This is a genomic window from Palleronia pontilimi (assembly GCF_016412875.1).
GTDB classification, from domain to species: Bacteria; Pseudomonadota; Alphaproteobacteria; order Rhodobacterales; family Rhodobacteraceae; genus Palleronia; species Palleronia pontilimi.
This window is the reverse complement of record NZ_JAEKPD010000015.1, coordinates 1-54,629: the sequence shown is the minus strand read 5'-3', so window position 1 is coordinate 54,629 and position 54,629 is coordinate 1. Positions and strand designations below refer to the sequence as shown.

At 66.1% G+C, this 54,629-nt stretch carries 58 protein-coding genes, 1 tRNA gene and 1 other RNA gene; 34 read left to right on the top strand and 26 right to left on the bottom strand.

Annotated features, from left to right (window positions below; genetic code table 11):
- Nucleotides 1–574: 574 nt before the first annotated feature.
- The 13 genes from ILP92_RS14310 (at nt 575) to lpdA (ending at nt 12,120) form a co-directional block, all read left to right on the top strand.
- On the top strand, nt 575–787 hold the full coding sequence (locus tag ILP92_RS14310; RefSeq protein ID WP_198917093.1) for a hypothetical protein: 213 nt from the start codon (nt 575–577) through the stop codon (nt 785–787).
- Nucleotides 788–1,023: 236 nt separating this feature from the next.
- A complete protein-coding gene (sucC, locus tag ILP92_RS14305; RefSeq protein WP_198917092.1) occupies nt 1,024–2,217 on the top strand; it encodes an ADP-forming succinate--CoA ligase subunit beta in 1,194 nt (397 codons plus the stop codon).
- Nucleotides 2,218–2,261: 44 nt separating this feature from the next.
- Entirely contained in the window at nt 2,262–2,561 is a 300-nt protein-coding gene (locus tag ILP92_RS14300) for a hypothetical protein (protein ID WP_235971448.1), read from the top strand.
- Nucleotides 2,558–3,157, top strand: a complete 600-nt coding sequence (locus ILP92_RS14295) for a hypothetical protein (protein WP_198917091.1) — start codon at nt 2,558–2,560, stop codon at nt 3,155–3,157. The genes ILP92_RS14300 and ILP92_RS14295 overlap by 4 nt, the downstream gene beginning before the upstream one ends.
- Nucleotides 3,158–3,201: 44 nt before the next feature.
- Nucleotides 3,202–4,086: a succinate--CoA ligase subunit alpha gene (sucD, locus tag ILP92_RS14290; RefSeq protein ID WP_198917090.1), complete on the top strand. Its 885-nt coding sequence runs from the start codon at nt 3,202–3,204 to the stop codon at nt 4,084–4,086.
- Between the two features lie 90 nt (nt 4,087–4,176).
- Nucleotides 4,177–4,638 (top strand): DUF805 domain-containing protein, encoded by a 462-nt coding sequence (locus ILP92_RS14285; RefSeq protein ID WP_198917089.1) that lies wholly within the window; start codon nt 4,177–4,179, stop codon nt 4,636–4,638.
- The gene (locus ILP92_RS14280) at nt 4,635–5,174 is read left to right on the top strand and encodes a DUF805 domain-containing protein (protein ID WP_198917088.1); all 540 of its coding nucleotides are present in this window, start codon (nt 4,635–4,637) and stop codon (nt 5,172–5,174) included. The genes ILP92_RS14285 and ILP92_RS14280 overlap by 4 nt, the downstream gene beginning before the upstream one ends.
- A gap of 15 nt (nt 5,175–5,189) precedes the next feature.
- Nucleotides 5,190–8,156: a 2-oxoglutarate dehydrogenase E1 component gene (locus ILP92_RS14275; RefSeq protein ID WP_198917087.1), complete on the top strand. Its 2,967-nt coding sequence runs from the start codon at nt 5,190–5,192 to the stop codon at nt 8,154–8,156.
- A 4-nt stretch (nt 8,157–8,160) separates the two neighbouring features.
- Nucleotides 8,161–9,732, top strand: a complete 1,572-nt coding sequence (gene odhB, locus ILP92_RS14270; RefSeq protein ID WP_198917086.1) for a 2-oxoglutarate dehydrogenase complex dihydrolipoyllysine-residue succinyltransferase — start codon at nt 8,161–8,163, stop codon at nt 9,730–9,732.
- Nucleotides 9,729–10,055, top strand: coding sequence for a hypothetical protein (locus ILP92_RS14265; RefSeq protein WP_198917085.1), 327 nt, complete (start codon nt 9,729–9,731; stop codon nt 10,053–10,055). The genes odhB and ILP92_RS14265 overlap by 4 nt, the downstream gene beginning before the upstream one ends.
- A 3-nt stretch (nt 10,056–10,058) precedes the next feature.
- Entirely contained in the window at nt 10,059–10,307 is a 249-nt protein-coding gene (locus tag ILP92_RS14260; protein ID WP_198917084.1) for a DUF3303 family protein, read from the top strand.
- The gene (locus tag ILP92_RS14255; protein WP_198917083.1) at nt 10,308–10,703 is read left to right on the top strand and encodes an MAPEG family protein; all 396 of its coding nucleotides are present in this window, start codon (nt 10,308–10,310) and stop codon (nt 10,701–10,703) included. It abuts the gene before it with no gap.
- 28 nt (nt 10,704–10,731) lie between these two features.
- A complete protein-coding gene (lpdA, locus tag ILP92_RS14250; RefSeq protein WP_198917082.1) occupies nt 10,732–12,120 on the top strand; it encodes a dihydrolipoyl dehydrogenase in 1,389 nt (462 codons plus the stop codon).
- A gap of 175 nt (nt 12,121–12,295) precedes the next feature.
- On the opposite strand, the gene ILP92_RS14245 is transcribed toward lpdA, so the two are convergent.
- Nucleotides 12,296–13,084, bottom strand: coding sequence for an MBL fold metallo-hydrolase (locus ILP92_RS14245; protein WP_198917081.1), 789 nt, complete (start codon nt 13,082–13,084; stop codon nt 12,296–12,298).
- A gap of 130 nt (nt 13,085–13,214) precedes the next feature.
- Between ILP92_RS14245 and choW the strand changes: the two genes are divergently transcribed.
- Genes choW through ILP92_RS14225 form a run of 4 tightly spaced genes read left to right on the top strand, consistent with a single transcriptional unit; the run spans nt 13,215 to nt 16,165 of the window.
- On the top strand, nt 13,215–14,108 hold the full coding sequence (choW, locus tag ILP92_RS14240; protein WP_198917080.1) for a choline ABC transporter permease subunit: 894 nt from the start codon (nt 13,215–13,217) through the stop codon (nt 14,106–14,108).
- Nucleotides 14,105–14,512 (top strand): GFA family protein, encoded by a 408-nt coding sequence (locus tag ILP92_RS14235; protein ID WP_198917079.1) that lies wholly within the window; start codon nt 14,105–14,107, stop codon nt 14,510–14,512. The genes choW and ILP92_RS14235 overlap by 4 nt, the downstream gene beginning before the upstream one ends.
- Nucleotides 14,509–15,537 carry a choline ABC transporter ATP-binding protein gene (gene choV / locus ILP92_RS14230; RefSeq protein WP_198917078.1) on the top strand — a complete coding sequence of 343 codons (1,029 nt, stop codon included), beginning with the start codon at nt 14,509–14,511 and terminating at the stop codon, nt 15,535–15,537. Before ILP92_RS14235 ends, choV begins: the two co-directional genes overlap by 4 nt.
- A gap of 55 nt (nt 15,538–15,592) precedes the next feature.
- Nucleotides 15,593–16,165: an exopolysaccharide biosynthesis protein gene (locus ILP92_RS14225; protein WP_198917077.1), complete on the top strand. Its 573-nt coding sequence runs from the start codon at nt 15,593–15,595 to the stop codon at nt 16,163–16,165.
- Here ILP92_RS14225 and gltX read toward each other — a convergent pair.
- Nucleotides 16,149–17,477, bottom strand: coding sequence for a glutamate--tRNA ligase (gene gltX / locus ILP92_RS14220; RefSeq protein ID WP_198917076.1), 1,329 nt, complete (start codon nt 17,475–17,477; stop codon nt 16,149–16,151). The two genes, ILP92_RS14225 and gltX, sit on opposite strands and share 17 nt — an antisense overlap.
- A 134-nt stretch (nt 17,478–17,611) precedes the next feature.
- On the opposite strand from gltX, the gene ILP92_RS14215 reads away from it, so the two are divergent.
- Together ILP92_RS14215 and ILP92_RS14210 are read left to right on the top strand one after the other, a co-directional pair.
- Nucleotides 17,612–18,562 carry a 1-phosphofructokinase family hexose kinase gene (locus tag ILP92_RS14215; RefSeq protein WP_198917075.1) on the top strand — a complete coding sequence of 317 codons (951 nt, stop codon included), beginning with the start codon at nt 17,612–17,614 and terminating at the stop codon, nt 18,560–18,562.
- The gene (locus ILP92_RS14210) at nt 18,559–18,966 is read left to right on the top strand and encodes a metallopeptidase family protein (RefSeq protein WP_368667896.1); all 408 of its coding nucleotides are present in this window, start codon (nt 18,559–18,561) and stop codon (nt 18,964–18,966) included. The genes ILP92_RS14215 and ILP92_RS14210 overlap by 4 nt, the downstream gene beginning before the upstream one ends.
- A 70-nt stretch (nt 18,967–19,036) precedes the next feature.
- Here the strand turns inward: ILP92_RS14210 and ILP92_RS14205 are convergent, their stop codons facing one another.
- Nucleotides 19,037–20,470, bottom strand: a complete 1,434-nt coding sequence (locus ILP92_RS14205) for an APC family permease (RefSeq protein WP_198917073.1) — start codon at nt 20,468–20,470, stop codon at nt 19,037–19,039.
- Nucleotides 20,471–21,071: 601 nt separating this feature from the next.
- Here ILP92_RS14205 and ILP92_RS14200 point away from each other — a divergent pair.
- On the top strand, nt 21,072–21,296 hold the full coding sequence (locus tag ILP92_RS14200) for a hypothetical protein (RefSeq protein ID WP_198917072.1): 225 nt from the start codon (nt 21,072–21,074) through the stop codon (nt 21,294–21,296).
- A 159-nt stretch (nt 21,297–21,455) separates the two neighbouring features.
- Here the strand turns inward: ILP92_RS14200 and rpmG are convergent, their stop codons facing one another.
- A complete protein-coding gene (rpmG, locus tag ILP92_RS14195; RefSeq protein WP_012179442.1) occupies nt 21,456–21,623 on the bottom strand; it encodes a 50S ribosomal protein L33 in 168 nt (55 codons plus the stop codon).
- Nucleotides 21,624–21,853: 230 nt separating this feature from the next.
- Here rpmG and ILP92_RS14190 point away from each other — a divergent pair, with 230 nt between their 5' ends.
- Nucleotides 21,854–22,336 (top strand): peptidase associated/transthyretin-like domain-containing protein, encoded by a 483-nt coding sequence (locus ILP92_RS14190; protein WP_198917071.1) that lies wholly within the window; start codon nt 21,854–21,856, stop codon nt 22,334–22,336.
- A 15-nt stretch (nt 22,337–22,351) separates the two neighbouring features.
- The gene (locus ILP92_RS14185) at nt 22,352–22,963 is read left to right on the top strand and encodes a ferric reductase-like transmembrane domain-containing protein (RefSeq protein ID WP_368667895.1); all 612 of its coding nucleotides are present in this window, start codon (nt 22,352–22,354) and stop codon (nt 22,961–22,963) included.
- Nucleotides 22,964–22,979: 16 nt separating this feature from the next.
- Here ILP92_RS14185 and rnpB read toward each other — a convergent pair.
- From rnpB to ILP92_RS14150, 7 genes are all read right to left on the bottom strand, one after another.
- An RNA gene (gene rnpB / locus ILP92_RS14180) (RNase P RNA component class A) lies at nt 22,980–23,363 on the bottom strand.
- A 12-nt stretch (nt 23,364–23,375) separates the two neighbouring features.
- Entirely contained in the window at nt 23,376–24,089 is a 714-nt protein-coding gene (locus ILP92_RS14175) for an N-acetylmuramoyl-L-alanine amidase (RefSeq protein ID WP_497549932.1), read from the bottom strand.
- Entirely contained in the window at nt 24,053–24,814 is a 762-nt protein-coding gene (locus ILP92_RS14170) for a hypothetical protein (RefSeq protein ID WP_198917070.1), read from the bottom strand. The genes ILP92_RS14175 and ILP92_RS14170 overlap by 37 nt, the downstream gene beginning before the upstream one ends.
- 35 nt (nt 24,815–24,849) lie before the next feature.
- Complete coding sequence (gatA, locus tag ILP92_RS14165; protein ID WP_198917069.1) at nt 24,850–26,331, bottom strand: Asp-tRNA(Asn)/Glu-tRNA(Gln) amidotransferase subunit GatA; 1,482 nt, start codon at nt 26,329–26,331, stop codon at nt 24,850–24,852.
- Nucleotides 26,332–26,336: 5 nt separating this feature from the next.
- Nucleotides 26,337–26,624: an Asp-tRNA(Asn)/Glu-tRNA(Gln) amidotransferase subunit GatC gene (gene gatC / locus ILP92_RS14160; protein WP_198917068.1), complete on the bottom strand. Its 288-nt coding sequence runs from the start codon at nt 26,622–26,624 to the stop codon at nt 26,337–26,339.
- Nucleotides 26,625–26,661: 37 nt separating this feature from the next.
- Nucleotides 26,662–27,312, bottom strand: a complete 651-nt coding sequence (locus ILP92_RS14155; protein ID WP_198917067.1) for a ceramidase domain-containing protein — start codon at nt 27,310–27,312, stop codon at nt 26,662–26,664.
- Between the two features lie 128 nt (nt 27,313–27,440).
- Nucleotides 27,441–27,911, bottom strand: coding sequence for an MOSC domain-containing protein (locus ILP92_RS14150; RefSeq protein ID WP_198917066.1), 471 nt, complete (start codon nt 27,909–27,911; stop codon nt 27,441–27,443).
- A 74-nt stretch (nt 27,912–27,985) separates the two neighbouring features.
- On the opposite strand from ILP92_RS14150, the gene ILP92_RS14145 reads away from it, so the two are divergent.
- The 7 genes from ILP92_RS14145 (at nt 27,986) to ILP92_RS14115 (ending at nt 35,694) form a co-directional block, all read left to right on the top strand.
- Nucleotides 27,986–28,942 carry an MBL fold metallo-hydrolase gene (locus tag ILP92_RS14145; protein ID WP_198917065.1) on the top strand — a complete coding sequence of 319 codons (957 nt, stop codon included), beginning with the start codon at nt 27,986–27,988 and terminating at the stop codon, nt 28,940–28,942.
- 122 nt (nt 28,943–29,064) lie between these two features.
- Nucleotides 29,065–29,619 carry an inorganic diphosphatase gene (locus ILP92_RS14140; RefSeq protein WP_198917064.1) on the top strand — a complete coding sequence of 185 codons (555 nt, stop codon included), beginning with the start codon at nt 29,065–29,067 and terminating at the stop codon, nt 29,617–29,619.
- Nucleotides 29,620–29,688: 69 nt separating this feature from the next.
- The gene (gene ggt, locus ILP92_RS14135; protein ID WP_198917063.1) at nt 29,689–31,482 is read left to right on the top strand and encodes a gamma-glutamyltransferase; all 1,794 of its coding nucleotides are present in this window, start codon (nt 29,689–29,691) and stop codon (nt 31,480–31,482) included.
- A gap of 44 nt (nt 31,483–31,526) precedes the next feature.
- Nucleotides 31,527–32,432 (top strand): 30S ribosomal protein S6--L-glutamate ligase, encoded by a 906-nt coding sequence (gene rimK / locus ILP92_RS14130; protein ID WP_198917062.1) that lies wholly within the window; start codon nt 31,527–31,529, stop codon nt 32,430–32,432.
- Nucleotides 32,433–32,514: 82 nt separating this feature from the next.
- Complete coding sequence (locus ILP92_RS14125) at nt 32,515–33,549, top strand: succinylglutamate desuccinylase/aspartoacylase family protein (RefSeq protein ID WP_198917061.1); 1,035 nt, start codon at nt 32,515–32,517, stop codon at nt 33,547–33,549.
- Nucleotides 33,550–33,614: 65 nt separating this feature from the next.
- A complete protein-coding gene (gene ettA, locus ILP92_RS14120) occupies nt 33,615–35,270 on the top strand; it encodes an energy-dependent translational throttle protein EttA (protein WP_198917060.1) in 1,656 nt (551 codons plus the stop codon).
- Between the two features lie 121 nt (nt 35,271–35,391).
- Entirely contained in the window at nt 35,392–35,694 is a 303-nt protein-coding gene (locus ILP92_RS14115; RefSeq protein ID WP_198917059.1) for a hypothetical protein, read from the top strand.
- Nucleotides 35,695–35,753: 59 nt separating this feature from the next.
- Here ILP92_RS14115 and ILP92_RS14110 read toward each other — a convergent pair whose 3' ends face one another.
- A complete protein-coding gene (locus ILP92_RS14110; protein WP_198917058.1) occupies nt 35,754–36,044 on the bottom strand; it encodes a hypothetical protein in 291 nt (96 codons plus the stop codon).
- Nucleotides 36,045–36,368: 324 nt separating this feature from the next.
- Here ILP92_RS14110 and ILP92_RS14105 point away from each other — a divergent pair, with 324 nt between their 5' ends.
- Nucleotides 36,369–36,575, top strand: coding sequence for a cold-shock protein (locus ILP92_RS14105; protein ID WP_198917057.1), 207 nt, complete (start codon nt 36,369–36,371; stop codon nt 36,573–36,575).
- A gap of 53 nt (nt 36,576–36,628) precedes the next feature.
- Here ILP92_RS14105 and parA read toward each other — a convergent pair whose 3' ends face one another.
- From parA to ILP92_RS14060, 9 genes are all read right to left on the bottom strand, one after another.
- A complete protein-coding gene (gene parA / locus ILP92_RS14100; RefSeq protein ID WP_198917056.1) occupies nt 36,629–37,252 on the bottom strand; it encodes a ParA family partition ATPase in 624 nt (207 codons plus the stop codon).
- A 57-nt stretch (nt 37,253–37,309) separates the two neighbouring features.
- On the bottom strand, nt 37,310–37,939 hold the full coding sequence (locus tag ILP92_RS14095) for an exopolysaccharide biosynthesis protein (RefSeq protein ID WP_198917055.1): 630 nt from the start codon (nt 37,937–37,939) through the stop codon (nt 37,310–37,312).
- A gap of 41 nt (nt 37,940–37,980) precedes the next feature.
- Nucleotides 37,981–38,976 carry an ABC transporter ATP-binding protein gene (locus ILP92_RS14090; RefSeq protein WP_198917054.1) on the bottom strand — a complete coding sequence of 332 codons (996 nt, stop codon included), beginning with the start codon at nt 38,974–38,976 and terminating at the stop codon, nt 37,981–37,983.
- The gene (locus ILP92_RS14085; protein ID WP_198917053.1) at nt 38,973–39,965 is read right to left on the bottom strand and encodes an ABC transporter ATP-binding protein; all 993 of its coding nucleotides are present in this window, start codon (nt 39,963–39,965) and stop codon (nt 38,973–38,975) included. Before ILP92_RS14085 ends, ILP92_RS14090 begins: the two co-directional genes overlap by 4 nt.
- Nucleotides 39,962–40,315 (bottom strand): cupin domain-containing protein, encoded by a 354-nt coding sequence (locus ILP92_RS14080; protein ID WP_368667894.1) that lies wholly within the window; start codon nt 40,313–40,315, stop codon nt 39,962–39,964. The genes ILP92_RS14085 and ILP92_RS14080 overlap by 4 nt, the downstream gene beginning before the upstream one ends.
- A complete protein-coding gene (locus ILP92_RS14075; protein WP_198917052.1) occupies nt 40,312–41,277 on the bottom strand; it encodes an ABC transporter permease in 966 nt (321 codons plus the stop codon). The genes ILP92_RS14080 and ILP92_RS14075 overlap by 4 nt, the downstream gene beginning before the upstream one ends.
- Nucleotide 41,278: 1 nt before the next feature.
- Nucleotides 41,279–42,259, bottom strand: coding sequence for an ABC transporter permease (locus ILP92_RS14070; RefSeq protein ID WP_198917051.1), 981 nt, complete (start codon nt 42,257–42,259; stop codon nt 41,279–41,281).
- A gap of 110 nt (nt 42,260–42,369) precedes the next feature.
- Nucleotides 42,370–43,926 carry an ABC transporter substrate-binding protein gene (locus ILP92_RS14065; RefSeq protein WP_198917050.1) on the bottom strand — a complete coding sequence of 519 codons (1,557 nt, stop codon included), beginning with the start codon at nt 43,924–43,926 and terminating at the stop codon, nt 42,370–42,372.
- 160 nt (nt 43,927–44,086) lie between these two features.
- Nucleotides 44,087–45,670 (bottom strand): ABC transporter substrate-binding protein, encoded by a 1,584-nt coding sequence (locus tag ILP92_RS14060; RefSeq protein WP_235971446.1) that lies wholly within the window; start codon nt 45,668–45,670, stop codon nt 44,087–44,089.
- Between the two features lie 158 nt (nt 45,671–45,828).
- Between ILP92_RS14060 and ILP92_RS14055 the strand changes: the two genes are divergently transcribed.
- Nucleotides 45,829–46,971, top strand: coding sequence for a lytic murein transglycosylase (locus ILP92_RS14055; RefSeq protein WP_198917049.1), 1,143 nt, complete (start codon nt 45,829–45,831; stop codon nt 46,969–46,971).
- A gap of 40 nt (nt 46,972–47,011) precedes the next feature.
- Here the strand turns inward: ILP92_RS14055 and ILP92_RS14050 are convergent, their stop codons facing one another.
- From ILP92_RS14050 to ILP92_RS14030, 5 genes are all read right to left on the bottom strand, one after another.
- A complete protein-coding gene (locus ILP92_RS14050) occupies nt 47,012–48,559 on the bottom strand; it encodes a TRAP transporter large permease (protein ID WP_198917048.1) in 1,548 nt (515 codons plus the stop codon).
- Nucleotides 48,556–49,140 (bottom strand): TRAP transporter small permease, encoded by a 585-nt coding sequence (locus tag ILP92_RS14045; RefSeq protein WP_198917047.1) that lies wholly within the window; start codon nt 49,138–49,140, stop codon nt 48,556–48,558. The genes ILP92_RS14050 and ILP92_RS14045 overlap by 4 nt, the downstream gene beginning before the upstream one ends.
- 85 nt (nt 49,141–49,225) lie before the next feature.
- The gene (locus ILP92_RS14040) at nt 49,226–50,269 is read right to left on the bottom strand and encodes a TRAP transporter substrate-binding protein (RefSeq protein ID WP_198917046.1); all 1,044 of its coding nucleotides are present in this window, start codon (nt 50,267–50,269) and stop codon (nt 49,226–49,228) included.
- A 172-nt stretch (nt 50,270–50,441) separates the two neighbouring features.
- Nucleotides 50,442–51,491 carry a 3-carboxy-cis,cis-muconate cycloisomerase gene (locus tag ILP92_RS14035; protein WP_198917045.1) on the bottom strand — a complete coding sequence of 350 codons (1,050 nt, stop codon included), beginning with the start codon at nt 51,489–51,491 and terminating at the stop codon, nt 50,442–50,444.
- 99 nt (nt 51,492–51,590) lie between these two features.
- Nucleotides 51,591–52,106, bottom strand: coding sequence for a superoxide dismutase family protein (locus tag ILP92_RS14030; protein ID WP_198917044.1), 516 nt, complete (start codon nt 52,104–52,106; stop codon nt 51,591–51,593).
- A 99-nt stretch (nt 52,107–52,205) separates the two neighbouring features.
- Between ILP92_RS14030 and ILP92_RS14025 the strand changes: the two genes are divergently transcribed.
- From ILP92_RS14025 to ILP92_RS14015, 3 genes are all read left to right on the top strand, one after another.
- Nucleotides 52,206–52,282: transfer RNA gene (locus tag ILP92_RS14025), tRNA-Arg, on the top strand.
- Nucleotides 52,283–52,733: 451 nt separating this feature from the next.
- Nucleotides 52,734–53,303, top strand: coding sequence for a UPF0149 family protein (locus ILP92_RS14020; protein WP_198917043.1), 570 nt, complete (start codon nt 52,734–52,736; stop codon nt 53,301–53,303).
- Nucleotides 53,300–54,402 (top strand): IS3 family transposase gene (locus ILP92_RS14015; protein ID WP_438361557.1). Its coding sequence is split into 2 segments (ribosomal slippage): nt 53,300–53,555 and nt 53,555–54,402, totalling 1,104 coding nucleotides; the frame shifts between segments, so codons are not numbered across the junction. The genes ILP92_RS14020 and ILP92_RS14015 overlap by 4 nt, the downstream gene beginning before the upstream one ends.
- Nucleotides 54,403–54,629: the final 227 nt, after the last annotated feature.

Here is a 54,629-nt window from a genome sequence, read left to right as displayed (position 1 = left end):
GGCAAGCCTTGGGCATGGTGCGGAAATGGTATTTTTGCCTCAACGCCCAGGGCTTCCGGAACTCTCTGCCCCAAGTCGCGGCGGCGGTCGGCTCGGCCCGCGAGAACACTGACCTAGAGCCCCATTGCGTCTATTCCGGCGACGCGCCCGACCACCTGAATATCCTCGACAGGCTGGGTGTCACCGTGATCCGTCACCGACCGTCGTTCGAGGATGCGTTGCGCGTGGGTTATGGCGACGCTTTGGAGACCTTCATCGGACACTGGCTGCGCGTCGATATTCCGCTGCTGGAGCGCGACGACGACCTGGTCCTTTACACCGGCACGGATGTGATGTTCCTGGGCCCGCCCACGGTTCCGTCGCCGCCCCGGCAGCTTGCGGCGGCGCCCGAAAGCGACCGCGACGAGCGCCGCGCCTTCAACAGCGGCGTCCTGGTCATGAACATCCCAGCCCTGCGCAAGCGACAGCGGCTTTCACCAGACAGATCCGCGCGCGCCTGGCGACGGATTTTCGCTATCCACCGCACGACCAGGGAAGTTTCAACGCATTTTTCAGTCGATCCCGTGGCAACAGGTTGCGGCGCCTGGCCTATTCGGACCTGCCGCTCGAAAACAACTGGAAGCCCTATTGGGGCACCGATCCCGACGCGCGGATCATCCATTTCCACGGCCCCAAGGCCCAGGATATCCGGGTGTTCCAGCGCGGCGGAGACATCCCGTCGCAAGCGCACCTGGTGGAGCTGTGGCAGCGCGACCCCGACGCCTACGAGACCTATGCGAAGTTGTAGGAAACGTATCATGCCGCAGCGGTGGCGCGAAACCTCGGCTAACTGTGAGCGGCCTGCCGATGGCAATACCCTCAGGGTGTGATCGGCGAACAGGCATTTTGTGATCACGCCTTTGATTGCTGTGATCACACATTCCCCTTTTCCCGCGCGCTGCTCGGATTATAGCGCCAATCCGTTTGGAAGTCCGCCCGAGCCGTGTTCTAAGTGCGCAAAATGGTCAAACCGAGGACAGTGCGATGAACATCCACGAATATCAGGCCAAGGCGCTCTTGCGCGACCATGGCGCTCCGGTCAGCGACGGGCGGGTCGTCACCCGCGCCGAGGAAGCGAAGACCGCGGCGGGTGAGCTGGATGGACCGCTTTGGGTCGTGAAGGCACAAATCCACGCGGGCGGTCGAGGCAAGGGATCGTTCAAGGAAACCGATAGCGGCGAAGGCGGCGGCGTTCGGCTGGCAAAGTCGGTCAGCGAGGCGGCGGAGCAGGCCAAGAAGATGCTGGGCCGCACCCTGGTCACGCACCAGACCGGCCCCGAGGGCAAGCAGGTCGGCCGCGTCTATATCGAGGACGGATCGGGCATCGAGACCGAGCTTTACCTGGCGCTGTTGGTCGACCGCCAGTCCAGCCGCGTGGGCTTCGTCTGCTCGACCGAGGGCGGCATGGACATCGAAACCGTCGCCGCCGAGACCCCCGAGAAGATCCTGAGCTTCAGCGTCGATCCGGCCACGGGCTACCAGCCGTTCCATGGCCGCCGCATCGCTTTCGCGCTGGGACTGGAAGGTCAGCAGGTCAAGCAATGCGTGAAGCTGATGGGACAGCTCTACGGCATGTTCATCGACAAGGACATGGAAATGCTGGAAATCAACCCGCTGATCGTCACCGACAAGGGCGATCTGAAGTGCCTTGACGCGAAGATGGGCTTCGACGGCAACGCGCTTTACCGCAACCAGGACATCGCCCAGCTGCGCGACGAATCCGAAGAAGACCCCAAAGAGCTGCAGGCGTCGAAATACGATCTGAACTACATCGCGCTCGACGGCGAGATCGGCTGCATGGTCAACGGCGCGGGCCTGGCCATGGCGACCATGGACATCATCAAGCTCTACGGCGCCGAGCCTGCGAACTTCCTGGACGTGGGCGGCGGGGCCACCAAGGAAAAGGTGACCGAGGCGTTCAAGATCATCACGTCCGATCCCAACGTGAAAGGCATCCTGGTCAACATCTTCGGCGGCATCATGCGCTGCGACGTCATCGCCGAAGGCGTGGTCGCGGCGGTCAAGGAAGTCGGACTGCAGGTGCCGCTGGTCGTACGCCTGGAAGGTACGAATGTCGAGAAGGGCAAGGAAATCATCGAAAACTCCGGCTTGAACGTCATCGCCGCCGACAACCTGAAGGACGGCGCCGAAAAGATCGTGAAGGCGGTGAAGGGCTAGGCCCGCCGACCGTCCCAAAGTTCAAGGTCGCCAGAGAGGTTCCGATGACCGACCGTGCCCCCGCCGAAATCTCGCCCATCCTGCTTGGCGCAGCCCTTCTGGGCACCGGCCTGCTGCTGCGCCAATGGCACCCCAAGGCGCTGAGCCTGCCCGAGCGGCCCGACCGGCCGCACCGCGACCGCGGAATGCGCCGCGCCGCCCGCAAGACGCGCGACGGGATTGCGCGGGTTCTGCCGTCGAACATGACCGGCAGCCTGGGCCGGACACTCGCAATCATGGGCGCAGGCCTGGTGATGGTGCGGCTGCTGGACATGGCGGTCGACGAGCAGGAGCATCTGTTTTGAAGAGAGCTATCCCGCTTCTTTTGCTCGCGCTGTCGGCTTGCGTCGCACAGGGTGCGGCCCCTCCGGGAGATGCCCCCGTTGCCGTGCCGGATGCTCAGCGCCGGGCCTTCGATCTCGGGACCGAGGTTGCGACCGCAACGCGTGCATGCATCCGTGCAGAACTCGAGGGGCCGACCGCCCTGCGCCAGCTTGGAAAGCAGGACTACGTCTTCATCGTTGCGGGGCTGACCTCCGGCCCGGCCGAGACTGGATATGCCGTCCAGTCACCGCCCAGCGGACCGCTTGGCGGCTCGGAGGTCCTTGTCGTGAACAAGCGTCTGCCCGACCTTCCCTGCACGATCCGGTTTGCGCGCGGGCGAGGCAGCGAAATGCTGGCCCGGGCCGCGTCGACCCTTGAGGCAGCCGGATATCGCCGTGTCGATATCGGAGGTGCTGAACGATTTATTGGAAACGGGGCGCGGTTTTTGCTCTCCGGCGATTACCGCCTAACCGATGGCCTTGCCACGCTTCGCATTTCCCGCCTGACCGCCCAAAACGATCGGACTTGTCTCGACACAACCCTGCCCGAAGCCCTGCGCGTCGGCTGTTCAATCTGATAAACGGCTTCTCGCCATAAAGAAGCAAAAAGGATCCGTATTCCATGGCCATTCTCATCGACGAAACCACCAAGGTGATCTGCCAGGGCTTCACCGGCTCGCAAGGCACGTTCCATTCCGAACAGGCCATTGCCTATGGCACGCAGATGGTTGGCGGCGTGACACCCGGCAAGGGCGGGCAGAGCCACTTGGATCTGCCGGTGTTCAACTCGTGCCACGAGGCGGTGCACGCGACCGGCGCCAACGCGTCGGTGATCTACGTGCCGCCCCCCTTCGCGGCCGACAGTATCCTGGAAGCGATCGACGCGGGCATCCCGCTGGTTTGCTGCATCACCGAAGGCATCCCGGTGCTGGACATGATGAAGGTCAAGCGCGCGCTGGAGGGCACCGACACGATCCTGATCGGGCCGAACTGCCCCGGCGTCATCACCCCCGATGCCTGCAAGATCGGCATCATGCCCGGCCACATCCACAAGCGCGGCAGCGTGGGCGTGGTCAGCCGCTCGGGCACCCTGACCTATGAGGCGGTGAAACAGACTACCGATGTCGGTCTTGGCCAGTCCACCTGCGTGGGCATCGGCGGCGATCCGATCAAGGGGACCGAGCATATCGACGTGCTGGAATGGTTCCTGGCCGATGACGAGACGGAAAGCATCATCATGATCGGCGAGATCGGCGGCACCGCGGAAGAGGAAGCGGCCCAGTTCCTTGCCGACGAGCGCAAGAAGGGCCGCTGGAAGCCCACCGCAGGCTTCATCGCGGGCCGCACCGCCCCCCCGGGCCGCCGCATGGGCCACGCGGGCGCCATCGTGGCGGGCGGCAAGGGTGACGCAGAATCGAAGATCGAAAAGATGAAGGAATGCGGAATCGTCGTGGCCGACAGCCCCGCCACGCTGGGCGAGGCCGTGCTGGAAGCCATCGGAAAGTAAGACTGCCATGTCACAGCACCGACAATCAGGACGCGGCCCGGCGACTTCGCTTCAGATGACGCGCCCAACGCAGCGTTTGGGCGGCGTCACATGACGCCCGCCGCCGCAATCCGGACCTGCCTGTCGAAATACGCGACCTTCTCGGGGCGCGCATCGCGGTCGGAATACTGGTGGTTCTTCCTGGCCTATTTCCTGTGCGGACTGGTCGTCGGGATTATCGGGAAATGGGCGCAGCTGATCTACGTCGCGCTGGTCATCGTTCCGTTGACCGCCGCCGGTGCCCGGCGCCTGCAGGACACCGGGCGGCCCGGCTGGTATATCTTCGTGCCGCTGGGCGTCATGCTGCTCTTCGCCTGGATCGCGCCCGCCGCGAACCTGACAGGCGAGGATTCGGGCGCCCAGGTGGTCGACACCGGCAGCGTCCTGCTGGCGGGTATCCTGCTGGTGGTGCAGTTGATCGTCGCGGTGGTATTTCTCTATTGGCTCACGCGGCCGTCCGAGCGTGGTCCCAATGCCTACGGCCCGTCGCCAGACCTCGGAGCGGTCGCATGACGTTCAGCCAGGCCGTCCGGATCTGTTTCTCGAAGTATTTCACCTTCTCAGGCCGCGCATCGCGCCCGGAATACTGGTGGTTCGCCCTGTTCGTCTTCGCGGGCAGTTTCGTGGCGGGCATCTTCGACGGCATGATCTTCGGCTTTTCGCCGGTCGAGGTGGCGCCGAACGAGATCAGCTACGAATCGGACGGACCCCTTGCCGCGATCTTCTCGCTGGTCACCCTGGTTCCGATCCTGTCGGCGGGCTGGCGGCGGATGCATGACAGTGGGCGCTCGGGTCTTCACCTTCTGTATCCGCTGATCGTCCTCATCGGCATCACCATCTTCATGGGCTTTGTCTCTGGCTTCGACACCATGCTGGCGGGCGATTTCGCGGGCATCATCACCAGCGGAAGCTCGATCCTGATCGGCCTCGCGATCGTGATCTTCTTTCTGTCGCCGCTGCTGGTTTTATGGTGGCTGACGCGTCCCAGCGACCCCACATCGAACGAATATGGCCCACCACCATCGCATATCGCGTCCCCATCTGCCTGATCGAAAGGATTTCCCATGACCGATCAATCCAGAAACGACCAATTCCGCTCGGAAAGCTTCGCGCAAGGCCACAACGCCGCGTATCTTGAGCAGCTCTACGCCCGCTACGCCGAAGATCCCGGTGCGGTGGACGAAAGCTGGCGCGAATATTTCGAACAGCTGGGCGATGCCGACGCCGCCGCAGCCGAAGCGGCCGGACCCAGCTGGGCGCGCGCCGACTGGCCGCCGCAGCCCTCGGACGATCTGACCGCCGCGCTGGACGGCCAGTGGCCCGCCGATGCCGCGGCCAAGCCCGACGGCAAGGCGCTGGCCAAGAAGATCGCGGACAAGGCCGAAACCACGGGCGCGAAGGTGTCCGAGGCGCAGGTGCGCACCGCGGTGCTGGACAGCGTGCGCGCGCTGATGCTGATCCGCGCCTACCGGATCCGCGGCCACCTGGCCGCCGACCTGGACCCGCTGGGCCTGCGCGAGACGTCCGAGCACCCCGAGCTCGACCCGAAGGCCTACGGGTTTTCCGAAGCCGACATGTCGCGGCCCATCTTCATCGACAAGGTCCTTGGCCTGGAAGTCGCCACCCTGACCGAGATCCTGGCGATCGTGAAGCGCACCTATTGCGGCACGTTTGCGCTGCAATACATGCACATCTCGGATCCCGAACAGGCCGGCTGGCTGAAGGAACGGATCGAGGGCCTTGGCAAGGAAATCGCCTTCACCAAGGAAGGCCGCCGCGCGATCCTGAACAAGCTGGTCGAGGCCGAGGGCTTCGAGAAATTCCTGCACGTGAAATACATGGGCACCAAGCGCTTCGGCCTGGACGGCGGCGAAGCGGTGATCCCTGCTATGGAGCAGATCATCAAGCGCGGCGGCGCGCTGGGGGTGAAGGAAATCGTCATCGGAATGCCCCACCGGGGCCGCCTGTCGGTTCTGGCCAACGTGATGCAGAAGCCCTACCGCGCCATCTTCAACGAGTTCCAGGGCGGCAGCTTCAAGCCCGAGGACGTGGACGGCTCGGGCGACGTGAAATACCACTTGGGCGCGTCCGACGACCGCGAATTCGACGGCAACACCGTGCACCTGTCGCTGACCGCCAACCCGTCGCACCTGGAAGCGGTGAACCCGGTGGTGCTAGGCAAGGCGCGCGCCAAGCAGGACCAGCTGGGCGACAAAGATCGCCAAAAGGTGCTGCCGGTGCTGCTGCACGGCGACGCGGCCTTCGCGGGCCAGGGCGTCGTGGCCGAGGGCTTCCAGCTGTCGGGCATCCGGGGCCACCGCACCGGGGGCACCATGCATATCGTGGTGAACAACCAGATCGGGTTCACGACCGCGCCCAGCTTCTCGCGCACCTCACCCTACCCCACCGACATCGCGCTGATGGTCGAGGCGCCGATCTTCCACGTCAACGGCGACGACCCCGAAGCCGTGGTTCACGCCGCCAAGGTCGCCACCGAGTTCCGCCAGAAGTTCCACAAGGACGTGGTGCTGGACATCATCTGCTACCGCCGGTTCGGCCACAACGAGGGCGACGAGCCCATGTTCACGAACCCGCAGATGTACAAGGCCATCAAGCAGCAGAAGACGACACTGACGCTTTACTCCGAACGCCTGGTCCGCGACGGGCTGATCCCCGAGGGCGAGATCGAGGACATGAAGTCCGAGTTCCAGCAATTCCTGAGCGACGAGTTCGAAGCGGGCAAGGATTTCAAGCCGAACAAGGCCGACTGGCTGGACGGCAAGTGGTCGCACCTGAACAAGCAGGGCGAGAAATACCAGCGCGGCAAGACCTCGATCCCCAAAGAGACCTTGCAGGAAATCGGCCGCGCGCTGACCTCGACCCCCGACGGCTTCAATACGCACAAGACGGTCGACCGGCTTCTGGAAGCCAAGCGCAAGATGTTCGAATCCGGTGAAGGCTTCGACTGGGCCACGGCCGAGGCGCTGGCCTTCGGGTCCTTGCTGACCGAAGGCTACCCGGTGCGTCTGTCGGGCCAGGATTCCGGCCGCGGCACGTTCAGCCAGCGCCACTCGGCGCTGGTCGATCAGAAGACCGAGAAACGCTACTACCCGCTCAACAACATCCGCGAAGGCCAGTCGGAATACGAAGTCATCGACTCGATGCTGTCGGAATACGCGGTGCTGGGGTTCGAATACGGCTATTCGCTGGCCGAGCCCAATGCGCTGACCCTGTGGGAGGCGCAGTTCGGCGACTTCGCCAACGGCGCGCAGATCATGTTCGACCAGTTCATATCGTCGGGCGAGTCGAAGTGGCTTCGGATGTCGGGCCTGGTGTGTCTGCTGCCCCATGGCTACGAAGGCCAGGGTCCCGAACACAGCTCGGCCCGGCTGGAGCGCTTCCTGACCATGTGCGGTCAGGACAACTGGATCGTGGCCAATTGCACCACGCCCGCCAACTACTTCCACATCCTGCGCCGCCAGCTGCACCGCAGTTTCCGCAAACCGCTGATGCTGATGACGCCCAAGTCGCTGCTGCGGCACAAATTGGCCATCAGCCGGGCCGAGGACATGACCGATGGATCCAGCTTCCACCGGATCCTGTGGGACGACGCGCAAGAGGGCAATTCGAAGCTGAAGCTGCAGGAAGATGCGAAGATCAAGCGCGTCGTGATGTGCTCGGGCAAGGTCTATTACGACCTGCTGGAAAAGCGCGACGAAGAAGGTTTGGACGATGTGTATCTTCTGAGGGTCGAGCAGTTCTATCCCTTCCCCGCCCATTCGCTGGTCAAGGAGCTGTCGCGCTTCAAGGACGCGCGGATGATCTGGTGCCAGGAAGAGCCGAAGAACCAGGGGGCCTGGACCTTCGTCGAGCCCAACATCGAATGGGTGCTGAGCCGGATCAACGCGCGTCACACCCGTCCCGAATATGCCGGACGCCAGACCGCCGCGTCGCCCGCCACGGGTCTTGCAAGTCAACACAAAGCCCAACAAGCCGCATTGGTGAATGCCGCGCTGGGACTGGAAGGATAACAGAATGACCGAAGTACGCGTGCCCACCTTGGGCGAATCCGTAACCGAGGCGACCGTCGCCACCTGGTTCAAGCAGCCCGGCGACAGCGTCGAGGTGGACGAGATGCTGTGCGAGCTGGAAACGGACAAGGTGACGGTCGAAGTGCCCTCGCCCGCCGCGGGCACCCTGGGCGAGATCGTCGCGCAGGAAGGCGACACCGTGGGCGTCGATGCGCTTCTGGCGCAGATCAACGAAGGTGCGGAAGCGGATGCGGGCGATGCCAAACCGTCCTCCGGGTCCGAGACGAAGGAGGGGTATTCGGGATCGGACACGCCCAAGGAAGACGCCGACGCGGGCGGTGACGGCGGCGCGGGCGGTGACGGCGGCGCGGACGGCCAGGAGATCGACGTCATGGTGCCCACGCTGGGCGAAAGCGTGTCCGAGGCCACCGTCGCCACCTGGTTCAAGTCCGAAGGCGACAGCGTCGAGGCCGACGAAATGCTGTGCGAGCTCGAGACCGACAAGGTCAGCGTCGAGGTACCCTCCCCCGCTGCGGGCGTCCTGGGCAAGATCCTGAAGGGCGAAGGCGACACGGTCGAAGCGGGCGGCAAGCTGGCCACCATGACCCGTGGCGGCGAAGGCCGGGCCCATTCCGAAAAGGAAGGCACGCCCGAGACCACCGAAAAGCCCGGCGGCCAGCAGGGCGCGGACGTGGAGGACGCGCCGTCGGCCAAGAAGGCCATGGCCGAGAAGGGGATTTCGCGCGACGAGGTCACTGGCTCGGGCAAGGACGGCCGCGTGATGAAGGAAGACGTGGCGAAGGCGAAGTCCCCGTCTGGCGGCGAAGCGCCCGCGCGCGCCCCGGCGCCCAAGCCCGCCAGCCCCGCGCAGGATGCCGACCGCGAAGAGCGCGTGAAGATGACCCGTCTGCGCCAGACCATCGCCAAGCGCCTGAAAGAAGCGCAGAACACCGCCGCCATGCTGACCACCTATAACGAGGTGGACATGACGGCGGTCATGGATTTGCGCAACGAGTACAAGGACCTGTTCCTGAAGAAGCACGGCGTGAAGCTGGGCTTCATGTCGTTCTTCACCAAGGCCTGCTGCCACGCGCTGCAGGAAGTGCCCGAGGTCAATGCCGAGATCGACGGCACCGATGTGGTCTACAAGCACTTCGTCCACATGGGCATCGCCGCCGGCACGCCCCAGGGCCTTGTGGTTCCGGTGATCCGCGACGCCGACAGCATGTCGTTCGCCGATATCGAAAAGGCCATCGCCGAAAAGGGCGCGAAGGCGCGCGACGGCAAGCTGTCCATGGCCGAGATGCAGGGCGGCACGTTCACGATCTCGAACGGGGGCGTCTATGGCTCGCTCATGTCCTCGCCCATCCTGAACCCGCCGCAATCGGGGATCCTGGGGATGCACAAGATTCAGGACCGGCCCATGGTCGTGGGTGGCGAAATCAAGATCCGGCCGATGATGTACCTGGCCCTCAGCTATGACCACCGCATCGTCGACGGCAAGGGCGCGGTCACGTTCCTCGTCCGCGTGAAAGAGGCGCTGGAAGATCCCCGCCGGTTGCTGATGGACCTGTGATCGAACGAGCGATACGGGGTGCGGCAGGGACCGCCCTGCTGCTGGCGCTGTCGGCCTGTGCCATGCCCCCCGAACGCGGCGTGACCGTGCGCCACGTGGAATCCACCGTCAGCGCCGGGGACGGCGCGCGGTGGCACCTGTTCCTGTTCGACCCGGCCCAGCCGCGCAGCCTGGACGGGCGGATCGCGCTGGCGCGGCGCAACGTGCAGTCGGGCTGCCGGTGGGTGGGCGCGCCGAAAAGCGAGCTGATCGCGCAAACCGAAGCGCAGGGCGCGCGTTATGCCGACACGGTGCTGGCCGCGCCGCTGATTTGCAAAGGATAGACCATGCACGCACTCATTCGCTTCGACACGAAGGACGCCGATGCGTTCCTCACCGCCTATGACGCCGCGTCCGAGCGGCGCGACCAGGCCGGGCTGAACCAGCTGCAGCTCTGGCGCGAGGACGGCACGACGACCGTTTGGGGCCTTTACGAGGCGTCCGACCAGGGCAAGGTGGCCGACTGGCTGACTTCGGAGACCGGGTTGCGCGACAGCCTGACCGGGACCGAGGCGCATTACCTCAGGACCGCCTGAATGACGCCCGAACTTACCGTCCTGACCCTGGCCGCGCTGCTGCAATGCGTGCAGTTCGTCCTTTACGCCATTCCCGCCAATCGCGACCTGGGGCCGGGCTACACCATGTCGGCCCGCGACCGCGAGCCGTCGCGCGAGATGTCGACCATGACCGCCCGTCTGGGCCGCGCGCTGGACAACCATTTCGAGGGCCTGATCCTGTTCGGCATCGCCTGCACGGTCATCGCCGTCAGCGGCCAGTCCAGCGCCCTGACGGTGACCTGCGCGTGGATCTACTTGGCCGCGCGCATCGCGTACGTGCCCGCCTATGCCTTCGGCTGGCGTCCCGGACGGTCGCTGATCTGGGGTTGCGGTTGGGCGGCGACCGTTATCATGATAGTCGCTGCCCTGATCTGACCCGTGCCAGCCCAAAAGGAACGTTCCCATGTCCAGCTATGACGTCATCATCATCGGATCCGGCCCCGGCGGCTATGTCTGCGCCATCCGCTGCGCGCAGCTGGGCCTGAAGACCGCCTGCGTCGAGGGCCGTGAGACGCTGGGCGGCACCTGCCTGAACGTGGGCTGCATTCCGTCCAAGGCGCTGCTGCACGCCACCCACATGCTGCACGAGGCCGAGCACAATTTCGCCACCATGGGCCTGAAGGGGAAGTCGCCGTCGGTCGACTGGAAGCAGATGCAGGACTACAAGAAGAACACGATCGACCAGAATACCAAGGGGATCGAGTTCCTGTTCAAGAAGAACAAGGTGGACTGGATCAAGGGCTGGGCGTCCATTCCCGAGGCGGGCAAGGTCAAGGTCGGGGACGACGTGCACGAGGCGAAGAACATCGTCATCGCCAGCGGATCGGACGTGGCCCAGCTGAAGGGCGTCGAGATCGACGAGGAAACCGTCGTCAGCTCGACCGGTGCGCTGGCGCTGAAGAAGATCCCCAACAAGATGGTGGTGATCGGCGCGGGCGTGATCGGGCTGGAAATGGGCAGCGTCTATCGCCGCCTCGGGGCCGAGGTGACGGTGATCGAATATCTCGACACCATCACGCCGGGCATGGACGGCGACGTGCAGAAGGGATTCCAGAAGATCCTGAAAAAGCAGGGGATCGAGTTCATCCTGGGGGCCGCGGTGCAGGGCGTCGAGACGAAGAACGGCAAGGCCACGGTCAGCTACAAGCTGAACAAGGACGACAGCGAAGCGACGCTCGATGCCGATACCGTCCTCGTCGCCACGGGCCGCGCGCCCTTCACCGACGGACTGGGCCTGGAGGGCCTTGGTGTCGCGATGTCGAAGCGCGGCCAGATCGAAGTGGACGACCACTGGAAGACGTCGGTGGACGGGATCTACGCCATCGGCGACTGCATCGCGGGACCGATGCTGGCCCACAAGGCCGAAGACGAAGGCATGGCGGTGGCCGAAGTGCTGGCGGGCAAGCATGGCCACGTGAATTACGGCGTGATCCCCGGCGTCATCTACACCCATCCCGAAGTCGCCAATGTGGGCCTGACCGAAGAGCAGTTGAAGGATGACGGCACGCCTTACAAGGTCGGCAAGTTCAGCTTCATGGGCAACGGGCGCGCCAAGGCCAATTTCGCGGGCGACGGGTTCGTGAAGATCCTGGCGCACAAGGAGACCGACCGGATCCTGGGCGCGCATATCATTGGCCCCATGGCGGGCGATCTGATCCACGAGATCTGCGTGGCCATGGAATTCGGCGCGGCAGCCGAGGACCTGGCTCTGACCTGCCACGCGCACCCGACCTATTCCGAGGCGGTGCGCGAGGCCGCGCTCGCCTGCGGGGACGGCGCGATCCATTCGTGAAGACAGAGCGAGGGGCGCTGCCCCTCGCGCTCCCCGGGATATTTGTGAAAAGATGAAGAGGGGCTGGATGGGGCCGGTCGCGCGCATGCGGACCCTTCATCTTTCCGGAAATACCTGAAGAAAAAGGCCAGCCGCGGGCGCGCGGCTGGCCTTCTTCACGGACCGTCTGGACGGGTCAGCCCAGTCCGTCGGGATACCATTCGCCCATTTTCACGTCCGTCTCGGCGCCCGCGTCGCTGAGCATCTGCGCGAAGGCTTCGGGATCCTGCGTGCCACCGTCGCGTCCGCGATAGTGATAGGGATAGACGACCGCCGGGGCGAATTCGGCCACCGCTTCCGCTGCCTGCTCGGCCCCCATGGTGAAGGGCAGGTTCATGCAGACGAAGGCCAGGTCGATATCTTCCAGCGCGCGCATTTCCGGCGTGCCTTCGGTATCGCCCGAGATATAGACGCGCTTGCCGTCCACGTTCAGAACGTAGCCGTTGTCGCGGCCCTCGGGGTGGAAGTTCTCGCGGCCCTCGGTGATGTTGTAGGCCGGGATCGCGTCGATCGTGATGCCCAGCGCGTCGGTGCTGTCGCCATTGGCGATGCTTTGCGTCTTGGCCTTCATCTCGTCCGACATCATGTCGTAGACCGCCGGATTGGCGATCATCTGGGTCTTGCCCACCGCAATTTGAGTCAGCAGCTCGGGCGCGTAGTGGTCACCATGCTCGTGCGTGATCAGGATCAGGTCGGGCTCGGGCGCGCCTTCGTAATCCGCCGCCTCGCCCACCGGGTCCACGTAGATCACGCCGGCGGGCGTTTCCATCCACAGGCTGGCATGGCTGACGGGGTGGACGACGATTTCGCCCCCGTCGGTGGGAAAGGTGTTGCCCGCATGGGCGGCGGCATTCGCGTGGAAGGGCATGACGGTGATCACTCCCATGGCGGCACCGGTTTTCAGGAATTGTCTGCGATTGGTCATGGATCGACCCTCTTGGTTCATTGACGGTTGCGCAATGATCTAGCGCGAGCCCCTGCATTTCAACGGGCGCAGCCCCCGCCCGGCACCTTCCCGCTTTCCTTCCGCGCGGCCGCGGGTCATGTTCAGCGCCATGGAGTGGTTGACCGATACCAAGATCCCCGTGGGACGCGTCGCGGGCGATGCCTTCGAGTGGCTGCAGACCAACGGGGCCGCGGTGTTCGATTCGATCGCGATCTTCCTGGAAGGGCTGATCGACGCGCTGCTGGCCCTGTTCCTGACCCCGCCGTCCATCGGCTGGGCCACCGGCGCCGAGGACTACGTGCCCGCCTATCCGCCCGAATACCATCCGCTGGTGGTCATCGCCGCCTTCACGGCGCTGACATGGTTCCTGCAGCGCCGCTGGCAGACCTGCCTGCTGGTGGTATTGGGCTTCCTGTTCGTGCTGAACCAGGGCTACTGGGAGGAGACGAGCGAGTCGCTGACCTTGGTGCTGTCGTCCTGCGTCGTGTGCATGGGGCTGGGCGTGCCCATCGGCATCGCGGTCGCCCACCGTCCGCGACTTTACGCCTGGGTGCGGCCCGTTCTGGACCTCATGCAGACCTTGCCCACCTTCGTTTACCTGATCCCGGCGATCATCTTCTTCGGGATCGGCATGGTGCCCGGCCTGATGGCGACGGTGATTTTCGTGCTGCCCGCGTCGATCCGCCTGACGCAGCTCGGCATTTCGAACACGCCGCAGCCGCTGATCGAGGCCGCGCAGGCCTTCGGTGCGACCCCGCGCCAGCTTTTGTGGAAGGTCGAACTGCCGAGTGCCCTGCCCCAGATCATGACGGGCCTGAACCAGACCATCATGCTGTCGCTGTCGATGGTGGTGATCGCGGCACTGGTCGGCGCGGACGGGCTGGGTGTGCCGGTCGTGCGGGCATTGAACCAGGTGAACACGTCGCTCGGGTTCGAGTCCGGCTTCGTCATCGTGGTCGTCGCCATCATGCTGGACCGGATGCTGCGGCGGGGCGAGAAATGACGCTGAACGCCGCCTTCCATTGCGGGGCCGTCCGCTTCACGGTGACGCTGAGCGATGGCGTGAACACCGCGCGACGCTGCGACTGCTCGCTCTGTGCCATGCGCGGCGCGGTGGCGATCAGCGCGCCGCTGGATGGGATCACCATTCAGCAGGGTGAGGACAACCTGACGCTTTACAGCTTCAACACCCATGTGGCGCAGCACTATTTCTGCAAGACCTGCGGGATCTACACCCACCACAAGCGCCGCTCGAACCCCACCGAATACGGCGTGAACATCGCCTGTCTTGACGGGTTCGATCCGTTCCTGCCCGCGGTCGACGTGCTGGACGGCCTTAATCATCCCCAAGACGGGCAGGCCATGCACCGGCGCGGCGTGCTGCGGTTCGAGGCGGACGCCCCATGACCCGATCCGCCGTCGAATTCGACAATGTCTCGATCGTCTTCGGGGCCGACCCGCAAGCGGCGCTGCCGCTGATGGATGCCGGTCAGGAGCGCGCGCAGATCCAGCGCGAAACTGGCCAGGTGCTGGGCGTGCACGACTGCACGATCACCGTGCCCGAGGCCCAGATCCTGGTGCTGATGGGCCTGTCGGGCTCGGGCAAATCCACGCTGCTGCGCGCGGTCAACGGTCTGAACGACGTGGCGCGCGGCGAGGTTCGTATCCGGCGCGGCGACAAGATGGTCAGCGTCACCAATGCCAAGCGCAAGATGCTGCGCAAGCTCAGGCTGAACGACGTGTCGATGGTGTTCCAGCAATTCGGCCTGCTGCCATGGCGGACCGTGGCCGAGAATGTCGGCCTGGGGCTTGAGCTGGGCGGCATGTCCAAGAAGGCGCGGCGCGAGAAGGTGCAGACGCAGCTGGACCTGGTGGGGCTTGCCGACTGGGCCGACCGCAAGGTGGGCGATCTGTCGGGCGGGATGCAGCAGCGCGTCGGGCTGGCCCGTGCCTTCGCGACCGAGGCACCGATCCTGCTGATGGACGAGCCCTTCAGCGCGCTCGACCCGCTGATTCGCACCCGGCTGCAGGACGAGTTGATGGACCTGCAGGAGCGGCTGAACCGCACCATCGTCTTCGTCAGCCACGACCTGGACGAGGCGTTCAAGCTGGGCGACCGAATCGCCATCATGGAAGGCGGGCGGATCGTGCAGCACGGCACCCCGCGCGACATTTATCAAGATCCGTCAAACGAATACGTGGCGAACTTCGTGGCGCACATGAACCCGCTGGGCGTGCTCTGCGCGCGCGACGTGATGGAGAAGGCGGTGCTGAACCTGCCCGACACGATCCATCCCGAGACCGATATCCGCAGTGTGATGGAGTCGCTGGGCGAGACCCGCAAGGCGTTGGGCGTGGTCGAGGACGGCAAGGTGATCGGCCAGATCACGCGACAATCGGTGCTCGACCGGCTGCTGAACCCGCGGCGCTGACGGAACGCGGGCCCTCGCGACGGCGTTTCGTCGCAAGACAGCGGGGGGCGCGGCGATGACGCGGATCACGGATATCCTGAACGACCTGGACGAGCTGGCAGGCTCGGACGACGACGTGTCGGTGGGCGAGGTTCAGGACAAGATCGGCCATCGCGGCAGCGGCGTCTTCCTGCTGGTGCCGGGCCTGATCGGCATGTCGCCGCTGGGGGCGATCCCGTCGGTGCCCACGATCATGGGACTGGTGGCGCTTCTGTTTTCCGTCCAGATCGTCGTCGGGAAGTCGTCGCCCTGGCTGCCTGCGGTGCTGGCCGACCGGTCAATCGACGATGACAGGCTGGCGCGCGCGGTCGACAAGTCGCGCGGCGCCGCGGGCTGGCTAGACCGGCATTTCGGCGGCAGGCTCGAGGCGTTGACGGGCGATCCCATGGTGCGTGTGGCCGCGCTGTTCTGCGCGGCGCTGGCCGTGACAGCCCCTTTCCTGGGAGTGGTGCCGTTCGCCGCTGCCCTGCCCATGGCGGGCATCGCGCTGTTCGGTTTGGCCCTGACCCTGCGCGACGGGGCGGCGATGTTGGCGGCGCTGGTCTTCGCCTGCGGCGCGCTTTACGGCGCGTTCACGCTGACGCCGTGATCGGCTTTTGCAGCAGCGGCAGCACCTGCGCCATCTCGGGGCCTCGGGTCTGACCCGTCACCAGGTGGCGCAGCGGCATGAACAGACCCTTGCCCTTGCGTCCCGTGGCGTCCTTCACGGCAGACGTCCATGTGGACCAGCTGTCCGGGCCGTAAGGATGCGGCGGCAGCAGGGCCACGGCCTGATCGACGAAATCCCGGTCCTCGGGGGCGATCACCGGCTCGGCCCCGTCCTTGAAGATCGCCCACCAGCGCACGATGTCGCCGCGCGTTTCGATATTTTCGCGCACGACCTCCCAGAATTGCGGCGCGATGTCCTGCGGCACGCCCAAAGCCGCGATTTCCTCGGCCATCTCGTCGTAGGGCGTGGCCGCCAGCACCCGGGCGGTCAGCGGCTTCAGGTCCTCGGCGTCGAACTTGGTGGGGGCCGAGCCGAAGCGCGAGACGTCGAAGCCTTCGGCGATCTCGTCCAGCGTCATGCGCAGCTCGATCGGGTCGGACGAGCCCAGCCGCGCCATCTGCGACAGCAACGCCATGGGCTCGACGCCCGCGGCGCGGAAATCGCGCAACGACAGCGAGCCAAGGCGCTTCGACAGCGCCTCGCCCTGGGGGCCGGTCAGCAGCGAATGGTGCGCGAAGGCAGGATGGTCGTGGCCCAGCGCGGCCATGATCTGGATCTGCGTGGCGGTGTTGGTCACGTGGTCCGATCCGCGCACCACGTGGGTGACCCCCATGTCGGTGTCGTCGACGACCGAGGCCAACGTGTACAGCACCTGCCCGTCGCCGCGGATCAGCACCGGGTCGCTGACCGATGCCGCGTCGATGGAGATGTCGCCGAGGATCCCGTCGGCCCACTCGATCCGCTCCTGGTCCAGCTTGAAGCGCCAGTGGCCGTCGCCGCGCTCGGCCCTCAGCGCCGCCTTCTGCTCGTCGGTCAGCGCCAGCGCCGCTCGGTCATAGACCGGCGGTTTGCCCATGTTGAGCTGCTTCTTGCGCTTCAGATCCAGCTCGGTCGGGGTCTCGAACGCCTCGTAGAAGCGGCCCGCCGCGCGCAGCTTGTCGGCGGCGTCGTGGTAGCGGTCCAGCCGCTCGGACTGCCGCTCGACCCGGTCCCAGGTCAGGCCCAGCCATTCCAGGTCCTCCATGATGCCGTCCACGTATTCCTGCTTGGACCGCACCGGGTCGGTGTCGTCGAGCCGCAGGATGAACGTGCCACCCGCCTTGCGCGCGATCAGCCAGTTGAACAGCGCCGTGCGCAGGTTGCCGATATGGATGTATCCGGTGGGCGACGGGGCGAAACGGGTGATGGTCATGGACGGGGCTCCTTCGCGGGCGGCTATTCCACAGGCGCCGTGGCTTGTCCAGAAAGCGCGCGGCGAATCCGCTTGCATCCCGGCGGCGCGGTCTGGATGTTAGCGCCGAAATTTCCCTGAGAAGGCGAGGCCCCATGCGCGCCCATATCCTGACCATCACGCTGAACCCGACGGTGGATTTCTCGACCTCGACGCCCGAGATCCTGCCCGAGCTGAAGCTGCGCTGCACCGAGCCGCAGATCGATCCGGGCGGCGGCGGCATCAACGTGGCCCGCGCGATCCGGCTGCTGGGCGGACAGGCGGTGGCGCTGATCGCAATCGGTGGCGGCACCGGCGCGCAATTGCTGCAACGGCTGGCGCACGAAGGCGTGGCGACCGTGGCCTTCCAGGGTCCGGGCGAGACGCGGCAATCGGTGTCGGTCATCAACGAAAAGGACGGCACGCAATTCCGCTTCGTGATGCCGGGGCCGCTCTGGCAGCAGGGCGACGTGGACCGGGCGCTGAACTCGATCGACCAGGCCACCGGCGACGACACGCTGGTGGTGCTGTCAGGCTCGCAGCCGCCGGGCGTGGCCAAGGATTTCCCGTCGATCCTGGCCGACCACGTGGGCGACCGGGGCGCGCGGCTGATCGTCGACACCTCCGGGTCGGCCCTTCACCACCTGGTCGAAAAGCCCCACCCGTCGCTGCACCTTCTGCGCATGGACGATGCCGAGGCCGAGGAACTGGCGGGCCGCCACCTTCCCACGGTCGAGGATACGGCCGCCTTCTGCCGCGAACTGATCGCGCGCGGCGTGGCGAAGTCCATCATCGTGGCGCGCGGCGCCGATGGCTCGGTCCTGTCAACGCCCGAGGGCGCCTGGCATTCGGTCGGGCCCAAGGTGTCGGTCATCTCCAAGGTGGGCGCCGGTGACAGCTTCGTGGGCGCCTACACGCTGGGCCTGGCCGAAGACCGAGATCCGGGCGAATGCCTGCGCTTTGCCGTGGCGGCGGCGTCGAACGCGGTGATGACCGAGGCCACGAAACTGTGCGACCGGGACACCACCGACCGGCTGATGCAGGACGTGACCCTGCGCAAGCTGTGAGCGGCTGGACCGACGCCACGCCCCCCGACCTGGCCGATCTGGAGCGTTTGGCCCGTGACGGGCTGGCCAGCCTGCCGCCCGAATTCGCGGGTCCGGCGCGCGCCGTTGCGCTGCGCGTGGTCGAACTGGCCCCCGATCACATCCTGGACGAGATGGAGATCGACGACCCCTACACGCTGACCGGGCTCTACGATGGCATCCCGCTGACCGAGAAATCCGTGGCCGACCAGCCGCACGGACCCGATACGATCTGGCTTTTCCGGCGGGCGATCCTGGACGAATGGGTGGCGCGCGGCGACATCGCCCTGGGCGATCTGGTGGTGCATGTGCTGGTCCATGAGCTGGCCCATCACTTCGGCTGGTCCGATGCCGACATTGCCAGCATCGACGAATGGTGGACCTGATAAAACATGGAAGCCGCGCGGGACGGATCGGCCCGCGCGGCTGTCGTTCTGTTAATACCGGCCGCGCGCGCTATTCGGCTGGGGTGCCGCGCGACAGCGACTGAACCTCGTCGCGCAGGATCTTCTCTTGGGTCTGGCGGCCGTTTTGCTGCCGCGCCACCATCCAGAAGCCCGCGCCCGCCAGCGTCCACAGCCCCACGATGATCCATTCCGCGGGCCAGACCAGCGCCGAGGGGAAGCCCGGCATGTAGAGAAGCGCCAGCCCCGAGCCCAGGACCACGGCCGCCCAGCCCACGTATTCGCCGTAGGGCACCGTGTAGGGACGCTCCATGTCCGGCTCGCGCTTGCGCAGGATCAGGAACGACACGGCCACCAGCACGTAGGCGATGACGATGCCAAGCCCGCCTGCGTTGACCAACCACACCAGCGCGCTGCGCCCGAAGAGGGGCGCGATGGCCGACAGCCCGCCAATGAGCAGGATGGCGTTCACGGGCGTGCGGTGCACGGGGTGAAGCTTGGCCAGGAACGCGGGCAGCATGCCGGAATGGGCCATGGCATAGATCGCCCGGCTACCGCCGATGAAGAACGAGTTCCAGCTGGTCAGGATGCCGCAGATGCCCGCGAAGACCAGCAGCTTGCCGCCCCAGCCCGCGCCCACGACCGCCGCCAGGGCGTCCGCCGTGGCCAAGTCGGTGCCCTCCAGCGCGGCGCTGTCCAGCATCAGCGACGTGCCGAAGATGATCAGCATGTACCACACCACCGCCATCAGCACCGATGCCAACAGAACCTTGCCGATGGTCCGGTAGGGCAAGTCGATCTCTTCGGCCGCCTGGGGGATCACGTCGAATCCCACCAGCAGGAACGGCGTCATCACCAGAACCGCCATCCAGCCGCCGAAGCCGTTGACGAAGAGCGGCGCGGTGTTTTCCGTCGTGCCGGTGAAGAAACTGCCGAAGATCAGCGCAAGACCCACCAGCGCCAGCGCCAGCGTGAAGAGCTTCTGGATCGCCGCGCAAAACGAGATGCCGCGATAGTTCACCCAAGTCATGACCAGCGCGCCGATGACCCCCACCGCGACCCAGGTGGCCTTCACCTCCCATCCCGCGATGGTCCAGAGCGTACCAACCGCGTAGCCCGGCACCAGGTAGTCCATCACCGTGGGAAGGGCCACGGCCTCGAACGCGACGACGGCGACGTAGCCGAGGATGATGGCCCACGTGCAGATGAAGGACCCCGTCACGCCCAGCGCGCGGTAGCTGTAGATATGCTCGCCGCCCGTTTTCGGCATGGCCGAGCACAGTTCGGCATAGGTCAGCGAGATCAGGAAGACCGCGAAGCCGCCCGCGGCGAAGGCCAGGATCGCGCCCAGCGTGCCGCCCTCGCGGATCTGGGTGCCCGCCAGCACGACCCAGCCCCAGCCGACCATGGCTCCGAACGCCAGCGCCAGGATATCCCAGCGCCCCAGTATCCTTTGAAACCCTTCGGTATCGGAATTGTCAGACATGACAGAACACCTCCTTTTCAATGGGGCGGGGTCCAGAAGGACGCCTCCCGTGCCCCTTCCTTAAGCTAGGGCGAGTGACGTTAGGACAACTTTCTTCTGGGAGTTGTTGGGCGGTCGGCGCCGAAAGGTTAAAAACACGGCGCAATTGACCGAAAATTCAGCAGGATTTGGTCGTCGTCGCGGATCATCCGGGCGGTGATGGGCCGCCGGAGCCTGCAGATGCCGGGATGACCCAGCGGCCATCGAGCCCTGCCACGGGGTGGCGCGTTGCGGTCCGATTGGCGCGGGCGATGGGTCCATCCGCCCGGACGCTCAGACGCCGCCGAGGCAAGCCCCCATCGACGGGACGGGCGGCGCGTGGCGCGTTCTCGCCGAAAAACCGGCGCTGTTATGCGATAACCGCCGATGGGCCATGGGATCGGGCCTTCGCGTGGCCCGCCGTCATGGCATAGCGGACCCACTCGCCCCTACCTCTGCGCTGCCGGACCCGACCGTGCCTTGCCGATTCACCGGCCCTGGGTGCGTTCGCGACCGGTGGGTGCGAGATGCGCCCGTCCCTTAACCACTGCCGGCGCAATCGCCGGAATTCAGGAGCTTTCCCATGAAACTCATTGCACCCCTTCTTGCCTCGGCAGCCCTTCTGTCGGCCTGCGGTCCCGGCGGCGTCATCGACAGCGACATGGAGCGCGGCCTTGTGGGCGCCGCCATGGGCTATGGCGCGGCGAAGGCCGTGAACGGCAACGGCGACCGCGGCGCGATCATCGGCGGCCTGGCAGGCGTCTTCTGCGACGATGCCGGCGTCTGCAGCCGTCCGCGCAGCTACTGAGCGCGCCAAGACCACGGATCGCGCCCGTCCGGCGGGCGCGATCTGACTTGCGCGCGGGAATGCCCCCGCGCCCGAAACGCACTCCCCCGAAAATTACCCCCTGAAACGCGAAACGCCGCCCCAAGGGACGGCGCTGCGGCGTTCAGGCTGGCAAGATCCTTACTTGATCTTGCCTTCCTTGTACTCGACGTGCTTGCGCGCGACGGGGTCGTACTTCCGCACGACCATCTTTTCGGTCATCGTGCGCGCGTTCTTCTTGGTCACGTAGAAGTGGCCGGTATCCGCCGTCGAGTTGAGACGGATCTTGATGGTGGTCGGCTTCGCCATGGATACTCTCCTCGACCGTGGGCCGGATGGCCGCAGGCGGTGAAATTTCGACTGAAGCCGCCTTTTACGCCCCGAGCACCGATAGTCAACCGGGAAATCCCCGCGACCCTTGAACGCGTGCGCTGCAATTCACGATGCTGTTGGGGTGGTTTATTCCGCGGCTCGTCCTTTCTAAACTCTGAGGCGAGTTTGAACACCCCGAATCTGACATCTGACAGGAGCCTCCCGCCATGTCCGTCATCGACCGCCGAACCCTTGTCGCCACCGCAAGCAGCGCCTTGATCCTTGGAACCGCGGGCCTGCTGTCGCCCGCCCGCGCCAAGGGCGTCGCGCCGACGCCTTCCATGCGGGGCGGGTCCAACAATTACCGCCCCGGCGCGCCCATCGTCACGCGCATCGGCGGCGGTGGCTTCTGGATGAGCGGCACGGTGCGCCGTGCGGGCGACGGCGCCCCGCTTGCGGGCCAGCGGGTCCAGATCTGGGCGCACACCACCGAAGGCCACGAACGCGATCCGCACAGCCACGGCGCCACGCTGACCGATGCGAACGGTGCCTTCCGACTGGAGATGCCGCAGATCGTCCCCGCCTTCGGCCAGGCGCATGGCCACCTGGCGCTGGAAAGCCGCGATTTCCAGACCGTCTTCCTGCGGCCCGTGATGCGCGATCCCAGCGCCACCAGCCTGACCGCCGATTTCGTCCTGCAACCGGCTTAAGTCGCGGGCCGCGCCGTGACCAGCCTGCGCGCCGCCGCGATGTGGGCCGCCCTTGCGGTGGCGATCGTCGGGCCGCTGGCCGTGGCGGCGACCAGCCCCCTGCTCGAGTGGCGCGGTCCGGTCTATATCTCGGCGGGGTTCGCCGGGATCATCGCCATGGCCTGCCTGCTGCTTCAGCCATTGCTGGCGGGCGGCGCTTTGCCGGGCTTGGCCCTGCGGCAGTCGCGCATCGTGCACCGGATCGTCGGCGCGGGTCTGTTTCTGGCCATCGTCTGGCACGTGGGCGCCCTGTGGATCACCAGCCCGCCAGACGTGGTCGACGCGCTGCTCTTCCGCTCACCCACGCCGTTCTCGGCCTGGGGGGTGATCGCCATGTGGGCCGCCTTTGCAGCCGCCGCCTTGGCCGCCTTGCGCAAGCGTATCCGGTTGCGGCCAATGACGTGGCGCCGCTTGCACGCGTCCCTGGCGGCCTTGTGCGTGGGCGGAAGCGCCGTCCACGCGGTGCTGATCGACGGCACCATGGGCACGGTGTCGAAATGGATGCTCTGCGCGCTGAGCGTGGCCGCGACCATCAAGCTGATCGTGGATCTGCGGATCTGGTCGCCCCGCGCGCGCCGCGACGCGTGACCGGCAACAGGATGAAGCGCGCGGACGGCCTGTAAGCCGGATCCTGTCCCCCCGCGTCGCCGCGGGCTGGATGATCATTCATCTGCACCTGCCGTTGCCGACAGGCTCTAGCTGCCTACCCGGATCGCTGGGTGGAAGAGGCCCGGCTTGCGCCGCGCGATCCCTATTCGGCATTGCTCCCGGTGGGGCTTGCCATGCGGGCGCTGTTGCCAGCCCCCCGGTGGGCTCTTACCCCACCGTTTCACCCTGACCCCGGGCGGACCCGGGGCGGTCTGTTTTCTGTGGCGCTATCCGTCGGGTTGCCCCGCCCGGGCGTTACCCGGCACCGTTTCTTCCTGGAGTCCGGACTTTCCTCGCACGTGGCCTTGCGGGCCGCGCACGCGATCATCCAGCCATCCGCGCAGGGCTGCAGTTATGATCCGGCATCCGCCGCGTCAACGGGGAAGCGCCGCGCCAGCGCCCGCGCCAGCCCGCGATCCACGGCGTCGAGCGGCCCGGTGGCGCCCGGACGGTGCCGCAGGCGCAAGGCGTCCCGCAGCGTGTCGGGATCGTCCGTGGCCGTGTAGCCCGCGCGCCGCATGTCGTCGGCGAAGCAAGTGTCGCCCGCCCGTTCGGGGCGCGCAGCAACGGCCAGGTCCCGCCGCGCCAGACGGGCCCAGTCGAAACGCGGGCCGGGGTCGATCTTGCGCCCGGGGGCGCAATCGGAATGCCCGATTACGCGGGCCGGTGGGATATCCCAGCGTTCGCAGGTGCTTGCGATAAGGTCTTCAAGTGCGCGCATCTGTGGCTCGGGGAAAGGCGACGCGCCGTCATTGTCCAGTTCGATCCCGATCGAGCGGGAATTGACGTCCCGGACGGCCCCCCAGGATCCGGCGCCCGCATGCCATGCGCGCATGGCTTCGTCGACCATCTGCACCACCTGCCCGCGCCTGCAGACCAGGTAATGCGCCGACACTTCGACCGACGGATCGCACAATCGGTCCAGCGCGCCCTGGGCGGTCGGCATGGCAGTGTAGTGGAGCACGACCAGATCGGGCACCGCGCCATCGCGGCGCGGCCCGAAACTGGGCGAGGGGTGCCAGGAAACGCTCAGCCGCGCGCCGCGCGGAACGGTGCAGGGTCCCACGAACAGGCGAAGCCATCCCCGTCCGGATCAAGGTTCAGGCTGTCCTTTTCGGGGCCGCCGCGCTCGAGGAACGCTTCCTGCGCCAGGTCAGGCGACGGATAGCGCTGGCACGCGCGCACCGAGCGCGACTGCAGGCTGATCCCGCTGCGCCGATAGATCGACTGCCCGCGCGCATTGGTGGTGCTGAGCGCGTATTGCACGATATTCGGACCCGACGCGCCACTGCGCGTGGGCACGGCGGTGGGCTGGATCACGCGATAGGCCTGCGCCTGCCGCTCGAGCCGCTCGGCATCCGATTCGATACTTTCGCGGGACGACACGGCCTCGAAGCTCTGCTCGTCCGAAATTCCGGGATTGTTCACGCTGACCGGCGTCGCAGGGCTTGACTGGGTCGCGACAGGCCCCCGTGCGTCAAGCGGCGCGCCCGCGCCCACGGTATCGACGGGCGGCAATCCGCCCGACCCATTGCCGCCCGACGGCAAACCGGCTGCGCTGAGTTCTTCGGACGAGATCACGGGCCGTGTCGGAACGATCGGCTGGCTGGTGGAGCCGCCCTGCAATTCGCGTTCGCGGGCGATGCGCGCGGCCTCGTAACCCTGGTAAGAGCCGAACCCGACGCCCTGCCCGATATTGGCGGGCCGTCCGTCCAGCGTCGCACCGCTTTCGGGCAGCGCAGGGGTGCAGGCAGCCACGGCCAGCATACCCAGACAGGCATATTTCCACATGACGCTCGTGCTCCTGAAAGCCATCGGACGCGTGTTTACCACCAACGGGTGGGTTTGGCCACAAACCCGGCCTGACGTTCCAGTGTGTGGGCGATGTTGAGCAGGTCGCCTTCCTCGAAGGGGCGCCCGATCAGTTGCAGACCCAGGGGCAGGCCCTGCCTGTCCTGGCCCGTCGGCACCGCGATGCCCGGTAGGCCCGCCAGGTTCACGGTCACGGTGAAGACATCGTTGAGATACATCTCGACCGGATCCTTGCCGCCCATCTCGCCCAAGCCGAAGGCGGCGGACGGGGTGGCGGGCGTCAGGATCGCGTCGACCCCTTGGGCGAAGACCTCGTCAAAGTCGCGCTTTATCAGCGCACGCACCCGCCGTGCGCGGTTGTAGTAGGCGTCGTAGAAGCCGGCGCTCAGGACGTAGGTGCCCACCATGACGCGGCGCTTCACTTCCGCTCCGAAGCCTTCGGCGCGGGTCTTTTCGTACATCTCGGTGATTCCGTCGCCCTGGTCCAGCTTGGCGCGGTGACCGAAGCGCACGCCGTCGTAGCGGGCCAGGTTGCTCGACGCCTCGGCCGGGGCGATGACGTAATAGGCGGGCAGCGCGTATTTCGTGTGCGGCAGCGACACGTCGACGATCTTCGCGCCCGCGTCTTCCAGCATCCTGCGGCCTTCGGCCCAAAGCGCGTCGATCTCGTCGGGGATCCCGTCAATGCGGTATTCGCGCGGCAGGCCGATGGTCTTGCCCTTGATGTCGCCGGTCAGCGCCGCTTCGAAATCCGGCACCGGGATGTCGGCGCTGGTGCTGTCCTGCGGGTCGTGGCCCGCCATGGCGCGCAGCAGGATCGCCGCGTCGCGCACGTCCTTGGTCATCGGCCCCGCCTGGTCCAGCGACGACGCGAAGGCCACGATCCCCCAGCGCGACACCCGCCCGTAGGTGGGCTTCAGCCCCACGGTGCCGGTGAAGGCGGCGGGCTGGCGGATCGACCCGCCGGTATCGGTGCCCAACGCGGCCAGGCACAGATCCGCGGCCACGGCGGCGGACGAGCCCCCGGACGAGCCGCCCGGCGTCAGGTCGCGGTCGTCCACCTTCCAGGGGTTCACCGCGTTGCCATAGACGCTGGTCTCGTTGGACGAGCCCATGGCGAATTCGTCCATGTTCAGCTTGCCCAGCATGACCGCGCCGCTGTCCCACAGCTGGCGCGTCACGGCGCTTTCGTATTCGGGGCGGAACCCTTGCAGGATCCGGCTGCCCGCCTGGCTGGGGACATGCTCGGTGCAGAAAAGATCCTTGATCCCCAGGGGGATGCCGCATAGCGCGGGCGCATCTTCCGATTGCAGCCGCTTGTCCGCCGCCTCGGCCATCTTCAGCGCGCGCTCGGGCGTCTTGTGCACCACCGCGTTCAACGCATCGGCCGAGTCGATGGCGGACAGGCAGGCTTCGGTCAGCTGGACGCTTGTCACCTCGCCCTGCCGCAGTTTTTCTCGCGCCGCCGCGATCGTCAGCCTGTTCAGATCGGTCATGGCGCTTACTCCACCACTTTCGGCACGGCGAAGAAGCCTTCGCGCGCGTCCGGAGCGTTGGCCAGGATCTTGGCCTGCTGGTCGCCATCGGTCACCACGTCGTCGCGCCGCTTCAGACGCTGCGGCGTCACGCTGACCATGGGCTCGACGCCCTCGACATCGACCTCGCCCAGTTGCTCGATGAAACCCAGGATGGTGTTGAACTCGCCCGCCAACGCGTCAAGCTCACCCTCTTCCACGCGGATCCGTGCAAGCTTCGCGATGCGCGCGGCGGTGTCTTTGTCGATGGACATGGGCCACCCTTCGGATTTGGATCAGATCGCGCCCGCTCTAGCGCCCCTGCCCGCCCCTTTCAAGGCGCTGGCGGCGCAGCACGCCGATCATCCAGCCCAGCATCACGGCGTTGAGCAGGTGCCACATGAAATGCGTGCCCAGCGGAAGGGAGTCGCAAAGCGGCGCGTCCAGCGAGCGGGCGACCAGCGACAGGCTCAGGATCGCCGCCCCGATCCAGAGCCCGCGCGCCACGTGGGGCAAGTCGCGGCTGAGCCAGACCCCGTATCCCGCGATGGCGAGCGGCACAGGCCAATACGCCGCCGAGATCGCGAAGCCGGGCAAAGCTGCGAAGCCGCGCGCGGCAAGCACCAGGTAGGGAACGAACGCCGCGACCCCCAGCATGGACCACGGCGCCGACCAGCCCAGGAAGTGCCGGTGCGCCGCGAAGACATAGAGAAGGATGAACACCGCGATCGGGATCGTATCGGCCAACGCCGCCCAGGCGACGGCATAGGTGTGGAACAGACCCGAGCCCAGGCCGATCGCGGCCAGCACCGCACAAAGCACCCGCTCGATCCCGCGGCTGCGCCGCCAGAGCCACAGGGCCACGACAAGAAAGGCCACGTTCGTCAGCGCGTTGGCGGGCTCGGCCAGAAGTCCCGGGCCCATCCGTTCGCAGTAGCCATCGATCGCCCGCGTCAAATCCATGCTGGGACCTTGGCAGGGCGTGCCGAATTGGCAACGCCCGGGGCCCCGACTGCTGCGATACGTCGCTGCTGACATCTGGGCTTGCGAAAATATCCCCGCGCCCGGGTCGCCACGCGGAGTCCCGCCGTTCAGCGCGCCAGGGTCACCGAGTCGCCCACGCGGACGGCGCCCGGTATCTCGACCGACGCGTAATATCCGCCATGACCCCGCACTGCCGAATAGCCGCCCGTCCCCAGGTATTCCTCCATCCGGCTGCAGGGCGGGCATGGTCCCTCGATCCGCAGAACCGCGTCGCCGATCTGGACACGCTCCTTGCGCAAGGCGGCCAGGTTGATGCCCGAGACGACGATATTGCGGCGCAATATCTCGGGCGGAACCGGACCGCGGTTCAGCAGGTCCGCGATCACCGGCAGATGTTCGGCCTGGATCAACGTCACCGCGCGCTTTCCCGCCCGTGCGTGATCCCCCACCAGGCCGCTCTCGTCGATCTCCGCCGTCGTCGTTGCCCGGACAGTTTCGCGTCGGGCGCCGCGCAGGCCGATCCAGTCGACCCGGCCTGCCCGCGCGTGCCGCTCCATCATCTCGCGCAGTCCGACCATCGTCGCTCCTTTTCGCCGCCGGGCTCAGCGCTACCCTATGACACCGAACAACCCAACCACCCGGAGATCCACCCATGCTCACCCGTCGTCACCTCATGGCCAGCGGAGCCGCGGCGCTTGCGGCCCCGTTCCTGGCCCGTCCCGTCCTTGCCGCCGCCCACGCGCAGGCCCCGGTCCTGCCCGCGGCGCAGAAATTTGCCATCGGCGATATCTCCGTGACCGCGCTCAACGACGGCGCGCTGCGGCTTGGCCCCGAAGTCCTGCAGGGCATCGACGCGGAAGACTACGCCACCGCCATGCGCGACCAGTTCCGCGACCCCGACACCTTCCGTGCGCCGGTCAACGCGTTCCTGATCCAGTCGGGCGATACGACCATGCTGGTCGATGCGGGCACCGGCGGCGCCATGGGCCCCGACCTGGGCCGCCTGATGGGCAACCTGGCCGCCACCGGAGTGGCACCCGAGGATATCACCACGATCCTGGCCACCCACCTGCATCCCGACCATGTGGGCGGCGCGATCGAGGGCGGCGCGGCGCTGTTTCCCAACGCCGAGCTGGTCTTCAACGAGGCCGAGCGCACCTTCTGGACCGATGACGCCATCATGCAGCAGGCCGGCGAAGGCAACGCGATGTTCTTCAACCTGGCCCGCTCGGTTCTGGATATCTACGGCGACCGCCTGAAGCCGTTTTCGGGCGAAGGCGAAGTGGCACCGGGCATCACCGCCATGCCGCTGCCGGGCCACACGCCGGGACATACCGGCTTCGCCATCGCGTCGGGCGACGCCAGCCTGCTGATCTGGGCGGATATCGTGCACGTGACGCCGGTGCAGCTGGCCAATCCCGCCGTGACGATCGGCTTTGACGTGAACCCCGAGCAGGCCGCCGAAACCCGCGCGGCGCTGCTGGACCGGGTGGTGGCGGACCGGATGCTGATCGCGGGCAGCCATATCGACTTCCCGGGCCTGGGCCACATCATGCAGGCGGGCGAAGGCTACGCGATCATCGACGCGCCCTACCCCTACGCGGACTGAACGCGCCGGTCGGCCGGGATGTCCCGGCCGACCCATCCGCGGGCCCGTACCTGCGGCGCAAGGGCGGAACCATTCCGCCCCCCGGGGGCTGTCCCTGCAACGCAACCTGAAGGACGCCGCCCATGTTTCTGCAAGCCCTCGAGAAAGTCACGTCCCGCACCGAAGACGGCGCGATCAACGTCTTCGTCGAGACCCCCAAGGACAGCCGCCACAAATACGATGTGGACGCGTCGGGCCTGTTTCGGATCGGGCTGGAACTGCCCGAAGGCATGCGGTTTCCGTTCAGCTTCGGCTATGTCCCCAATACGCTGGCGGAAGACGGCGACGCGCTGGACATCGTGCTGATCACCGACGGCTCGGTGCCCGCGGGCGCGCTGATCGAGGCGCGGCTGATCGGCGTGCTGAAGATGGAAAACGACGAAGGCGGCGAAATGGCCCGAAACGACCGGGTGGTGGCCGTCGCCAATATGTCGCGCATCTTCGCCCACGTGGACACGCTGTCGGACATGCGCGACGGCTTCGCCTGGGACATGGAGCTGTTCTTCGAAGCCTATAACCGCATGATCGAACGCCCCTTCAACGTGGTCGGCCGCGGCGAGCGGGACGACGCCGAGCGGATGCTCGAGCAGGCCGAGGACGCGGCCAAGCGCGATCCCGATACGCCCGATCCGTACTGAACCCCGGCCTTGCGTCGGTCCGGCCGCGCGATAGACTTTGCCCACCTTCCCCCCGAAGAGGATATTTCCATGACCCGCTTCCTTGCCCTTACCGTCGCCGGTTTCCTGACCGCCACCGCCCTTCACGCCCAGCAGACCGCCGACGCGGTGGACCCCGAAGCCGCGTCCGAAGGCGCGGGATTCGACGCGGACCTGTCCGAAGCCGCGCAAGCGGCACTGGCGGCCAAGGACGCGGGTCGGCCGACCGAGGCGCAGGACTGGATGGTCGCCGCCGCCAATCCGCTGGCCGTGGAAGCCGGTGCCAAGGTGCTGCGCGACGGCGGCAGCGCGGCGGACGCCATGGTGGCCGTGCAGGCGGTGCTGGGCCTGGTCGAGCCGCAGAGCTCGGGCCTGGGGGGCGGCGCGTTCCTGGTCTATTACGACGCCACGCAAGGTGTGCTGACGACGCTGGACGGCCGCGAAACCGCGCCGCTGGACGTCACGCCGCAGCTGTTCCAGCAGGATGGCGAGCCCATGGGCTTCTGGGACGCGGTGGTAGGCGGCCGGTCGGTCGGTACGCCGGGCACCCCGAAGCTGATGGAGCGCGCGCACCAGATGTGGGGCCGCGCCGAATGGTCCAGCCTGTTCACCGATGCGATCGGGCTGGCGGAAGACGGCTTCCCCGTGTCGCCGCGACTGGCCACGCTGGTGGCCGAGGACGAATACCTCGGCACCATCGAAAGCGCGGCCAGCTATTTCTTCCCCGGCGGCACCGCGATCGCCGCGGGTGACACGCTGCAGAACCCCGCCTATGCCGCCACGCTGCGCGCGCTGGCCGAGACCGGGTCGGACGCCTTTTACACCGGCGAGATCGCGCAAGGGATCGTCGACACGGTGCAGAATGCCGCCGGCAGTCCCGGCACGCTGTCGATGACGGATCTGGCGATCTACGACACCGTGGAACGCCCCGCCGTTTGCGCGCCCTATCGCGGCGCCGAAGTATGCGGCATGGGCCCGCCATCGTCGGGCGCGCTGACCGTGGGCCAGATCCTGGGGATGCTCGACGCCTACGAACTGGGCGAGATGTCGCCCGACGACCCGCAGGCCTGGCGGCTGATCGGCGACGCCTCGCGGCTCGCCTTCGCGGACCGGGGCCGCTACATGGCCGATAGCGATTTCGTGCCCATGCCGACCGAGGGGCTGGTGAACCCCGACTACCTGAAGGGCCGCGCGGCACAGCTGGGCGGATCCGAGGCACTGGACGAGGTCAGCGCGGGCGCGCCGGAATGGTCGCACGCCCTGCGCTACGGCGACGGTGACGCGATCGAACTGCCCTCGACGTCGCATATCTCGATCGTCGATGCGGACGGCAACGCGCTGTCGATGACCACGACCATCGAGAACGGCTTCGGCTCGCGCCTGTTCGCGCCGGGCGGCTTTCTGCTGAACAACGAACTGACCGATTTCAGCTTCTCGACCCATTCCGAGGGCTATCCCATCGCCAACCGGGTCGAGCCGGGCAAGCGCCCCCGCTCGTCCATGGCGCCCACCATCGTGATGCAGGATGGCGCACCCTACCTGGTGATCGGCTCGCCGGGCGGCAGCCGCATCATTGGCTACGTGGCGCAGGCGATCATCAACCACATGGACTGGGACATGGACGTGCAGCAGGCGCTTGCGGCGCCGCACCTGGTCAACCGCTTCGGCACCTTCGACCTGGAAGAAGGCACCTCGGCCGCCGAGCTGGAAAGCGCCTTGCAAGAGATCGGATATGAAACGAATATCCGCGACCTGACATCTGGCCTGCACGCCATCCGCATCACCGATGGTGGATTGCAGGGCGGCGCCGATCCCCGCCGTGAAGGCATCGCACTGGGCGAATAGGCCCACCGGCCGGGCATTCCGCCCGGCCACCCAAAGGACCCGACATGAAAATCGCAATGATGGCGCAGAACGCCAATCTCTACTCGCACCAGCGACTGAAAGAGGCGGCGCAAGAGCGCGGCCACGAGCTGGACATCATCAAGACGCTGGGCTGCTACATGAACATCGCCTCGCGTCGGCCCGAGATCTATTACAACGGCGCGCTGCTGCCCAAGTACGACGCCGTGATCCCGCGCATAGGCGCGTCGGTCACGTTCTACGGGCTGGCCGTGCTGCGCCAGTTCGAAGTGATGGGCACCTATCCGGTGAACGAGTCCGTGGCCATCGGGCGGTCGCGCGACAAGCTGCGCTCGATGCAGCTGATGGCGCGCGACGGCATCGGTCTGCCGGTGACGACCTTCGCCCATGACCCCAAGCAGACCGAAGAGGTGCTGAAGATCGCGGGCGGTGCGCCCACGGTGATCAAGCTGCTGGAAGGCACGCAAGGCATCGGCGTCGTGCTGGCCGACACGGATCGCAGCGCCAAGTCGGTGATCGAGGCATTCCGCGGCGCCAACGTGAACATCATGGTGCAGGAATTCATCAAGGAAGCCGGCGGCACGGATATCCGCGCGCTGGTGGTGGGCGGCAAGGTGGTCGCCGCCATGAAACGCACGGGCGCCGAGGGCGAATTCCGGTCGAACCTGCACCGCGGCGGGTCGGCGGCCGTGATCAAGCTGTCGCCCGAGGAACGCGCCACGGCGGTGCGCGCGGCCAAATCCATGGGCCTGAACGTCTGCGGCGTGGACATGCTGCGCGCCAACCACGGCCCCGTGGTGATGGAGGTCAATTCGTCGCCCGGGCTGGAAGGCGTCGAAAAGGCCACCGGTATCGACATCGCGGGCAAGATCATCGAATTCATCGAGAAGAACGCCAAGCCCGGCAAGACCGCCACGCGCGGCAAGGGCTGATCACCGGGTCCCGGATCATCCGGGATGATCTTCTCCAGGCTATCGCGGATGGTCTGGAGCCCCGCTTTCTAGGACGCTTTGCATGCCACGCGCCCCATTCGTCATCGGCGATCACGACATCGCCCCCGGCACCTCACGCACGGTCGAGCTTCCGGTCTCGCGCCTGTCCGACCACACCCCCGTCACCATGTCGGTGCACGTGATCCACGGTCGGCGGCCGGGCCCGACCCTGTTCGTCAGCGCCGCCGTGCACGGTGACGAGGTCATCGGCGTCGAAATCGCGCGCCGCCTGCTGCGCCAGCCACAAGTGCACGCCATCCGGGGCACCCTGCTCGTGGTGCCGATCGTGAACACGTTCGGATTTCTCAACAATTCCCGCTATATGCCGGACCGTCGCGATCTCAATCGCTCGTTCCCGGGGTCCGAGGCCGGTTCGCTTGCAGCCCGGCTGGCGGACCTGTTCATGTCGCAGATCGTCGCGCGCAGCGATTTCGGCATCGACCTGCATTCCGCCGCCATCCATCGCACAAACATGCCGCAGATCCGCGTGTCGGCCCAGCACCAGGAAACGCTCGGCCGCGCCGAGGCCTTCGGCGCGCCGGTCATCATCCGCGCCAAGCTGCGCGATGGCAGCCTGCGCGCCGCCGCCCGGGACAAGGGCTGCGATATCCTGCTTTACGAGGCGGGCGAAGCGCTCAGGTTCGACGAGATGTCGGCGCGGTTCGGCGCGTCGGGCATCCTGCGCGTCATGCACCACATGGGCATGATCGGCGCCAAGGGCCTTGGCCGCCGCGGCGCGAAGCCATGGCACCTGGCCGGATCGAGCTGGCTGCGCGCGCCCGCGGGCGGGCTGTTGCGGTCGTTCAAGGAAGCGGGCGAAGGGGTCGATACCGGCACCTTGCTGGCGATCGTGTCGGATCCGTTCGGCGAGAACGAGATCGAGATCGTCGCCCCCGAGCCCGCGCTGATCCTGGGTCGCGCCACCATGCCCGTCGTCAACGAGGGCGACGCGATCTATCACCTGGCCCCCACCCGCGCCGATGCCGACGCCCGGATGGCCCGCGTGACCGCCGAGATCGAAGCCGACCCCATGTTCGACGAGGACGAGATTCTCTAGCCCTTCCCCTTGCCCGCGCGCCCCGCTAAACGGGGCCAAATTCCAGCACATCCGCGGAGCACCCCATGGCAGCCAATAAATTCGTCTATTTCATGGACGGCGTTTCCAAGAACATCCCCGGCGGCAAGAAGCTGTTCGAAAACATCCAGTTGAACTTCCTGCCCGGCGTCAAGATCGGCGTGGTCGGCGTCAACGGCGCGGGCAAATCCACGCTGCTGAAGATCATGGCCGGACTGGACAAGGATTTCACCGGCGAGGCCTGGCACGCCGAAGGCACCCGCGTCGGCTATCTGGCGCAGGAGCCGCATCTGGACCCCGCCCTGACCGTGCGCGAAAACGTCATGCTGGGCGTGGCCGAAAAACTGGCCGTGCTGGAGCGCTACAACGATCTGGCGATGAATTACTCGGACGAAACCGCCGACGAAATGGCCAAGCTCCAGGACGAGATCGACGCCGCCAACCTGTGGGACCTGGACGCGCAGGTCGACATCAGCATGGAGGCCCTGCGCTGTCCCCCCGACGATGCCGACGTGACCTCCCTGTCGGGCGGCGAAGCCCGCCGCGTGGCGCTGTGCAAGCTACTTCTGGAAGCCCCCGACATGCTGCTGCTGGACGAGCCGACCAACCACCTGGACGCCGAAACCGTCGCCTGGCTGCAAAACCACCTGATCGATTACAAGGGCACGATCCTGATCGTCACCCACGACCGGTATTTCCTGGACGACATCACCGGCTGGATCCTCGAACTCGATCGCGGACGCGGCATTCCCTATGAGGGCAATTATTCCGACTGGCTGGAGCAGAAGGTCAAACGCCTGGACCGCGAAGCCCGCGAGGATCGCAGCAAGCAAAAGACGCTCGAGCGTGAACTGGAATGGATGCGCCAGGGCGCCAAGGCACGTCAGGCCAAATCCAAGGCCCGCATCGCGAAATACAACGAAATGGCCGACCAGTCCGAGCGTGAGCGCGTCGGCAAGGCCCAGATCATCATCCCCAATGGTGAACGGCTGGGGTCCAAGGTGATCGAGGTCGAGAATCTGAAAAAAGGCATGGGCGACAAGCTGCTGGTCGAGAACCTGTCCTTCTCATTGCCGCCCGGCGGCATCGTCGGCGTGATCGGGCCCAACGGCGCGGGCAAGACCACCTTGTTCCGGATGCTGACGGGGCAGGAGCAGCCCGATGAAGGGTCCGTCAGCTTCGGCGACACGGTCCACCTGGCCTACGTGGACCAGTCACGCGATTCGCTCGACCCGCAGGCGACTGTCTGGGAAGAGATCTCGGGCGGGGGCGAGGTCATCGACCTGGGCGACGCGCAGATGAACAGCCGCGCCTATTGCGGCGCCTTCAACTTCAAGGGCGGCGACCAGCAGAAGAAGGTCGGCAACCTGTCGGGCGGCGAGCGCAACCGCGTCCACATGGCCAAGCTGCTGAAATCAGGCGGAAACGTGCTGTTGCTGGACGAGCCGACCAACGACCTGGACGTGGAAACCCTGCGCGCGCTGGAAGACGCCCTGGAGGATTTCGCGGGCTGCGCCGTCATCATCAGCCACGACCGCTTCTTCCTGGACCGCCTGTGCACCCACATCCTGGCCTTCGAGGGCAACGCCCAAGTGGAATGGTTCGAGGGCAACTTCGAAGCATACGAGGAAGACAAGAAGCGCCGCCTGGGCGTGGATTCACTCGAGCCCAAGCGGGTGAAATTCAAGAAATTCGCGCGGTAGCTTCCGAAGGATCGGTTCCCGTTAATCGGTCCTTAAGCGCCCGCAGCTCTACTCAAGGCAGATTCGCCAAGCTCTCAACAACCATGGCGTGTCATCTATCATCACGTCTTGGGAGAGTTGAATGCTCAGATCCGCCGTTCCGGCCGCCTTCGCGGTCTTGTTGAGTGCTGCCATCGCGCAGGCCGCGCCGCGAAATTCCGATACACCCGCCGATACGCTGCATCCCAATATCCACAGCAAGGTGGGTCGGGGCGACGGGACCAACGCCAATCCGAACGGCAAGCGCAACGGCGGACAGATCCACGGCATCGCGAATACGCCGGGCCAATCTGGCGCAGATCCGGCCCAGGGGCGGCCGGGCTTCGCCGATCAGCTTCAAACCGTGCATGGCGGTATAGGCGCAAAGAACAAGAACGCGCGATAAAGGGCGACGCCGACCGGTCGGACTTGCGTCGGCCGTTGCCCAAGCTGATGAACGGTGGCCTACGCCTCGGCCACGACCTCGCCGCGCATCTCGCCGGTCAGACGGCCCTGATCGACCTGGCGCACGTCCTTGCGCACCTTCTCGATCCACTCTTCCGCCTCGTCGCGGATGGTCTTGTTGGGCCATTCGGACACCGCGGCGATGGTGCGATCGGAGGTGCGCAAGATCTGCACCCGCTCGGCGCCCAATTCTCGCAAGGCAGGGACGCGGCGCTGTCGCACCCGTTCCATGACCAGATCGAAATCGGCCTTGTCGTCGATTTCCCAAGTGGTGATCGTCACATAGCGCATGGCGGACCCCCTTTTTCTTCCATGCCGGCGGGTGTCGATACCATGGCACGAAACCTGACGGTCCACCTTGTTCCGGATCAATTCGCGCCTCGCAAAGGCCCCTCGCCGCGCCACCTGCCCGGCCCGATCTGTCGGCGGAGTTGAGCCGACACGCGGTCTAAGTGCTTGCCAAATCATCCAAACCCTGTCACACGGACATCGCTTAGACGACCTCTATCGACCGACCTGTCTCTCCCCTCGGGGCTTCAGCGTACTCGATCTACGGCTAACTTCGCCACGCTGTTGCACTTCCGCGAACAGACTGAAAAGACAGGAGAAATTCACATGGCCAACGGCACAGTGAAATGGTTCAACACCACCAAGGGCTTCGGCTTCATCGCACCCGAAAGCGGCGGCAAGGACGTGTTCGTGCACATCTCGGCCGTCGAGCGTGCCGGCCTGACCGGCCTGCAGGACGACCAGAAGGTCACCTTCGACCTGGAAACCGGCCGCGACGGTCGCGAATCGGCGACGAACCTGGCGCTGGCGTAAGCCAACCCCTTACGATCGATAGAGAAAGGCGCGGCATCCACCGCGCCTTTTTTTCATGTCAGGCTGGCCAGGATCTCGTCACGCAGGGCTTCGACCTCGGTGCTCCAGGCGCCCTTGCCGCGCTCCAGCACGCCCCGGCCCTGCCCCAGCGTTTCGACATAGACGACGCGGTTTCCCAGCACCGTCCGCGCCCGGTCCGCTCCGCTATCCTTCAGGGCGGCGTCGATCTCGTCGCCCACCCGTGTCCCCTTCTTGAAGCGGTTGAGCACGATCATGGTGGGCTTCTTCAGCCGGTCGGCCATGTCCAGCACCGAATCCACGGCCCACAGATCGACCTGGGACGTGGCCACGGGCACCAGGATCATGTCGCTGGACCGCAGCGCGGGGCGCAGGTCCGAATCCACCTTGGGCGGCGTATCGACGATGACGAAATCGTTGGTCTTCTTCAGCTTGTCGCATTCGTAGCTGACACCCCAGGCGCTGGCGGTGGCGAAGTCCATGTCCTCGATCCCCGCTTCGCGCCGTGTCATGAACCAGCGCCCCAGCGAGCCCTGCGGGTCGGTGTCCAGAACCGCCACCGCGTGGCCCGCGCGCGTCAGGGCGACGGCCAGATTCGCCGCAAGCGTCGTCTTGCCAGACCCGCCCTTTTGCTGGGCAACCGTCAAAACATGTGCCAAATCGTGGATCCTCCCGCCATATGCTGCGGCGCAGCGTATCGTCGCGTCACGGGAAGATCAAGAAATGCTGGCGAACAGCCCCGAGACGCCCGAATAGACGAAGACCGGGATCGTCGCGACACCCCCCATGACGACGAGACCCAGCAGGATGAAGATGCCATCCACGGCCAGCAATCCCAGGCACATCGACAGGATGGCAAACCCCATCCCCGAGGACGAAAACGGGATGATCTCCAACAGCGGCATGGAGAAGCCGCCGATCGTGCAGGCCAGATAGACCACCTTCTGCCCCGCCCGTCCTGTCAGCACGCTCAACCTGCGGCGGGTGTGCCCGTCCATCCAGCGCGCGGCTTTCGACATCTTCTTCAGCGCGTTGTGCAGCTCGACGCCCTCGATCGTGCGGCGCATCACCGTGTCGGGAAGCCAAAGATGGTCGCGGCCCAGCAGAAGTTGCAGCGCGATCGTCCCGATGGACAGGCCGCAGATGGTTGAAAACAGGGGAACGCCGCTGAGCGGCGATGTCACCAGAAGGGCCGGGATCATCAGGACCGGCAGAAACGCGGTCGCCCCGAAACGGTCAAGGACTTCGCGCACGGACACGGTCTTGCGGTCGGTCAGGCTGTCGAGCCGTTCGAGCACCTGGGTCAGGTTGTGGTCGTGATCTGGCGCGGTGTCCGAAGTATCCATGCTGCCCAACACGATTGCCGCGCGCCCGTTCCCCGGCCCCCTTATTCGGGCGGGGAATACTGGGCGATCGCCTCTTCGGCGCGGTGGCAGGCGACGCGGGCGCCGTCGATCTGGCGCAGCTCGGGCCGTTCGGTGCGGCACCGGTCGATGGCCAGCGGGCAGCGCGGGTTGAAGGCACAGCCCGCGGGCGGGTTGATCGGATCGGGGATCTCGCCTTGGGGCGGCGCGATCTCGCGCCCGAACCCGTCCAGCCGTGGGGCCGAATCAAGCAGCATCTGGGTATATGGATGGGCAGGCCGCGCGTTCAGATGTTCTGGCGACGCCTCTTCCACCAGGCGACCGAGATAGAGCACGCCCACCGTGTCGGCCATGTGGGTGACCACGGTCAGGTCGTGGCTGATGAACAGGTAGGTCAGCCCGAAATCTTCCTTCAGGTCCGACATCAGGTTCAGAACCTGCGCCTGCACCGATACGTCCAGCGCCGATGTCGGCTCGTCGCAGACGATGAACTTCGGCTCCGAGGCCAGCGCCCGGGCGATGCAGATCCGCTGCCGCTGCCCGCCCGAGAACTCGTGCGGAAACTTCTTGGCGTCGTCGGCGGACAGGCCCACCTGTTCCAGCAGCTTTTCGGCCATGCCTTCGGTGTCGCCGCCGCGCGCGGCCACCGGCTCGACGATGATATCGCGGACCTTCCAGCGCGGGTTCAGGCTGGCATAGGGATCCTGGAAGATCATCTGGATGTCGCTGCGCACCGCATCGATCTTGGCGGCGTCGGGCTCGGTGTCGAGGTTCACGCCCTCGATTTCCACGGCACCTTCGCTGGGATCCAGCAGCCCCACCAGCATCTTGCCGATGGTGGACTTGCCCGACCCCGATTCGCCCACCAGCGCGTAGGTCGTGCCCTCTTCGATATCGAAGCTGACCTTGCTGACCGCCACCAGCTTGCGCTTCGGAAGCCGCTCGATCACGCGGTTCAGCCAGGGTTTGGACACGTCGAAACGGCGCGTCAGGTCGCGAACGGTGACAAGTGCGGTCATTCGGCGGCTTTCACATCGGGGTTTTCGACCGGATGCCAGCAGGCGGCGCGGCCGTCGCAGGCTTCGGTCGTGGGACCGGGGTCGCGCTTGCAGTCGTCCTGCGCGTAGGGACAACGCGGGTGGAAGGCGCAGCCCTTGGGCAGGTGGCCCAGCCGCGGCATGGCGCCGGGGATCTGGTGCAGCCGTTGCTTGCCCCGGCTTGCCGCGGGGGTCGAGCCCATCAGCCCCTCAGTATAGGGATGGCGCGGGTGGCCCAGCACCTGCGCCACCGGCCCGATCTCGGCAAGTCGGCCCGCATACATCACCGCCACCCGGTCCGCGGTTTCGGCGATCACGCCCATGTCGTGGGTGATCAACATCACCGCCGTCCCCCGGTCCCGACACAGCGCGCGCAGCAGCGCGATGATCTGGGCCTGCACGCTGACATCCAGCGCGGTGGTGGGCTCGTCGGCGATCACCAGGCTCGGCTCGGCGCAGAGCGCCAGCGCGATCACCACGCGCTGCCGCATGCCGCCGGAGAACTCGTGCGGGTAGCTGTCGATACGCTCGGCGGCCCCGGGGATGCCCACCTCGTCCAGCGCCGCGATGGCGCGCTTGCGGGCCTCGGCCGCGCCGATATCCAGATGCGCCAGCATCGTTTCGGTCAACTGGTCGCCGATGGGGATCAGCGGGTTCAGCGAGGTCAGCGGATCCTGGAACACCATCCCGATTTCGCGCCCGCGGATCTTGCGCATCTGGCCCAGGCTGAGGTTGTCGATGCGTTTGCCGTTCAGCAGGATCTCACCGCCCGAGATATGGGCGGGCCGGTCCAGAAGCCCGATGACGGCATTGCCGGTCATGGACTTGCCCGCGCCCGATTCGCCCACGACACCCAGGATCTCGCCCCGCGCGATGTCGTAGCTCATCTGGTCCACGGGCTTTAGCACGGCATCGCGGGTGGGGATTTCGACGCTGAGGTTGCGGACGGACAGGACGGGGATGTCGGTCATGACGGGTGCCGATCGTTTCTGGTGGATGGGGCCGAGATCACGAGAAAGCGCACCGCGTCCTCTCCGACGTTCATCGCCTGGTGAGGTGATCCGGCGGCAACCGACAGGGACGCGCCAGCGGACAGCGTATGCGTTGCCCCGTCACATTCGAGGGAGAGGGTCCCGGCGAGAACGTAGAACACCTGCTCGGAACGGTGATGATAGTGCCGGATCTCGGCGGTCCCGCCGGGCATGCGTTCCTCGATCACGCTCAGCCCGTCGGTGTCGTGCAGCCGCCAGCCGTCGCATGCCTGACCCCACACGTAATGCGGCGCGTTCGCGGTGGCGAGAGGTGACGAGCCGCGCTTCACTTCAACCTCGGATTCAGGGCGTCGCGCAGCCAGTCGCCCAGCAGGTTCACCGACAGCGCCAGCGCCAGAAGCGTCACGGAGGGGAACAGCAGGATCCACCACTCGCCCGAGAACAAAAAGCCCTGACCGATCCGGATCAGCGTGCCCAGCGATGGCTGCGTCGGCGGCGCGCCCACGCCCAGGAAGCTCAGCGTCGCCTCGGCGATGATGGCCAGCGCCAGGCTGATCGTGGCGATCACCAGCACGGGCGACAGCACGTTGGGCAGGATGTGACGCATCATGATCGCCGGGCCCGAGCGTCCGATCAGCCGTGCGGCCGCCACGTATTCGCGGCCCGCCTGCACCAACGTGGCGCCGCGCACGACGCGGGCGAACTGTACCCAGTCCGACAGGCCGATGGCGAAGATCAGCACCCAGATCGCCATCTGGTCGCGGTATTCGACCGGCGTCACGCCCTTGGCGATCCCGAAGATCAGCATCGCCACCAGGATCGACGGAAAGGTCAGCTGGATATCGGCGATGCGCATGATGATCGTGTCGGTCCAGCCGCCCACGTAACCCGCGATCAATCCCAGCGTGACGCCCAGGATCATGGCGAACAGGACCGCCGCCACGCCCACGAACAGCGATATGCGCAACCCGTAGAGGATGGTGGAAAACACGTCGCGCCCTTGGTCGTCGGTGCCCAGCAGGAACAGATCGCCGGTGAACTGGTTGGCCGCGCCCGGCGGGGTGAAGCCGTTCATCAGGTTCAGCGAGCTTGGGTCGAACGGATTGTGCGGCGCGATCAGCGGCGCGAAGATCGCCGACAGAACGATCACAAGCATGACCAGCGTGGCGACGATGGCCACGGGCGAGTGGCGGAATTTCCACGCGAAATCCGATTGCCACGCACGGCTGAACCGCGATTTCGGCGTGGGCTTCTCGGCGGTGGCGTCTGCGGCTTGGGTCGCGTCGGTCATCTCAGTGCCCCTTGCCCTTGCCCACACGAAGACGCGGGTCGATGGCGAAATATAGAAGGTCCACGATCAGGTTGATGCCCACGAACATGACCGAAATCAGCATCAGGTACGCCGCCATGACGGGGATATCGACGAACTGGATCGCGTTTATGAACAGCAGCCCCACGCCGGGCCACTGGAACACCGTCTCGGTGATGATGGCGAAGGCGATGATGGCACCCAGTTGCAGGCCGGTGACGGTGATGACCGGCACCAGCGTGTTCTTCAGAGCGTGGCGGAAATTCACCGCGCGCTCGCGCAGACCCCGCGCCCGGGCGAACCGGATGTAGTCCTGGCGCAGCACCTCCAGCATCTCCGAGCGCACCAGCCGCATGATCAGCGTCATCTGGTAGAGCCCCAGCGTGATCGCGGGGAGGATCAGCGCCTTCAGGCCACTCGTGGTCAGGAACCCGGTGGTCCATCCGCCCAGATCCACCACCTCGCCGCGCCCGAAGGACGGCAGCCAGTCCAGCTCCACCGAGAAGACGTAGATCAGCAGGATGCCGATCAGGAAGGTGGGCAGCGACACCCCGATCAGCGACACCCCCATGATCAGGTTCGACTCGATCCCGTCGCGCCGGATGGCGGTGAAGACACCCAGCCCGATGCCCAGCGTCATGGCGAAGAACGCCGAGACCGCCGCCAGCTCCAGCGTGGCGGGCGCGCGCTCCATCAGGATCTCCGCCACGGGCCGCCCCTGCCGGTAGGAGATCCCGAAATTCCCCTGGGCGGCGTTTTGCAGGAAGTTCCAGTATTGCACGACGAAGGGCTGATCCAGTCCCAGCTGCTGGCGCAGCCGCTCGATATCGGCCTGGGTTCGCTCCTGGCCCAGCATGTTGTCGATGGGATCGCCCACGAAGGTGAACATGGAAAACGCTACCAGCCCGACCACCAACAGTACGATGATGGACTGGAATATCCGGCGCAGGATGAAGGCGAGCATCGGCCCCTAGCCCCCGCTCGGAATTGGGTGTGACACGCTCAAGGATCGTCCCTGCTTCATCTGTCCAGAAATACCTCGGGGGGTCCGGAGGGCTGGCCCCCCGGCCGGTTTCAGTTGACGCGCACCCAGCGCAGGATGAAGAAATCGTCCGGCCGCTGCACCAGCTCGATCGTCTCGCGCGCCCCCCAGACCAGGGGCTGCACATAGAGCGGTACGTAAGCCATCTCGTCTTGGATGATCGCCGCCGCTTCGTCCAGCATCGCCTGGCGCTCGGCGTCGTCGATCTCGGACTGGATGGCGGGCAGCAATTCGTCGATGCGCGCGTTCGAATAGCCGCCGAAATTCCAGGTGCCAAGATTGCCCTCGGGCGTTGCCACGAGGAAGCGGATCGGGTGCTCGGCGTCGAAGGTGCCGGGCGACCAGCCCAGCAGGAACGCGTCAAACGCGTCCTCGCGCAGCTCGGGCCAGTAATTGCGCACCGGCATGGATTCGAGCACCGCCTCGATGCCCACCTGCGCCAGCATCGACACGATGGCCTGGCAGACCGATTCGTCGTTCAGGTACCGGTCGTTGGTGCATTTCAGCCCGAACGAGAACCCGTCGCCGTAGCCCGCCTCGTCCAGCAAGGCCCTGGCGCGCTCCACGTCGTATTCGGGCCGCTCGGCATGGGCGTCGGAATAGCCGCGCATGGCCGGGCTGACCAATTGGCTCGCAGGCTCGGCATTGCCGCGCATGATCGTCTGCAGGATCGCGGGCACGTTGATGGCGTGGGCCACGGCGCGGCGCACGCGGACATCGGCGAAGGGGTTCGGAGCCCCCTCGTCCGCGCCGAAATTCAGCGTCTCGTGGTCATGGCCGAAGCCCAGCATGATGACGCGCGCCTCGATCCCCTTGATGACCTTGACGCCGTCGCGCCCGTCCAGCCGCTCGGCGTCCTGAATCGGCACCGGGTTGATGAAATCCACGTCGCCCGAGATCAGCGCCGCCACCGCCGTCGCCGGGTTCTGGATCGGCGTGAAGGTGGCCTTGGTGATGTTGTGCTCGGCCTCCCCCCACCATCCGTCGAAGGGCTCCAGCACCGTCTGCAGGCCCGGCTGGCGGTCGGTGACGCGAAAGGCGCCCGTGCCGTTGGCGTTCAGCGTGGCGTAATTGCCCTGGTCCTTGTCGGGGCGGGTCGTATCGTTGGCGGCGGCCCAGCCACTGTCGACCATCATCCAATTGGCGATGCTGTCGGGAAAGATCGGGTTCGGCGCGGTGGTGAAGATGTCGACGGTGTAGGCATCGACCTTTTCCACGCGGCTGACGGGCGCGAACCACGAGGCCACGTCGGATTGCTCGGACGACGCGCGCTCGTAGCTGAAGATCACGTCGTCGGCGTCGAAGGCGGCGCCGTCGTGGAAGGTCACGCCCTCGCGCAGCACGAAGCGCCAGCCTTCCCCGTCGCCGATGGGCTCCCACGAGGTGGCAAGCGCGGGCTCGATCTTCATCTCGGCGTCGCGGCGGACGAGGCCCTCATAGACGTTGTTCAGGAAGCCCAGCACCGGGGCCGAGCTGACCGCGTGCGGGTCCATGGTCTGCGGATCGGTCTGGCCCGCCCAGCGGAACTCTTCGGCCTGGGCCGAAAGCGACAGCGCCAGAAGCGCGAGCGTGATCTTGAGGGGGCGCATGGGCAGTCCTTTCAGAGACGGGTCGTCCGGGATGGTAGCACATCGGCCTGCCCTGTCATCGTGGGGAGGCAAGCGGGACAGGTATTTGGGGGAAGATGAAGCCGGGACGGCGGCACGGGGTGGCGGCCGGAGCACGGGGGCCCCGACCGCCTTCGCGGGATCAGTTCATCGCGAAGTACTTGATCTTCGGCTGATCCTCGGGCTGCACATCGGTCTGGATGCCTTCGGCCAGCCCCCAGTTCAGCACCTGGTTGTGGATCGGCAGATAGATCGTTTCGGCCTGCACCGTGTCCCAGATCTCGGCGATCTGCGCGTTGCGCGCATCAAGATCGGTCATCGACGACAGACCTTCGATCTTGGTGTCCAGTTCCGGATTCGAATACCGCGTGTTGTTCCACGATCCCAGCTCGTCGCCGCGGGTGTGGACCAGGAAGTTGAAGACGTATTCCGAATCAAAGGTCGGCACACCCCAGCCCAGCATGTAGAAATCCGTCTCGCCGTTGGAAATCAGCGGGAAGTGCTGCGCCTTGGGCTTGGCGTCCAGGTTCACTGTGACGCCGATCTGGCTGAGCATGCCCACGGCCGCCTGGCAGATGCCTTCGTCGTTGATGTAGCGGTCGTTGGGGCAATCCAGCTGGATCGAGAAGCCGTCGCCGTAGCCCGCGTCGACCATAAGTTGCCTGGCCTGTTCCAGATCGCCCTCGGGGGGCGTGTCCATGGCTTCGGTCCAGCCGTTGACGAAGGGCGGGATGATGATGCCCGTGGGCTCGGACTGTCCGCGCATCACGACCTGCTGGATCGCGTCGCGATTGAGCGCCATGTTCATGGCCTTGCGAACGTTGACGTCCGCGAACGGATTGGCGCCTTCCACGTCGTCGTTGGCCAGGTCTTCATCGCCCACGTTCAGGCCGAAGAAGATCGTGCGGTTCTGCGGCGCGGTGATGATCTTCAGACCCTCCTGGCCCTGCACGCGTTCCAGATCCTGCACCGGCATGTCCTGGCTGAAGTCGATCTCGCCCGACAGCAGGGCCGCGACCCGGGTGGCGGGGTTCTGGATCGGCGTGATCTCGATCCGGGTCACGTCCATGGGGAATTGGTCCATCCCCCAGTAGTTTTCGTTCTGCACCAGGACGGTTCTGACGTCCGCCTCGCGGCTTTCCAGCTTGTAGGCGCCGGTGCCGTTGGTGTTGGACGCGGCGAACGTCGTCTCGCCGCCCTCGACGTCCTGCACCTTCACCGCGCCGTTGGCCTCGGCCCAGCCCTTGTCCATCATGAACAGGTTGGTCAGGTTCGACGGCAGGATCGGGTTCGGCCCGTCGGTGACGAATTCGACCGTGTTGCCTTCGCCCGCGCGGACCTCGACGATCGAGTTCAGAAGTTCCTTCATGTCGCTGTCGGGGGTCTGCGCCCGCTCGATCGAGAAGATCACGTCCTCGGCGTCGAAGGTCTCGCCGCCGTGGAAGGTCACGCCTTCGCGCAGGGTGAAGATCCAGACATTGGGGTCGTCCGGGCTGACGGCCCAGTCGGTGGCCAGCGCGCCTTCCAGATCGCCCGCGGTGTCGCGCAGCAGCAGCGGCTCGTAGATCTGGTGGGCCAGCGTGTGGGTGGGGCCTTCGTTCTGGGCGTGGGGGTCCAGCGTCAGGCTGTCGCCCGCGCGCGCCCAGCGCAGCGTTTCGGCGCTGGCGGCGCCTGCCATCAGGCCCAGCGTGGTGGTGGCCATCAATGCGTGTTTGGTGAGTGACATTTGTATCTCCCTTATTGGTGCGGCGAGTATGAACGCCACGAACCGCTTGGCAAGTCGGCAGGAAGGGGCCTGACGGGTGGCGTAGGGTCAAGCGGCACTGGACCTGCGTCATAAAGCGGCTAGGGTGCGGAAAAACAGGCAAGGCGGGAACCGAAAAGATGCAGATGACACGCAGGATTTTCGTGGGCGGGGCGACGCTGTGCGGGCTGTCGGCCTGCGTGGGGGGCGGCGTCGGCGCGCCAGTGGCGCGGGCCGGGTTGCCGCCGGACCTGCAGCCTGCCCCCAACGCCGGCTGGTCGGCCTGGGTCGACGCGTTCCGGGGGCGCGCGGTGTCGGCAGGCATCGGCCCCGAGATCGTGTCACGCAGCTTCCAAGGCGCGGGCTTCCTGCCCGGCGTGATCGAGCGCGACCGGAACCAGACCGAGTTCACCCGCTCGCTGGAAGACTACCTGTCCATCGCCGCGTCGGACGAAAAGGTCGCGACCGGACGCGCCCGCTTCGCCCAGTATCGCGGCACTCTGAACGCCATCGAGGCGCGCTACGGCGTGCCCGCGCAGATCGTGGCCGCGATCTGGGGGCTCGAGTCGAATTACGGCGCGCGGCGCGGCAACATCCCCATCGTGTCCTCGACCTCGACGCTGGCCTATGACGGACGGCGCGGCGCATTCTTCGAAAAGCAGCTGCTGGCGGCGCTTCGGATCGTGCAGCGCGGCGACACCACGCCCGACCGGATGGTGGGCAGCTGGGCAGGCGCCATGGGCCACACCCAGTTCATTCCCACGTCCTACCAGGCCTTCGCGGTGGATTTCACCGGCGACGGGCGGCGCGACATCTGGTCCGAGGATCCGTCGGACGCGCTGGCCTCGACCGCCGCCTACCTGGCGAAGTCGGGCTGGCAGCGCGGGCTCAACTGGGGCGGCGAGGTCGGCGTCTCGGCCCCCGCGGGCGAGACGATCACGCCGCAGCCCGGTGGCCCGAGCTTCCGCGTCACCCGCAATTTCGGGGCGATCAAGCGCTACAACAACTCGACCAACTACGCCATCGGCGTGGGCCACCTGGCCGACCGGATCGCGGGCGGCCCCGCCATTCGCGCGAACTTCCCGCCCGACCGCTACGGGCTGACCAAAGACCAGCGCATCGCCCTGCAACGCGGATTGACGCGCGCGGGCTACGACACGGATGGCGCGGACGGGGTGTTCGGCCCGAAAAGCCGCGCGGCGGTGGCGGCGTATCAGCGGGCGAACGGACTGACGCCGACGGGCGATCCGTCCGTGCAGCTGTTGCGCAGCCTGGGCGGCTAGTCGCAGAGGATATCGGTTTTTCCGGCGCCGCGGGCCGCGATCAGCTCCACGGGATCAGCACCAGGGTGATGACCGGGAACGCCACCAGGATCACCACCCGCACCAGATCGGACGCCACGAAAAACAGCACCGCGCGGTAGGTGTCCCCCATGGGCGTGCTGCGGTCCATGGCATTGATGATGAACAGGTTCATGCCGACGGGGGGCGTGATCAGCCCCACCTCGACCACGATCAGCACCAGGATGCCGAACCAGATCGCCATCTGCTCGGTATTGATGCGGTCAAGCGCGCCCTGATTGGCCCCCCGGATGCCCAGCTCGCGCAGCATATCGCGCGGCAACGTCTCGCCGCGGGCGACCAGCGCGCGGGCCTCGTCCACCAGCGCCGCCGGGATCTCGCCCGCGCGGGCCATGGCCTGGGCGGGATCGAGTGCCGGAAACCGTGCCTGTGCCTCAGCCAGCACCTCTGCCAGTCGCGCCGCGTGCAACTCGGCCATGGAAACCAGGCCGAAATCCAGCTCCAGCATCACCGGCCAGAAGATCGGGATGGTCAGCAGGATCATCGACAGGCTGTCCATCAGGCAGCCCAGCAGCAGGTAGAAGACCAGGACGAACACCAGCACCAGAACCGGGCTGAAGCCCTGCCCGCCGACCCAGGCCGCGATATCCTGCGGCACCTGTGTCAGCGCCAGAAAGCCGTTGTAGAAGGCCGCGCCCAGCACGATGAAGAAGATCATCGCGGTCGAGCGGCCCGTCTCGACGAAGCTTTCGGCAAGCGTCGCGCGCGTCAGCCCGCCGCCCGCCCAGGCGATGACACCGGTGCCCAGCGCACCGACCGCAGCACCTTCGGTGGGCGTGAACCAGCCCGCGTAGATGCCGCCCACGACCAGCGCGAAGACCAGCAGAACCGGCCAGACATCGACCAGCGCGCGCAACCGCTCGGCGTAGCCCACCCGCGCGCGGGTGCCCGCCGCATCGGGGTAAAGACGCACGTAGATCGAGATGACGACGACGTAGCCCAGTGCCGCCAGGACGCCCGGAATGAAAGCCGCAAGGAACAGCTTGGCGATGTTCTGCTCGGTCAGGATCGCGTAGATCACCAGCACGACAGATGGCGGGATCAGGATGCCCAGCGTGCCACCCGCCGCCAGCGTCGCGGTCGAGAAACCGCCCGCGTAGCCGTATTGCTTCAACTCGGGCAGCGCCACGCGACCCATGGTGGCCGCCGTGGCCAGCGACGAGCCGCAGATCGCGCCGAACCCCGCGCAGGCGCCCACGGCGGACATGGCGACGCCGCCGCGGCGGTGTCCCAGCCACGCCGCGGCGGCGCGGAACAGCGCCTGGCTCATGCCGCCCAACGTGGCGAAATAGCCCATCAGCAGGAACATGGGCACGATGGACAGCGAGTAGCTGGAGAAGGTCGAATAGGTCTCGGATTTCAGCCGCGCCACGGCGATGGATGCATCGCCCGTCACCAGCACCAGCCCCACGAAGCCCACCGTGAACATCGCCAGACCAATGGGCACGCGCAGGAAGATCAGCGCCAGAAGGGCCGGAAAGGACGCCGTGCCGATGACGATGGCGCTCACCGCTCGGATCCCCGAAGCGGCGGCAGGATCGCCCGGCCCGCGGCCGTTTCGGCCATGCGCATCGCTGCCAGATAGATCCCGACCACCGCCGCAAGCCACGCGCCCGGCAGGCAGGCCGCGTAGCCCCACCAGATCGGGAATTGCAAAAGGAACGACAGCTGGCCCGAGTTCATCTTGCTCAGGGTCCCTGCCCCCAGCTGCACCGCGATCAGCACCAGCACGGCGGCGAACAGCGTGTCGATGCACATCTGCAGGATGCGGTTGGCGCGCGGCGGCAGCTTCGCGGTGAAGATGTCGACCGACGCGTGGCCGCCGGTCAGCGTGCAATAGGGCAGGAAGGAAAAGATCGCGACGGCGACGCCCGCCTCGACCAGCTCGAAATCGCCCTGGATCGGTCCGATCCCGAGGTCGAGAAGCCAGCGGGCCAGCCCCGGCGCGATGGACGTCACCGCGTCGCCATGCAGCATTCCGTTCAGGCTGCGGCCCAGGATCGACACGCAGGTCATCACGATCAGGATGAGCAGCATCGCGCCGCCCAGCCAGGCCATGCCCCGCGCAAGACGATGAAGGATGGAATACACGCGCCGCACCCCCACGCGTCAGCCGGTCAGGAAAAGCTCAGGCCGCCCCCGTCGCGCAGGGGCGGCCCGGTGTCAACCGTACGGCTCAGAACGTGACGGTCGCGCCCTTGCATTCGCCCGACATCAGCGCGCGGGCCTTGTCGATCAACGCCTGGCCGTCCTTGCCGCGCTCGGACATGTCGGCCACCCATTCGTCATAGATGGGTCTGACCAGCGGCATCCATTCGGCCTCGGCGGCCTCGGCGCCGATGGTGATGACCTCGTTGCCCATCTCGATCGCGATCTCGCGCGCGGGCCCGTCCTCGTCCTGCATGACGCCGCCGGCGTAGATCGAGAAGTCGAGGCCGGAATTGTCGTCCAGAACCTGCTGCAGATCGGCAGGCAGCGCGTCATAGGCGTCCTGGTTCATGGTCATCAGGAAGCCCAGCGTGTAAAGCGCGGGGCCTTCGAATTCGGTGTGGAATTCCACCAACTCGGGCACTTTCAGCGCGGGTGTCACTTCCCAGGGGACCGTGGCGCCATCGATGACCCCCTTCGACAGCGATTCCGGGATCGACGGCACCGGCATCCCCACCGGCGTGGCGCCGATCTTTTCCAGCAGCTGGTTCACCATCCGCGAACCGCCGCGAATCTTCATGCCCTCCAGGTCGGCCGGACTTTCGACCGGATCGGCGGTATGCAGCAAGCCCGGCCCGTGCACCCAGGTGCCCAGGACGTGGGTGTCCGCGAATTCGTCGCGCATGTCGGTTTCGAAGATCTTCCAGTAGGCGCAGGACGCGGCGCGCGCGTCTTCCATCATGAAAGGCAGCTCGAACACCTCGACCGACGGGAAGCGGCCGGGCGTGTAGCCCACCACCGTCCAGACGATATCGGCCACGCCGTCCACGGCCTGGTCGTAAAGCTCGGGCGGAGCGCCGCCCAGCGCCATGGCCGGGTAGCGTTCGATCGTGATCCGGCCGTCCGACGCGGCTTCGACCTTGTCGGCCCAGACATCCAGGATCAACTTCGGGACGTTGGCCTGCGCGGGCAGGAACTGGTGCAACCGAAGCGTCACCTCCTGCGCCATGACGCCCGATGCGCACAGCGCCGACAGGGCCGCCCCGCCCAGCAGTGATTTGATTACGGTCATCTTCATTCTCCCGTTTGCCCCAGGGCCCGGGCGGCGGTTTGCCAGCCTGTCCCGGACCGGGGCAGTCATGATCCAGCTGCCGCATCGCGCCAAGTTCCCGACGGCGCCGATGCCCAAGTAAGGTGCACAGCCGCGCGCCGATGTCACCCGCTTTCTCGGACGCGATCTGGCTTCAAGTCTCGGTGCCCATGCCTTCGATCTGGCCCACCAGCGTGATCGCTGCCGACAGGCTGCGCGCAGTGACGCGGGTCATGGTGGGCAGGATCATCCATTCAAGCGCCCAGGCCGCGCCCGAGCGTTCCTGTTCGTGGACAAGCGCGTGGTGCATCGCGGGAAGCTGCGTCGCGTTGTAGCGCGCCAGCGTCACCAGAAGCTCGGCCAGGATCGGGTTGCGCTTGTGCGCCATGGCCGATGAGCCACCGCCGCCGCCGAGCGTGATCTCGTCCACGCCCTGCTGCGCCATAAGGGCGATGTCCTGCCCCATCTTGCCCAAGCTGCCTGAGATCAGCGACATCAGCCCGTCATATTCGGCCAGCCCATCACGGACGTTGTGCCAGGTCCCATCGGGCGTGTGCAAACCAAGGGCGTCCGCCATGTGTACCGCCATGGCGTCCCCGTGCGGTGCCAGGTCCGCGCGATCGCCGACCGGTCCGCCCAGCTGCACAAGCTCGACGCGGGGACGCAGGGCAGCCAGCCGTGCGCGATGGGTGACCAGCGGGCGCGACCAGCTTGCGATGCGATGGGCCGCGGTGATCGGCAGCGCCGCCTGCATCCGGGTGCGGCCCATCAGGCGGTGCTGTCCCACGCGCTGCGACACCGTGTCCAGCGCGTCGACAAACTCGGCCAGCCGCGCATCCAGCAGCGCGTTGATCTCGCGCAGGATCAGTGCCTGCGCCGTGTCCATCACGTCCTGCGAGGTCGCGCCGCGATGCACGTCACCCCCGGCGACGTCGCGCAGGCGCGCGACCAGCGCCGGGATCGGCATGCCGTCGCGGCTTGTGCCGTCCCGCAGATCCTCGGGGGCGATTTGCGCCCGCTCGATCGCGCGCGCCGTCCGTTCGGCAGCGTCGCGGTCCATCCGGCCGACGTGGCCCGCGGCGCGCGTGAATGCAGCCTCGAATGCCAGCATGTGCTGCAGGTGTCGCTCTGGCGCCCAGATCGCTGCCGCCTGGTCGTCACCGAAGAGGCCCGCGAGCCAGGGATGATCCAACGGGTCGGTCATGGCAGCGGACTTTCGGTTGGGCCTAAACTGAGCCCAAATAAACAGGCGGCCGCGTGGAAATCCAGCAGCCGCCTGCCAGTGTCGGATGGTCCGTGCGCCTTAGCCCGCTTCGAACACGCCGCACGCGATGCGCGATCCGGCCTCACCCGAGGGCTGCGACGTGTAATCGTCAGGGTCGCTGTGCACGATGAAAGCCGCGCCGTCGTCGTCCATCACCATGTCCGCGATCACGAGGTCCGCGTTGAAGATCTCCAGGTTCAGCTCGCCATCCGCGCCGACGATCGCGTTGGGAAGGTCGCCGGGATGCGGACCGTTTTCGGCGAAGACGCCATGCTCGGCATCGCCCGCGATGTGGCCGCCTGCGCTGGTGAAATCCGCGGCCGAGCAGTCACCGGTTTCGTGCAGGTGAATGCCGTGCGAACCTTCGGGCAGATCGGTCAGGGCCACGATGACCAGCGGGGTGCCCGACGCGGTTTCGTTGATGGTCACGGTGCCGATGGACATGCCGGCGGCGTTCATCACTTCGGCGCGGGCTTCGAGCATCACGTGCTCGGCCGCCACGACGGGAAGCGCCGTGATGCTGAGAAGTGCCGCAATTTTCAGGGAATTTTTCATGGAAGAGCCTTTCGGACTGGTATGCCGGATCAACGCCAGTCACGGACCCGCAGTTCCCCTTGCCCGCGACCGGCGGGCCACGCTATCAGGCAGGGGTGCGGTCCCTTAGCTCAACTGGATAGAGCAGCTGACTTCTAATCAGCAGGTTCGGGGTTCGAGTCCTCGAGGGATCGCCAGCCGTGTCCTAGTGCCAAAGGGGCATAAGAATGCGCAAAACGGCCGTTTTACTTGCGCACCCCTGTCAAGAGAATTTTGGGGGCTTCTTGAGATTTTTCTTATAGCTCTGATGCTATTTGATAATTTGACGAGCAGACACAGCTTGAAAGCATGAGTGACCGAGCGCTGTCGAGCACTGCCGGATACACGCCTAAGCTTGGCAAGCATCCAGCGCTGGTCTCGACAACCGGATCTGGGCGACGCCTCCGTTGCAGTGCACGAACACAAGCGACGCGCTCACGGCTTCCTCGCGAGGTTCACCGCAGGGGGGCGGGATACTCGACGCCGGGCCCAGGGTCGACATTCTATCTGCCCGCAGCGTTTACCATTCCCAGTTCAGAACTGACATTCCCTTTCTTGAAGGCTGGCGTTGCGCAGAGGAAAGGAGCTTCACCTCTCCGGGAGACATCCATGGACCAGTCCGATCAAGAGTTCGATCGACTTGACGCGCTGTTGCATGCGCTGCCCACTGAGAACATGCCGATGACGCTCAGCGAACTCGATGGCTTCTTAGTCGGTGTTCTTGCTTGCCCAGAGATCATCCCGTCCTCGGATTGGTTGCCTCACGTCTGGGGTAAGACGGGAGAGGCGGGATTTCCCGACCAACAGTCCGCCGAGGAGACCATTGGTGCGATTATGGCGCATTACAATTCGGTCGTTGAGGCGATAACAGCCTTGCCCTGGCTCGAACCGATCTACGAGGCTGATCCTAACAGTCAAGAAGTCATGTGGGAGCCTTGGGTCGACGGCTTTACGCGTGCCATACGGCTGCGACCGGATGCCTGGAGTCGCCTGCTCGAGCAGACCGACGAAGAGACGCGGGCGAACATGATATTCTTGATGACGCTTCAGGATATCTACACCGGCCAGAGCAAGTTCATGGATGATGAGATCGCTGCTCTGCCCCCTGGAAACTGGACCGTTCGAAGCTGGAGTTTCCCGCTAAGCTTTCCTGGCTGGGAGAGGAGCGGAAACGCATGAAGGCAACGAAGTTCACGGAGGCGCAGAAGGCGTTCATTCTGAAGCAGGGAGAAGAGGGCACGCCGGTCGCTGAGACCTGCCGCGAGGCCGGGATCAGCCAGGCGACCTACTTCAACTGGAAGAAGCGATATGGCGGGTTGCTGCCGGACGAGATGCGCCGGCTGAAGGCACTCGAGGACGAGAACGCGCGGCTGAAGAAGATCGTCGCCGACCTGACGCTTGACCGGGAGATGTTGCAGGACGTCATCCGCCGAAAGCTCTGAAGCCTGGCCGGATGCGGGAGCTGGTTCGCGGGATGTGCATCGATTGGGGCGTGTCGATCCGCGGGGCTTGTGGGGCCCTTCGCTTCGACACCTCCTCGTTCCACTACAAGTCCCGGCGCACCGACCAGGCGGCCGTCGAAAGACGGATCAAGGAGATTGCAGAGACGCGGGTGCGCTACGGCTACCGGCGCGTCCACGTCCTGCTGCGACGCGAAGGCTGGGAGATCAACATGAAGAAGACACGCAGGATTTACAATGAGTTGGGCTTGCAGTTGAGGAACAAGCACCCGAAGCGGCGGGTGAAGGCGAAGCTGCGGGAGGATCGCCAGGAGGCTGCCGGTCCGAACGAGGTCTGGGCCATGGACTTCGTTCACGACCAGCTTGCTATGGGCAGGAAGCTGCGCATCCTGACCGTCGTGGACACGCACTCGCGGCTGTGTCCGGCGGTCGATCCCCGGTTCGCCTACCGCGGAGAGGATGTCGTGCAGACGCTGGCGAAGGTCTGCGCCAAGGTCGGCTACCCGAAGACGATCAGGGTCGACAATGGCAGCGAGTTCATATCCCGGGACCTCGATCTCTGGGCCTACGCGAACGACGTCACGCTGGACTTCTCGCGCCCCGGCAAGCCGACCGACAACGGCTTCATCGAGGCGTTCAACAGCAAACTAAGGGCGGAATGCCTGAACGCCCACTGGTTCATGAGCCTTGCCGACGCCCGCGAAAAGCTGGAAGATTGGCGTAGACACTACAACGAAGACCGACCCCACAGCGCGATCGGATACAACGTCCCAATCGCCATGCATTTTCCCGATGGCGCGACCAGCCCGTCATCGTGAAAGAGCCGGAAAAATCCAGCTTCCGGCGGTCCAAGGTTGGGGAGCGGAGCATCAACCCGCGGACTCTCCGAAAAGTCGGAGGAGAGTCGGGGCTCAGGTCATCGACGACATCGATCTTGAAGCTCCGGATCTGATCCCAAACTGCATCGCCACTATTCTCCATCAGTTCGGCCCGAGCTTTCCTCGCGGTGACCTTCCCCCGCGGTTAGGGCCGGTTTGATCTGGAA

What these genes read in the sequence shown, in the direction of transcription:
- sucC (WP_198917092.1), top strand. Translation starts at nt 1,024, where the DNA reads ATGAACATCCACGAATATCAGGCCAAGGCGCTCTTGCGCGACCATGGC.
- ILP92_RS14300 (WP_235971448.1), top strand. Translation starts at nt 2,262, where the DNA reads ATGACCGACCGTGCCCCCGCCGAAATCTCGCCCATCCTGCTTGGCGCA.
- sucD (WP_198917090.1), top strand. Translation starts at nt 3,202, where the DNA reads ATGGCCATTCTCATCGACGAAACCACCAAGGTGATCTGCCAGGGCTTC.
- ILP92_RS14285 (WP_198917089.1), top strand. Translation starts at nt 4,177, where the DNA reads ATGACGCCCGCCGCCGCAATCCGGACCTGCCTGTCGAAATACGCGACC.
- ILP92_RS14280 (WP_198917088.1), top strand. Translation starts at nt 4,635, where the DNA reads ATGACGTTCAGCCAGGCCGTCCGGATCTGTTTCTCGAAGTATTTCACC.
- ILP92_RS14275 (WP_198917087.1), top strand. Translation starts at nt 5,190, where the DNA reads ATGACCGATCAATCCAGAAACGACCAATTCCGCTCGGAAAGCTTCGCG.
- odhB (WP_198917086.1), top strand. Translation starts at nt 8,161, where the DNA reads ATGACCGAAGTACGCGTGCCCACCTTGGGCGAATCCGTAACCGAGGCG.
- ILP92_RS14260 (WP_198917084.1), top strand. Translation starts at nt 10,059, where the DNA reads ATGCACGCACTCATTCGCTTCGACACGAAGGACGCCGATGCGTTCCTC.
- ILP92_RS14255 (WP_198917083.1), top strand. Translation starts at nt 10,308, where the DNA reads ATGACGCCCGAACTTACCGTCCTGACCCTGGCCGCGCTGCTGCAATGC.
- lpdA (WP_198917082.1), top strand. Translation starts at nt 10,732, where the DNA reads ATGTCCAGCTATGACGTCATCATCATCGGATCCGGCCCCGGCGGCTAT.
- ILP92_RS14245 (WP_198917081.1), bottom strand. Translation starts at nt 13,084, where the DNA reads ATGACCAATCGCAGACAATTCCTGAAAACCGGTGCCGCCATGGGAGTG.
- choW (WP_198917080.1), top strand. Translation starts at nt 13,215, where the DNA reads ATGGAGTGGTTGACCGATACCAAGATCCCCGTGGGACGCGTCGCGGGC.
- ILP92_RS14235 (WP_198917079.1), top strand. Translation starts at nt 14,105, where the DNA reads ATGACGCTGAACGCCGCCTTCCATTGCGGGGCCGTCCGCTTCACGGTG.
- choV (WP_198917078.1), top strand. Translation starts at nt 14,509, where the DNA reads ATGACCCGATCCGCCGTCGAATTCGACAATGTCTCGATCGTCTTCGGG.
- ILP92_RS14225 (WP_198917077.1), top strand. Translation starts at nt 15,593, where the DNA reads ATGACGCGGATCACGGATATCCTGAACGACCTGGACGAGCTGGCAGGC.
- gltX (WP_198917076.1), bottom strand. Translation starts at nt 17,477, where the DNA reads ATGACCATCACCCGTTTCGCCCCGTCGCCCACCGGATACATCCATATC.
- ILP92_RS14215 (WP_198917075.1), top strand. Translation starts at nt 17,612, where the DNA reads ATGCGCGCCCATATCCTGACCATCACGCTGAACCCGACGGTGGATTTC.
- ILP92_RS14205 (WP_198917073.1), bottom strand. Translation starts at nt 20,470, where the DNA reads ATGTCTGACAATTCCGATACCGAAGGGTTTCAAAGGATACTGGGGCGC.
- ILP92_RS14200 (WP_198917072.1), top strand. Translation starts at nt 21,072, where the DNA reads ATGAAACTCATTGCACCCCTTCTTGCCTCGGCAGCCCTTCTGTCGGCC.
- rpmG (WP_012179442.1), bottom strand. Translation starts at nt 21,623, where the DNA reads ATGGCGAAGCCGACCACCATCAAGATCCGTCTCAACTCGACGGCGGAT.
- ILP92_RS14190 (WP_198917071.1), top strand. Translation starts at nt 21,854, where the DNA reads ATGTCCGTCATCGACCGCCGAACCCTTGTCGCCACCGCAAGCAGCGCC.
- ILP92_RS14170 (WP_198917070.1), bottom strand. Translation starts at nt 24,814, where the DNA reads ATGTGGAAATATGCCTGTCTGGGTATGCTGGCCGTGGCTGCCTGCACC.
- gatA (WP_198917069.1), bottom strand. Translation starts at nt 26,331, where the DNA reads ATGACCGATCTGAACAGGCTGACGATCGCGGCGGCGCGAGAAAAACTG.
- gatC (WP_198917068.1), bottom strand. Translation starts at nt 26,624, where the DNA reads ATGTCCATCGACAAAGACACCGCCGCGCGCATCGCGAAGCTTGCACGG.
- ILP92_RS14155 (WP_198917067.1), bottom strand. Translation starts at nt 27,312, where the DNA reads ATGGATTTGACGCGGGCGATCGATGGCTACTGCGAACGGATGGGCCCG.
- ILP92_RS14150 (WP_198917066.1), bottom strand. Translation starts at nt 27,911, where the DNA reads ATGGTCGGACTGCGCGAGATGATGGAGCGGCACGCGCGGGCAGGCCGG.
- ILP92_RS14145 (WP_198917065.1), top strand. Translation starts at nt 27,986, where the DNA reads ATGCTCACCCGTCGTCACCTCATGGCCAGCGGAGCCGCGGCGCTTGCG.
- ILP92_RS14140 (WP_198917064.1), top strand. Translation starts at nt 29,065, where the DNA reads ATGTTTCTGCAAGCCCTCGAGAAAGTCACGTCCCGCACCGAAGACGGC.
- ggt (WP_198917063.1), top strand. Translation starts at nt 29,689, where the DNA reads ATGACCCGCTTCCTTGCCCTTACCGTCGCCGGTTTCCTGACCGCCACC.
- rimK (WP_198917062.1), top strand. Translation starts at nt 31,527, where the DNA reads ATGAAAATCGCAATGATGGCGCAGAACGCCAATCTCTACTCGCACCAG.
- ILP92_RS14125 (WP_198917061.1), top strand. Translation starts at nt 32,515, where the DNA reads ATGCCACGCGCCCCATTCGTCATCGGCGATCACGACATCGCCCCCGGC.
- ettA (WP_198917060.1), top strand. Translation starts at nt 33,615, where the DNA reads ATGGCAGCCAATAAATTCGTCTATTTCATGGACGGCGTTTCCAAGAAC.
- ILP92_RS14115 (WP_198917059.1), top strand. Translation starts at nt 35,392, where the DNA reads ATGCTCAGATCCGCCGTTCCGGCCGCCTTCGCGGTCTTGTTGAGTGCT.
- ILP92_RS14110 (WP_198917058.1), bottom strand. Translation starts at nt 36,044, where the DNA reads ATGCGCTATGTGACGATCACCACTTGGGAAATCGACGACAAGGCCGAT.
- ILP92_RS14105 (WP_198917057.1), top strand. Translation starts at nt 36,369, where the DNA reads ATGGCCAACGGCACAGTGAAATGGTTCAACACCACCAAGGGCTTCGGC.
- ILP92_RS14095 (WP_198917055.1), bottom strand. Translation starts at nt 37,939, where the DNA reads ATGGATACTTCGGACACCGCGCCAGATCACGACCACAACCTGACCCAG.
- ILP92_RS14090 (WP_198917054.1), bottom strand. Translation starts at nt 38,976, where the DNA reads ATGACCGCACTTGTCACCGTTCGCGACCTGACGCGCCGTTTCGACGTG.
- ILP92_RS14085 (WP_198917053.1), bottom strand. Translation starts at nt 39,965, where the DNA reads ATGACCGACATCCCCGTCCTGTCCGTCCGCAACCTCAGCGTCGAAATC.
- ILP92_RS14075 (WP_198917052.1), bottom strand. Translation starts at nt 41,277, where the DNA reads ATGACCGACGCGACCCAAGCCGCAGACGCCACCGCCGAGAAGCCCACG.
- ILP92_RS14070 (WP_198917051.1), bottom strand. Translation starts at nt 42,259, where the DNA reads ATGCTCGCCTTCATCCTGCGCCGGATATTCCAGTCCATCATCGTACTG.
- ILP92_RS14065 (WP_198917050.1), bottom strand. Translation starts at nt 43,926, where the DNA reads ATGCGCCCCCTCAAGATCACGCTCGCGCTTCTGGCGCTGTCGCTTTCG.
- ILP92_RS14060 (WP_235971446.1), bottom strand. Translation starts at nt 45,670, where the DNA reads ATGTCACTCACCAAACACGCATTGATGGCCACCACCACGCTGGGCCTG.
- ILP92_RS14055 (WP_198917049.1), top strand. Translation starts at nt 45,829, where the DNA reads ATGCAGATGACACGCAGGATTTTCGTGGGCGGGGCGACGCTGTGCGGG.
- ILP92_RS14040 (WP_198917046.1), bottom strand. Translation starts at nt 50,269, where the DNA reads ATGACCGTAATCAAATCACTGCTGGGCGGGGCGGCCCTGTCGGCGCTG.
- ILP92_RS14035 (WP_198917045.1), bottom strand. Translation starts at nt 51,491, where the DNA reads ATGACCGACCCGTTGGATCATCCCTGGCTCGCGGGCCTCTTCGGTGAC.
- ILP92_RS14030 (WP_198917044.1), bottom strand. Translation starts at nt 52,106, where the DNA reads ATGAAAAATTCCCTGAAAATTGCGGCACTTCTCAGCATCACGGCGCTT.
- ILP92_RS14020 (WP_198917043.1), top strand. Translation starts at nt 52,734, where the DNA reads ATGGACCAGTCCGATCAAGAGTTCGATCGACTTGACGCGCTGTTGCAT.